Here is a 55,991-nt window from a genome sequence, read left to right as displayed (position 1 = left end):
TGTCGTGGGCCCGCCCCGGCCGATGGGATCGGTCCGAGCTGGTGAAGTCATGGGATACGACGGTACGGGCACCGGGCGGCGCGGGGAGCCCGACCAGAGCAGACGGCCGGTTCTCTTCCGTACCGGGGCTCCCGGCTATCCTTCGCCGCTGACCAGCGGCAGCAGCTCCGGCAGGTGTCCGTCCGAGGCGGTCGCCGCCCGGACGCGCTCCTCCGGGACCTCCCCGTACAGCGTCGTACGCGGCTTCGCCGGCCGGCCCGCCGCCTCCGCGATGGCGACGAGGTCCTTGATCGAGCGGTACGACCCGTAACTGGAGCCCGCCATACGGGAGATCGTCTCCTCCATCAGCGTCCCGCCCAGGTCGTTGGCGCCCGAGCGGAGCATCTCGGCGGCGCCCTCGGTGCCGAGCTTGACCCAACTGGTCTGGATGTTGGGGATGTGCGGGTGCAGAAGGAGCCGGGCCATCGCGATCACCGCGCGGTTGTCGCGGTCGGTCGGGCCGGGACGGGCGATGCCCGCGAGGTAGACGGGGGCGTTGGTGTGGATGAAGGGCAGGGTGACGAACTCGGTGAAGCCGCCGGTCTCCTGCTGGATGCGGGAGAGCGTACGGAAGTGGCCGAGCCAGTGGCGGGGCTGGTCGACGTGTCCGTACATCATGGTGGAGCTGGAGCGGATGCCCAGTTCGTGGGCGGTCCTGATGACCTCGATCCAGGTCGCCGTGGGCAGCTTGCCCTTGGTGAGGATCCAGCGCACCTCGTCGTCGAGGATCTCCGCCGCCGTGCCGGGGATGGAGTCGAGACCGGCCTCCTTGGCGGCGGTCAGCCACTCGCGGATCGAAAGGCCGGTGCGGGAGGCGCCGTTGACGACCTCCATCGGGGAGAAGGCGTGCACGTGCATGCCCGGGACGCGTTCCTTCACGGCGCGCGCGATGTCGAAGTAGGCGGTGCCGGGGAGGTCCGGGTGGATACCGCCCTGCATACAGACCTCGGTGGCGCCCACCTCCCACGCCTGCTCTGCGCGGTCCGCGACCTGGCCGAGCGAGAGGGTGTACGCGTCGGCGTCCGTGCGCCGCTGGGCGAAGGCGCAGAAACGGCAGCCGGTGTAGCAGACATTGGTGAAGTTGATGTTGCGGGTGACGATATAGGTGACGTCGTCGCCGACCGTGTCACGGCGCAGCTCGTCGGCGATACGGGTCAGCGCGTCCAGCGCCGGGCCGTCCGCGTGGAGCAGCGCGAGCGCCTCGGCGTCGGTGAGCTTCGTCGGGTCGTCGGCGGCCCGCGCGAGGGCCTGGCGTACGTCCGTGTCGATACGGGACGGGACCATGCCGGGCCGCGCCGCCTCGCGCAGGGCCTCCCAGTCGCCGTACACCTCGTCGAAGTCGTCGCGCCGGTCGCTCGTACGGCCCTCGGTGTCGATGGTGCGGTGCAGATCGGTGCGGCCGGTGGAGGTGAAGCCCTCGTCGGGCTCCTGCCAGGGCAGCCCGGCCGGCCGGGCGCCCTCACGGGCGAGGCCGGTCTCCGGGTCGGCGAGCGCCCGGACGTGCGGCATCAGCCGGGGGTCGAGCCAGGGCTCGCCGCGCTGGATGAACTCGGGGTAGATCGTGAGCCGTTCGCGCAGCTCGAAGCCGGACTCGGCGGTCCTGGCGGCCAGTTCGTCGATGTGCGGCCAGGGGCTCTCGGGGTTGACGTGGTCGGGGGTGAGCGGCGAGACCCCGCCCCAGTCGTCGATGCCCGCTCCGATGAGCAGGGCGTACTCGGCGTCCACCAGATTGGGCGGCGCCTGGATCCGGGCGGCGGGCCCGAGCAGGTGCCGGGCCACGGCGATGGCCGCCGCCAGCTCCTCCAGCTCGGCGTCCGGCATCCCGCGCATGGCGGTGTCCGGCTTGGCCCGGAAGTTCTGCACGATGACTTCCTGGATCCCGTGGTACGCCCGCTGGACGCGCCGCAGCTCGAAGAGCGAGTCGGCGCGCTCCTCGTACGACTCGCCGATGCCGATCAGGATGCCCGTCGTGAACGGGACGTTGGAGCGGCCCGCGTCCTCCAGCACCCGCAGCCGTACGGCCGGTTCCTTGTCCGGCGATCCGTGGTGCGGGCCGCCGGGCTCGGACCAGAGCCGGGTGGCGGTGGTCTCCAGCATCATGCCCATGCTGGGCGCGACCGGCTTGAGCCGCTGGAGGTCGGTCCAGGACATCGCGCCGGGGTTGAGGTGGGGCAGCAGCCCGGTCTCCTCCAGGACGCGGATGGCCATGGCCCGTACGTAGGCCAGGGTGTCGTCGTACCCCTCCGCCTCCAGCCACTCCCTGGCCTCCGGCCACCGGTCCTCGGGCCGGTCCCCGAGCGTGAACAGCGCCTCCTTGCAGCCCAGGGCGGCGCCCTGGCGGGCGATCTCCAGCACCTCGTCCGGCGAGAGGAACATCCCGTGCCCGGCCCGGCGCAGCTTGCCCGGCACCGTCACGAACGTGCAGTAATGACACCTGTCCCGGCAGAGTCTCGTCAGCGGGATGAAGACCTTGCGGGAGTACGTGATGACCCCGGGCCGCCCCGCGGCCTCCAGCCCCGCGTCCCGCACCCGCGCGGCCGACGCGGCCAGGTCGGTCAGATCATCGCCCCGCGCCCGGAGCAGTACGGCGGCCTCGGCGACGTCGAGTGCGACGCCGTCCCGGGCGCGCTTGAGCGCGCGGCGCATGGAGTTGGCGGTGGGCTTCCCGCTGGCGGGGCCCTGCGATGCGCTCGTTGTCATGGCACCGAGCATACGAGCGGTCCCCCTACTGAGCAGAGTTCCTTACACAGAGTCACGTTACGTCACCTCACCGACAACCCGCCTCCCGTCGTCCACACTCCACCCACAGCAGCTTCCCGCCGTATCCGGACAGCCCCTCCCCGAGCCGGTACACCCCCCAGTCGTCCGCGCACATCCGTACGAGCTGTAGCCCCCGCCCGCCCTCCGCCGGGCCGTCCGGCGCGGGTGCGGCCGGCGGGGCGCCGTTGAACGGGGGCGGGATCTCGGGGTTGCTGTCCCAGACCCCGACGCGGACCCTGTCCGGTTCGAGGGCGCGGATACGGAGGGTGTACGGGTCCCGGGAGTACCGGTACGCGTTGGTGACCAGCTCGCTCGCCAACAGCTCGGCGGTGTCGGTCAGTTCACTCATCCGGTGCGCCTTGAGGACGGCGCGGAGAGTGGTGCGGGCGATGCCCGCAGTACGGGGATCGTGCGGGAGTTGGAGCGTACGCCCAGAGCGGGGATACGGTTTCCACGGAAGTCTCCAGCGGTGGAGGGGGTGGGTTCTTCGGTGCGGTACGGATGCGATGCGGTGCCCGGTGACCAGGCCGCTCCGTCGAGCGGGGTACTTCCGGGCGGCCGGCCCGAATCCGAATCTAGACCACGTGCCAGACTTACTTGCTAGATTTCCCAGCAATACTGACGAATCTCACTCCTGTGAGTGACGACCCGAACTCCCTTTGTCCTGGAAGGTGATGTGAGCGATGGCATCCAGGCCGGCGCCCACCGCGCGGCGCGTCCGTCTCGGCATCGAGCTGCGGAAGTTGCGCGAGAGCGCGCGGATGACGTCCACCGCCGCCGCCCAGCTCCTCGGGACGAGGCCCGGCCAGATCAGCAATATCGAGACAGCCCGGTTCGGGGTGGGCAGTGACCGCGTTCGCGCGATGGCGCACGTCTACGGATGCGAGGACCAGAGCTTCGTCTCCGCCCTGGTGGACATCGCCCAGGAGCGGCAGCGCGGATGGTGGGAGGAGTACCGGGGCATCCTGCCCACCGGACTCCTCGACCTCGCGGAGTTCGAGCACCACGCGACCGGGTTCCGGACCGCGCACACCGCGCATATCCCGGGGCTGTTGCAGACGACGGAGCACGCCCGGGAGATCTACCGACAGGCCGTACCCGAGTTCAATCCTCCGGATGTGGAGCACCGCGTCTCGCACCGGGTCAAGCGGCAGGCGGTCCTGTACCGGGACGCCCCTGCCCCGTACCGGGCGATCATCCATGAGGCCGCCCTGCGCATGCGGTTCGGCGGCGCGGCGGTGGCGCGTGCCCAGTTGGGGCATCTGCTCGCGCTCGGCGAGATGGAGCACGTCTCGATCCGGGTGATCCCCTTCGATGTCGGCTCCTACCCCGGATCCGGCCAGACCGCGTGTTACGGCCAGGGCCCCGTCCCCCAGCTGGACACCGTGCAGCTCGACCAGGCACACGGCGTGGCCTTCCTCGACGCCGAGGCCCAACTGACCCAGTACCGACTGCTCTTCGAGCGGCTGGACACCGTGGCGCTGGGGCATGCCGAGTCGCGAGACTTCATCCACCGGATCGCCAAGAGCCTGTGAAAGGGATACCCGTGCCACAGACCGAGCCCGGTTGGCAGAAATCCTCGTACTGCGCCCAGGGCGAAGCCTGCCTCGGCGTCGCCGCCACCGCGCACCGCACCATCAGCCTCACCGAGTCCGCGGATCCCGCGCGGGCCGTGCTGGTCACCACCCCCGCCGCGTGGGCGGGGTTTCTGCGTTCCCTCAAGGAGAAGGAGACTCCTCACCATGGCTGACACACCCAACCCCACCCCCGCCGCCGCCGATCTCACCTGGGTGCGGGCCACCGCCGAGGGGGAGGAGGACGGGCCGGGGCCCTGGATCGAGGTCGCGGCGGGGGCCGGGGATCTGATCCATCTGCGGGAGACGAGCGACCCGGAGAACATCGTCACCACCAATCAGGTGAAGTGGGACGCGTTCGTGAAGGGCGTCATGGCGGGCGAGTTCGACCACTTCGCCGAGCTGGGCGACGATGACGACGAGAACACGAACAACACCGGCCGGGTCTGATCTGATCTGATCCAGGTATGGACACCACCGCGGAATTCGAGTCGCACCGTCCTCGGCTGCCGGCCGTCGCCTACCGCATGCCCGGGATGGCGGGCGGGGCCGAGGACGTCGTCCAGGACGCGTATCCGCGGTGGAGCGCCGCGGAGCGGGAGACGATCCGGGTGCCCGCCGCCTGACCGACGGTACGGAGATCCCGGCCGCCGCCGTGGTCCGGGCGGCCGGATTCCGCGTACCCGTCCCGGCCCGCGAGGCGGGCATCGCGGTCGACGCGCGCGGGGTGATCACGGTGGACGCGGCGCCGCGGTCGGTCCCGCACCCCGAGGTGTTCGCGGCGGGCGACGCGGCCGGGGCGTACGGAATCGGCGGGCCCCGGCCCGGTTGTCCTGCCGGGCGGGGGCTGCCGATGGGGGGCGCGGGTCGCGGACAACGTCACCACGGCGCCGACCGGGCGGGCGCCCGCGCCGGTGCGCTGTGTCTCCTGGTGCGTCAGCCCCGGGCGCCGGGACGGCCTCGTCCGGTTCACCCGCCCCGACGACAGCCCGGTCGGCGCCGCCCTCACCGGGCCGGCGGCGGCGCGGGTGAAGGAGGCGGTGGCGCCGGGCACGGTGTGGAGCACGCGGCACCCGGGACCGTACCGGCCGGGCCGGGCCGCACAGGAGCCGACCGTACGAACTCCGTTTTGGCAGGGGCCGGTTCGGCGGGCGCCGATCGCGCAGGAGCCAGTCAGGTGGACCCTGGTCCGGTAGGCCCCGTCCCGGCGGGCGGCGATCCGGCCGGAAACAAACCGTCCGGGATTCGCGCGGGACCCGTGGGGGTATCGACCTCGGGCGGAGTGATCTGCGCTACCTACGCGCGTTGCGTGCCGACGGACCGAGAATGGCCGAAAAACATCAGTCCAGGGGCGTTCAGCACATGCCTGCAGCATGTGCTGGGCTCACGAAATCCTTACTCCCTCGGGGGGATTCGGGCACCGAACAAGGGAATTCCCGCACCCCGAACAAGGTCCAGACCTGTCCTAATTCCATGACAATATCGTGGAACGCCTTCCCTTCCTGGACAGTTGAGCCGCATGTGACTCACCAGTAGGGATATTTGCCCCTGTCGCTATCTCCCCAACATTAGGCAAAATAACGGCCACGGAAGCCGCAACGGGATCGACGAACCCCGGATTCAGGGATCGCCGATCCCGAGCGGCTTACCCCCCACACCGAGCCTTGGGAGAAGCCAGTGTCCAGGAAGAAGCGGACGTCCACGAAGTTCCGCGTCACTGCGGTGCTTTCCGCTCTTGCGATCGGTGGTGGGGGTGCGCTGCTGATGATGCCGAACGCCAACGCGGCCGACAGAAGTCCCGAAGAAATCATGGGGCTGTGCAACGACACCGAGAAGCTCAATGGGGTCACCCAGAGCTTCCCCGACATCAGCAAGTCGGCCAGGTCCAGCACCTGCGACTTCGAAGAGACGAACTTCGAGACATTCGACGGGCCGACCGAGAAGGTCACTCCGGAGTTCCCGAACTGCGAGCCCGACGTCAATGAAAACTCGACGGTATCGGTCAACTGGACCCACACCACTGCCCAGAAGAGGGGTACCTACACCTCGATCGACCAGGGCGGTCTCGCCAATGTCTTCGGTGCGCTCGGTGGTTCCTGGTCCAAGCACAAGGGCACCCTCGATCTGAAGACCGAGTCGTCCAGCGCCGGCGACACCTCGGAATTCTCCGTTCCCGCCGGGAAGGTCCTCCACATCGAGTTCACCCCGAAGCTCCAGCGCATGACGGGCAAGTGGAAGGTCCTCATCCAGCATCCCCCGGCCGTCCTCGGCGCCTCGCGCCCCGACGAGAACTACGAGGCGCCCGATGTGGTCGAGGGACCGGTCATCCTGCCGGGTGCCGCAGGCGCCCCGGGGGTCACCGACGGCAAGGTCACACCGGTGTTCGTCGACTGCTGACCTGCGGTTTTCCTGCACACACCGCTCCCCCGACCGCTCCTTCCCCCCACCCCGACCGAGAAGAGATCCCCCCATGGCACGCACCGACGCCCCGCGCTCCCACCGCAGCAAGAAGAAGCGCATCACACTCGTCCTCGCCCCGGTGGCCGCTCTCGCCATCGCCGTTCCGCTGATGAGTTACGCGGGAGCCGCCACCCCGAACGAGGTCTCGGCCGACTGCAAGTCGAACTCGGACAAGCTGAGCAGCTGCGACTTCATCGATGTCGCGTTCAAGGAGAACAGCTTCGGCCCCAATGAGCGGGTCTCCACCGAACTCAACAACTGCGAGAACACCGCTCCGGCCAGAAAGAGCGCCACCATTACCGCAGCCTCCACCCGGACTATTCAGTTCGAGGACGGAACGACCGCGGACGGCAGCTTCGGTCTCGGCGACTCGGTTCTCCAGATCGGACTCAAGTACGCCAGCACGGTCACCAACATCACCGGTACCGACGAGGGCCACTCCGTCACCATCACCAAGAGCGACGAGGTGAAGGCCAACCACATCGGCGTGTACATGTGGTCGGCGAAGCGCCTCGATGTGAGCGGCTATCTCAAGGCCACCTACAAGGATGAGCAGGACGGCCAGCGGGTCTTCTTCTCCCCCAGCGAGGGCGGCAATACCCACCACGTCTTCTATCCGCAGATCCTGACCAACGGAAGCCCTGACGGAAGGCTCTGGCTGCGCAATATCCCGTGCAGCTCGAACGGGGTTCTGAACAGCGTGGCCGAAGCCGGATTCGGCGAGGCCGGCGGCAATATCGTCGACGTGGAAGTGACTCTGGAGAACAGCTGATCGAAAAGCGACAGAGTGAAGAAAGCTCAACACTGAGAGCGGCCTCCCGGGCAGTACACGGGAGGCCGTTCCCATTTCCTTTTCCTCTTACCTCACGCTTCGGTCGGCGATACGAGGGCGCTTCCATGGGCCGTTCGACGGACCACTCAATGGACCGCCGGTCTGCGCGACTTACGAGGGGTGGTTCCCAGCCAGAGCAGAACGGCGTCGGTCCGTCCCCGGGCATCCAACTTGGCGTAGATGGTGCTGAGGTTGTTCCGTACGGTCTTCTCCGTCAGGCTCAGCAGCTCGCCGATCTCCAGTGTGCCGAAACCGCTCGCCAGCAGCTCCATGATCTGACGCTCGCGCGGTGACAGGGCCTCCCGCGACAGCGCCAGGACATCGGGAACGCCGGGGACCATGGCGCCCGGGACCGAGGCATCCCCCAGCGGCGAACCCGTGCGGTTGAGCGCCGCCCAGGCCCGGGGCGAGAGCTGGGTGTGCCGGCCCGCGGTGCCCCAGATCGCCTTGCCGAGAAGGGAGTTCGTGTAGTCGCCGTCGACCAGGTAGCTGGTGGCGCCGAGTCTGAGCACCGACGCGATCTGCTGGGGGTCGTCGCACGGGCTGACGATCAACACCGGCCTGATCCGGTTGCCCATCGCCCTCATCAGCCGGGGGAAGGACCAGCCGGGCTCACGGCAGCGCAGAACCACGACGTGGTACGGGGTCGCCCGCAGGTCCTCGCCGAACGGAGGACGCAGGTGGTACAGCCTGATCCTCTCGTCGTCCGACCAGCCGTGGTCGGGCCAGTCGCGGTGCGACCAGTCCTCGTCCTCACAGGCCAGGGCCGCGTTCACCCAGGTGAGCTGCTTCGTTTCCATGTTGACGCGCCGGGAAGATCTCACTCCACGTGTCCCTCCGACAGAGCAATGCCGCCCCTTGATACGGGGCAAAGCCCTGAAGAGTTCAAATACCCTCGGCCTGTCTGACAGGTTTGCGGAAGAAACGATTCCGAGCGCTCCCGGAGACCCGTCGCCCCGCCCTCACCCCGCCACCACCACCCGACTCCCGTGTCGTGCGGCCCGGTTCACCTCTCGGCGGCAGGATGTCCACATGTGCAACGACCCCCCGGAGCGGGAGCACGAGCCCACCGGGCACGAGCACGGCCCCACCGGGCACGAGCACGGCCCCACCGGGCACGAGCACGGCCCCGAAACCCAGCGCGGGTACGAAACCCAGCGCGGGTACGAACCCCCGCGCCCCCGACCGGGTCGGCACCCCGCAGACCGTGGTGCCGGCCGAGGACCTCACACGGGAGGCGATCCTCAACGGGATCCAGTCTGGGCGCAGTTACATCGCGGAGTCGGCGGCGCTCACCCTGTCCTTCGGCGCCACGGGCGGCCGGGGCGCCCACGCGGGCATCGGGGAGCGGCTGCGGGTCGGCGCGGACGAGCCGGTGACGGTACGCCTCGACGTCACCGGGGCGCCCGGCCGTACGGCCCGCTTCGTCACGGACCGGGGGACGCTGTTCACGGCGGTGCTCCCGGAGTCCGGGACGGGCACGGTCCAGTGGCGTACGACCGCTTCGTACACCACCTACGTACGGGCGGAGGTACGTCATCCCCCGGTGGTCCCGGGGCTGCCGGGGGCGCTGGCCGCGTTCACCAACCCGGTCTTCCTCGGTGAACGCCCCGGCGGATGAGCGGACGGTCACCGGGGAGTGCCGAAGAGGACGCCCCCCGCGCGGGACGGGTCCCGGCGGCCCGTTCCGGCCGCGCCTCCCGCGGGCGCGCCGCCCGCCGGAGACCTACTCGCTGCTGACGCACGGCCTTCGACAAGGCAGACTGTCGAAGGCGATACCGGCAGTAGCGGGGGCAGGGGGAGCTATGGACCGTGACGGCGGGCCGCGCGTACCGGAGCAGCGGATTCCGGCGGTGCAGGGTGACACCGGCTCGCAGAGCCCGTACATCCTGCGCTTCAGCGTGCTCGGACCCGTGCGCGTCCGGCGCGGCGCCGAGCCCCTGCCGTCCGGATCACCGCAGCAACGCGCCCTGCTGGCGGCCCTGTTGCTGCGCGAGGGCCGGACGGCGACCGCCGCCGAGCTGATCGACGCGCTGTGGGGCGAGGAGCCGCCGACACGGGCGCTGGCCGCCGTACGGACGTACGCCTCACGGCTGCGCAAGGTGCTCGGGCCCGGCGTGCTCGTCAGCGAGTCCGGCGGCTACGCCCTGCGCGCCGGGCCGGACGCCCTCGACCTCTCCGTGGCGCAGGAGCTGGCCGCCGGGGCGGAGAAGGCCCGCGCCGCCGGGGACCGCCACGGCGCCCGGAGCCTGATCAACAAGTCGCTGGGACTGTGGGACGGCGAGGCACTGGCCTCCGTACCCGGTCCGTACGCCGAGAACCAGCGCACCCGGCTGGAGGAGTGGCGGCTCCAGCTCACCGAGGTCCGGCTCGACATGGACCTGGAAGTCGGAAGCCATGCGGAGGCCGTCTCCGAGCTGACCGCGCTGACCGCCGCGCACCCGCTGCGCGAACGGCTGCGCGAGCTGCTGATGGTCGCCCTCTACCGCAGCGGACGGCAGGCGGAGGCGCTCGCCGTGTACGCGGACACGCGCCGCCTCCTCGCCGACGAGCTGGGCGTCGACCCGCGCCCCGAGCTGTCCCGGCTCCAGCAGCGCATCCTGCGGGCCGACGCCGAGCTGGCCGGGCCCGCCGAGGCGAACCCCCCGGCGGGCGCCTTCACCCGCCCGGCGCAACTCCCGGCGACGGTCCCCGACTTCACGGGACGCGGGTCCTTCGTACGGGAGCTGGGCGAACGGCTGGCCGCCGGCGACGGAGCCGTGATGGCGGTCTCGGCGCTCGCGGGCATCGGCGGTGTCGGCAAGACGACCCTCGCCGTGCACGTCGCGCACACCGCACGCGCGCACTTCCCGGACGGCCAGCTGTACGCGGACCTCCAGGGCGCGGGCAGCGTCGCGGTGGAGCCGGAGACGGTGCTCGGCTCGTTCCTGCGCTCGCTCGGCCTGCCCGACACCGCGATCCCCGACTCGCTGGAGGACCGCTCCGCGCTCTACCGCTCCACGCTGGACGGCAGGCGCGTCCTCGTCCTGCTCGACAACGCGCGCGACGCCGCGCAGATCCGCCCGCTGCTGCCCGGCACGGCCGGCTGCGTGGCACTGGTCACCAGCCGCGTCCGGATGGTCGACCTGGCGGGCGCGCACCTCGTCGACCTCGACGTGATGTCGCCCGAGGAGGCCCTCCAGCTCTTCACCCACATCGTCGGCCGGGAGCGCGTCACCCCCGAACGCGAGGCGGCGCTCGACGTCGTCGCCGCGTGCGGCTTCCTCCCGCTGGCGATCCGGATCGCCGCGTCCCGCCTCGCCGCGCGCCGCACCTGGACGGTCTCGGTCCTCGCGGCGAAACTCGCCGACGAACGCCGCCGCCTCGACGAACTCCAGGCGGGCGACCTCGCCGTCAAGGCCACCTTCGAACTCGGCTACGGCGCCCTGGAACCGCCCCAGGCCCGCGCCTTCCGCCTGCTCGGCCTCGCGGACGGCCCCGACCTCTCCCTCGCGGCCGCCGCCACCCTCCTCGACCTGCCGCTCCAGGAGGTCGAGGAGCTGCTGGAGTCACTGGTCGACACCTCCCTCCTGGAATCCGCCGCGCCGGGCCGCTACCGCTACCACGACCTCGTACGCCTCTACGCGCGTTCCTGCGCCGAACGCGACGAACGCCCCCTGTCCGAACGGGAGGCCGCGCTCTCCCGGCTGCTGGACTTCTATCTGGCCTCGGCGGCGCGCGTGTACGCGATCGAGCGCCCCGGCGACAGCCTGGTCGACCACCTGGAGCCCACCTCGTACGGCGGACTGGCCTTCGCCGACCGCCAGACCGCCCTGGACTGGCTCTACACCGAGGCCAACTGCCTGCTGGCCTGCGCCCAGCAGGCGTCGGGCGGCGGCCAGCTGCGCCGGGCCGTCGACCTGCTCTGGGCCGCGAAGGACCTCGCCGAGTCGGGCGCCAACGCCAAGCAGTACGAATCCGCCGCGCGGTCCGCGCGCGAGGCCGCCCGGACCATGGGCGACCACCACGCCGAGGGCCGTGCCCGTACGACACTCGCCAACGTCCACCTGGTGGCGGGCCGTTACCACGAGGCCGACGACGAGGCCCGGCAGGCCGCGCTGCTGGCACGGGCCGCCGGGGACCCCGCGCCGATCCCCTGGGCCGACAACGACCGGGGCATCGCCGCCATCTACCAGGGCCGCTACAAGGAGGCGGAGACCTACCTGCTCCGGGCCATCGAGGCATCCCGCGCCGACGGGAACCGGCCGCGCGAGGCCAGCGCCCTGTGCAACCTCTCCCGCCTCCAGATCTTCCTCGGCCGCCCCACCGAGGCCATCGCCTTCGCCCAGCAGGGCCTGCACATCTACGACCGCATAGGGCTGCCCCTGCGCCTCGCGAACGCCCGCTACGCGCTGGGCGTGGCCCTCACCCACGCGGGCAGGTACGAAGAGGCGCTGGAGCAGCTCGAAGAGGCGTTCACCAACTTCGGCAAGAACCGGCAGCGCCTCTGGGAGGGCACCGCGCTCTTCCGGATGGCCGAGGCCCACCTCTCCGCCCGCAGACCCGCCCGCGCCGCCCGCCACGCCGAACAGGCCCTCGCCTCCGGCTGCATCGGCGGCGACCGTATCCGGGCCGGCGTGCTGACCGTACTGGGCAGGTCGCTCTCCGCCCTCGGCCAGACCGGCCGCGCGCAGGTCTGCTGGCAGGAGGCGCTGACGCTGTACGAGGAGTGCGGAGCCAGGGAGGCCGAGGACGTCCGGGGCCTCCTCACCCCGCTCAGCGCGGCGTGAGAGCCCGCGCACCGGGGCGTTCATCGATTGTTTATGCCCACCGGCCATGCTCGGGTCATCGATCCGTCGCGTCGGGGGGCAGACAGATCGCAGGGGGAGCACCGCAGTGCGCGTGAGTCTCTCCCGTTCCCTGTCGGCGGCACCCGGGGGAGCCGCCGACAGGGATCCCTCCACCACCAGCGCCACCGCTCAACCAACGGGAGACGAGCCATGACCGTAGAGAACGCCGAAGAGCTGAGGACCATGGACAACCACGCCCCGGCCCCACCGGCCGACGGCCCGGTGCCCCCTCCGGCCGGCGGAACCCTCAAGAGCATGGACAACCACGCGCCCGCCCCGCCCGTCGACGGCCCGGTGACACGCCCGGTGGACGAGCTCCTCAAGACGATGGACAACCACGCCCCGGCGCCCAGGCCCTGAACCTGAGCCCTGAACCACCTTTCACGACGGGGAGCGACCGCGGCGGCGCGGAGGGGGAGCCGCCGCGGTCGCGGTATGCCGGGGGTTGGGGACGGGTGAGCGGCTGCGGCGGTCGTGGGCCGTCGGGCTACTGTCCGTAGGCCCATGCACGGCCGGTCTGCCGGTACTCCTCCACCGGAATGGGTTCGACGCCGGTCCGCATCCGGGCGGAGTAGAGGAGACCGTCAAGGTGGTCGATCTCGTGGTGGACCAGCCGGGCGAGGCCCCGTTCGTAGACGGTGGTGACGATCTCGCCGTCCGGCGACGTGGTCTCCACCGTGATCCGCAGCGGGCGGGGCACCAGCCCACGCACATCGAAGAAGGACAGACACCCCTCGAACTGCTCGTCCGTCTCATCGGAGCACTCAGTGACGCGGGGGTTGAGCAGAACGATCGCTGGGGCACCGGGCTCGGCGGGCCGGACGACGGCGACGGCGCGACCGATGCCGATCTGCGGTGCAGCGATCCCCATGCCCTTGGCGAAGGGATGGACCTGGCCGATGCGCTCCATCGAGGAGAACAGCTTCTCGACAACCTGCTCGGCCGCCTCCCGCTCGACGGGCAGGTCGAACAAGCGGGCGGGCTCGGCAAGGACGGGGGCGCCGTACTGCACGACGCCAAGGTCGCGCATCTGCTCGCTGGGCCGCACCTGGATCACCTGAACTTCCCTTGGGTCGTACCGTGTTCGGGACTCGCCCGGAACCGCCATTCCAGACGGTACCTGGCATGGACCGCCGGTGTGGATGTCGTCCAGGAGAAGACGCGGATCGCGCCCTCCTCACGCCGGATCGGGGCCGTTCGCAACGGCGCGGCCTCTGCGGACATGGACGTTTCGGTGCCCCACACCACCGGGTCCAGCTCAGCGGGAAAGGCGAGTTCTACTTCCAGGTGCCCGGTCGGGAGACGGACCGCGCGCTGGAACCATCGGCCCCACTTCTCGTCACCAACCGAGTACTCGTACTCGATCCACACGGACTCGCCCGGATACAGCGGGAAGCGGCCCTGGTCGTTCTCGAAGAGAAGCCACACTTCCTTGAACGCGTCACGGTCATGCTTGGCCTGCCAGTGCATCGCCTCCCCGCGGCAAGTCGCCGCCAGCGCGAGCTCGTCCCAGGTCAGCGGATACTCGCGGTAGTGGGCGTTGGAGCGCTCCGGCTCGCCGGGGTAGCGGTCGACACTGATACGAATCAGGTAGCGGGTAATCGGCTCGCTGCCGGTGTTCCGCAGTAGTCGACGCATCGTCAGCCGGTAGCACCTGCCGTCGTAGTCGAGGCGGGCTGCATCGTGCTCGACGATGATCGCCGCCCCGGTCGCGTACGGCTGCTCGGCCTTCCTGGGCGCCAGCGGGGTTGTGGTCCGGCTGGTGCGGACCTTGGCAGCCTCGTAGTCCAACCAGCGCTTCCAGATGGCCTTGCCCGGGTTCAGGGTCTCCTCCACGCGGCGGGCGAAGTCCTCGGTCGGCTTGTGCCGCCCGGACTCCACGTGACTCACGTAGGAGGGATCGAAACCCATCCTCGCGGCGAGCTCTCTCTTGGGCAGCCCCCGCACCTCTCGCCAGTAGGCGACCTCCGCCGCGAACGCCGCAGCGGCCTGCTCCACCGTGATGGCGTCATCCTGTGCGCCCATCAAACCCCGCCCCGGCTACCGCTTGAGATGAATGAACCGTGAGTGATCTCAATTCACCATTCTGTCACGGACCCTAGTGCCAGTTTCCTTCCTTTACCGGCCCGGGTCGCCCCCAAGCCATCGTTCGCGGTTTGGAGAGAAGAGGGATGGCAAAGGAGTGACACCGCCCGCACACCCGTCGGCCCAGTGCCGATACGCCGTATCACCCAGAGCAGAGGAGACGCCGTGTTTCTCCCCCTTCCCGTGATCGAGCAGCTGACCCCGGAGCAGGTGACCAGCTGGGAACTCCACTTCGCCGGTGACGGCCACGAGCGGCCCCGAAGCATCGAAGAGGGCATCTGGCGTCGCACCCAGGAGAGGACAAACGCCGAGCAATCCGGCTGGAACCAGGACAGCTCCGGCCGCCGCCGCATTGTGCACTATCGGTACCAGTACGGCCTGGACTACACCTTCCCGGTGCCGCGACTCGTACTGATGGACCTGTACCTGTTCCACTCGCTCACCGCGCCCGCCCCCGAGATCGACGCCTACCTGAACAACCTGGACGCTTGGCTGAGGGAGGGCCGCTGGCGGCAGAAGCCGGACGGCTGCTGGGCCAAGGGCGACCTGCGGGTCACCCTCGCCGAGTACGACGAGCACCCACAGGATGAGCGGGCCGGCCGGGACACGCCCGACGGCTTCCGGTCGGTCGACGTCTGCTTCATCAGCGAGGACTTCAAAGTCCCCCGCACGGTACGGAACCTGCCGTGGGACGTGCTGGCCGGCGGCATCCGCGTCAAGGAGCACCGCGGCGAACCCACGATCGCCGAGAACCTGGCGCCGCTGCTGGACTTCCTGCCGTTCCAGGTCGAGGTCGGCTGCGGCACCTCGATCGAGGCGGGCATCCCGCCGCTGCACTATCTGCACGAGGTCTACCGGGTGACTGCGCGCAGGGACAACAGCCTCACCCAGTCCCACGCCTTCACCATGAGCCCGGTCTCGGACATGCTGGTACGGGAGATGCTGCTCGGCGCGGAGCTCAAGGCTCCGGACCTGGTGGCGATGTTCCGGGCCTGCTTCCTCGCGGAGCCGACATCCGCGCACCGGGCGCTGAAGGCAATGTACGACGCCGGACACATGGTCGGTCCGGTGATCACGCACAACTTCGACGTGCTGTCGGCGCGGGTCGGCCTGCCGGAGTTGTTCGTGCGCCGGTACGACCAGAAGATCCCGCCCGTCCCACTGCTCCCCAAGGCGAAAGCGCTGCTGGTGATCGGGCTGCACGCGGACCGACGGGCGGTCCAGGAACGAGCCCGCCGGAAGGGGATGCGGATCTTCTTCGTGGATCCCGAGGGTCTTCAGGAGAACGGCGTCTTCAAGGAGTACCCGATCGAAGGAGCTCGCGAGGGGGACATCCTGGTCCGCCAGCAGGCGATTCCCGCGCTTGAGCAGCTGTGCGAGTTGCTCGGCACCGTCATCTGAGCAACCCCACAGGAACCGTCCAGAGCCCACCCTCGTAGCGCGATAGCGTCTTGGGGCGCACCCGCAGTGCGCCCCAAGACGCCAATCTATCCAAGGACATTGAACCTCATGCGTGTATCCGTGATCGGCTGCGGCCACCTCGGTGCCCCCCATGCCGCCGCGATGGCCGAGCTGGGCCACGAGGTCATCGGCATCGAGCTGGACCTCGAGAAGTGCCTCGCCCTCAACAGCGGTACCTCGTATTTCTACGAGGCGGGCTTGGACGACCTGCTGGCCAAGCACACCGCTGGCGGTCGGTTGCGGTTCACCACCGACCTGACCGAAGCAGCAGAATTCGCTGACCTGCACTTCCTCGCGGTTGGCACCCCTTTGCGCGAGGACGGCCGAGGGTACGACGTCGAGCAGGTCGTCGGCGCGGTCAAGGCCCTGGTGCCGCTGCTGCGGCGCCCATGCACGATCGTCGGTAAAAGCACCGTGACGGTGGGCACCGTCGCCCGACTGCGGGAGATCACGGACAGCGCGACGATCGAGGGCATCGAGCTGGTGTGGAATCCGGAGTTCCTGCGTGAGGGGCACGCCGTCGAGGACAGCCTGTTCCCCGACCGGATCCTGGCCGGCCTGTCCTCGGGCACAGCCCGTGCCGCGATCGAGGAGGTGTACGCGCCGATCCTGGCGCGCGGCGACGTGAAACTGATCGTCACCGACCCCACCACGGCCGAGGTCGCCAAGTCCGCCGCGAATGCCTTCCTCGCCGCGAAGATTTCCTACATCAACGCGATGGCCGAGGTCTGCGAGATCACCGGCGCGGACGTCAACCAAGTCGCATACGTAATGGGCGTCGACAAGCGAATCGGCCACGGCGCACTGCGGCCCGGCATCGGCTACGGCGGCGGCTGCCTGCCCAAGGACGTCGGGGCGTTCACGTTCCGGATCGGCGAGTTGGGCGCCACGAACGCGGCTGCCCTGCTGGAAGCCGTCGGCGCAGTGAACCGCAGCCGCCTGGACGCCGCCGTCGACCTGGTCGAGTGCGCAGCCGCAGGCCACCTGCACGGCACTACCATCGGCTTCCTCGGGGCCTCGTTCAAGGCCGGCACCAGCGACGTGCGGGACTCCCCGGCATTGCGCCTGGCCGAGCGCCTGCATCAGCGCGGCGCCATCGTGGTCATCTACGACCCGGAGTCCGTCGAGGCCGCACGACGTCTGCACCCGCAGTTCAAGTACGCGCACAGCGCCACAGCGGCCCTTGTCGGTGCCGACATCACGGTGCTCGGCACCGAATGGCCCGAGTTCACCCAGGACCCGAAGCTGCCCATCGACGCGGCGGACACCGTGAAGAACAGGATCCTGGTCGACGTGCGCAACGCCGTCGCGGCGGATCCTTGGCTCAAAGCCGGGTGGCAGGTCTGGCAACTCGGCCGACCCGTCCAACACTCGCAGGTGTAACCCGCTTTTCCAGCAAGTCTGTTGGGCAGGCCATACAGATCGGAGAGTCACAAGGACGAAATATGTACGAAGATCCAGGAGCTCCGGGCAGGACGAGAGGCGCAGTGACGCCCCAGACCCAGCCATGGAATTGCTACTGGCGACCAAGGTCTCCGCAGATGCGAACGAGGCCACAGAACTGTTCCGGCGGATGAACGGCTGGGACACCGACGGTCACCTGACGGCAATGCTGTCCGAGGTCCAGAACGAGCTGTGCGCGGCCATCGTGGCCGGCGTGGTCGCCTTGGACAGGTTTTCGCCCGATGGTGGAGCTCGCGAGCAGTGGCAGCGGTACCTGGACTGCGGATACCGGCGGGCCGAGTTTGGAGAACGCTGCCTCGGCCTGGCCACGACTGCCGCGACGGCGTCTCAGGATTCCGGCGAGAGCCCGGGGCGCATGAACTCCCGACAACGCCCGCCGCGCGCCCGCGAGGTGCGGGAACACGCCCCGGCCGTCAGCTGTCCAGTACCGCGACCGCCTCGCAGTCGCGTACGCGGGTCACCTTGCGGGGGGTGTCCATCGGGATCTGGAGGGTGCGGGTCTCGCCGCCCGCCAGGGCTACGTCCTGCTCGGCGGAGTCGACGACCCGGCCCGCCGCGTCCCGGAAGGTCACGTCGACCTCGTAGACGCCCATCGGGCCCTGGTCGGCCTCCACGCGTACGGTCGCGTAGGTGACCGCCTTGCGCTTGCCCTTCGCCTTGCGGACGCAGGTGATGACGCGGGCCTCCACGCCGTCCGTGGTGGAGGTCGGGGCGGTGGTGTACGTCGAGCCGCCGCCGGTGGAGCCGGAGTCGGAGCCGGAGTCGTCATCGTGGTGCGAGACGGCGCCCGCGCCCGAGTACGCGCCGTTGTTCTTCTTCGAGTTGGAGCAGCCTCCGCCACTGCTGCCGCTGCCGCTACTGCTCGATCCCTTGCCCCGGCTTCCGCCGCTCTTGCCCTTCGACGACTGGAAGCCCGTCAGGGCCAGGACCACCGCGAGCAGTACCACCGTGAACTTCAGACGTCTGCGTATCAAGTCGATTCACTCCCCCGTTGTGTCCATGGACCGCGTGCCCATGGACCTGGCCATCGCGTGCGACAGCCCTGATCGCTGATCACTCCGCTGGCGTTGACGCCGTGTTCAGGGTCGCCGGTTGCGTACACCGGTACGTACGTACGGGCCTACCGGCCGCCGCGGCCCGTCGCCGTGCCCTTCACCGCGTCCAGCGCGTACACGCACCGGTCCTTGCTGCACGCGTACACCACGCCCCGGCGGGCCACCGGGGAGCCCGTGATCTCGCCGCCCGTCGCGAGCTTCCAGCGGAGCTGGCCGCCGCTCGCGTCCAGGGTGTAGAGGACGTGGTCGGCCGAGCCGAAGTGCAGGCGGCCGTCCGCGACGACCGGGGTGCCGATGACCTCGCCGCCCGCGGCGAAGCGCCACTTGGGGGTGCCGGTCACCGCGTCCAGGGTGTAGAGCGCGCTGCCGCTGCCGACATGGACGTTGCCGTCGGCGACCAGCACCGGTTCGATCGACTGGCGGGACTCCGTCGCGATCCGCCAGCGGTCCTTGCCGGTGGCGGCGTCCAGCGCGTACACCGTACCGAGGTAGTCGGCGAGGTAGACCCCGCCGCCGGTGACGGCCGGGCCCGGTGCGAAGGCGGGCGGGGAGAGGAAGACCGCGGGCGCCTCGAAGTGCCAGCGCACATGGCCGCTCCCGAGGTCGACGGAGAGCACGCGCGAACCGGCCGAGACGTACAGCCGGCCGTCCGTGCCCGGACTCACCCGGACGGGCACCCCGCCGCAGGAGGCGGCGTCGCCGATGGGGTACGACCACAGCTCGGTGCCGGTACGGGCGTCCAGCGCCTGGAGCCGGGCGTCCTTCCATACGTACACCGTGCCGTCGAAGACCGCGGGACCGGCCTCCGGCGTCTCGAAGTCCGTCTGCGCCCCGGTGATCTCCCACAGCTTCTCGCCGTTGGACGCCTCCCACGCCTGGACCCCGCCGCCGCGCGTGCCGATGACGACGGTGCCCCGGTCGACGCGGATCGAGTACACCCAGGCGTCTGTCTGGAGGCGCCACAGCTCGCTGCCGTCGAGGCTGTCGAGCGCGTACAGCGTCGGGCCGTCCGAGGCGTGGATACGGCCGCCGGAGACGGCCATCGCCCAGGCCACGTCCCGGGTCTTGAACTGGCGCCGCCCGCTGCCCACATCGAGCGCGTGGACCTCGAAGGAGGTGACGTACAGCAGATCGCCGTCGACGACCGGCGTCCCCCAGACGTCGTTGGACATCCGGAACCGCCACGGCCGCCAGTGGCCGCCGCCCGCCGCCGCGTCCGGCGGCCGGGTGGGCGCGGGCACCGGCGGGACGGCGGGGGCGGGGAGCGCGCTGGTCGGCGCCTCTCCCCCGGCCACCCCGGCGGGCGGGCGGATCCAGCCGGTGGCGGGCCCGGCGTCGGCGTCCGCGTGGCCGCGCGCCGCCACGCCCCGGGGCCCGGGACCGATCGGGACCGGCGAGCCGGGCAGTTGGACCGGGCCGCCCGGGGCCGCCCCCGGCGGGGCGGGCGGCGGCGGCGAGTGCGGGGACCCGGCGGCGGCCCCGGCGGGCGCCTCGGCCCTGCCCCCGCCGTGGCGGCCCGGCTGCTGTACGCCGCGACGGGCGCCGTCGGGGCGCCACGCGGCGTCCCAGTCGGGGGCGCGCGCGGGCCTCGGCGGCTGGTCACGGGGTTGCGGCGGTACGGGCGGGGAGGTGTCCGCCGGGCGGGCGCCGCCCGGGCCCCGGCCGGTGTCCGCCGGGCGGGCGCCGCCCGGGCCCCGGCCCCCGGCGCGGCGGCGCTCGATCATCTCGACGGCGTCGTCCGGCAGCCAGGCCGACGCCGTACCGCTGTCGTCGCCGCCCGAGGCGAAGAGATGCGGGGCCAGCTGGGCCTGGAGGTCGGCGGGCGAGGGGCGCAGCGTGGCGTCCATCTGCATGCAGGACTCGATGAGGGGCCGCAGCTCCTCCGGCAGCCCCTCCAGGTCGGGGCCCTCGCGCAGCAGCATGAAGACCGTCTCGACCGGGTTCGCCCCGTGGAAGGGGGCGTGGCCCGTCGCGGCGAACACCAGCGTCGAGCCGAGCGAGAAGATATCGCTGGCGCCCGTCACACTGCGCGAGTCGCGCGCCTGCTCGGGCGACATGTACGCGGGGGTGCCCACCGCGACATTGGTCATGGTCAGCCGGGTGTTGGAGGAACCGGAGGCGATACCGAAGTCGATGACGCGCGGCCCGTCCTCCACCACCAGGACGTTCGACGGCTTGAGGTCGCGGTGGACGAGACTCGCGCCGTGGATCGACTGGAGCGCCTCGGCGATCCCCGCCGCCAGCCAGCGCACTGCCTGGGCGGGCATCGGCCCGCACTCATTCACTATTTCCTCGAGGGAGGGGGCGGGCACATAGGCGGTCGCCAGCCAGGGCACGGCGGCCCTCGGATCGGCGTCCACCACCGCGGCCGTGTAGAACCCGCTGACCGCTCGGGCGGCCTCCACCTCACGGGTGAAGCGGACCCGGAAGAGCTGATCCTCGGCCAGCTCGGTCCGTACGGTCTTGATCGCCACCCGGCGGCCCGACGCCGAGCGCGCGAGATAGACCAGCCCCATGCCGCCGGCTCCGAGCCGCATCAGCACCTCGAAAGGGCCGATCCGCCTCGGGTCGTGCTGCGTCAGCTGCTCCACTTACGTGCCACCTCCCCGTACGGGCCACAAAGGTACGGCCCCGTGCCCCCTGATTCTTCCTGCCTGGGGCGGCGGTTGCGAACCCGGGGGCGGATCGGAGTGTCTCGTACAGAACGGTCAGTGTCCGCCGAGCTTCCAACCCCGCCGCCTGCGCCGCCCCCTACCGGACCCCCTACCGGACCCCGGACCGGGCTCGGCGGGCGGGTCGGAGGAGGGACCGGACGGGGGTGCTGTGGGCTGCGGCTCGGCCGCGGGTGCCGGTACGGAGACGGGCGCGGCCCTCGGTTCACCGGCGGGCCCGCCCTCCCCCGCCCCGGCCCGCCGCACCTGTGCCGCCCGCTCCCCCGCGGGCTCGCGGGGCTCCGCCAGGACGGCGAAGGAGGCACCCTGGTTGTCCACCAGCACCGCCATGCGCCCGGCCTCGATGTCGAAGGGCGGCGCGGTGACCCGGCCGCCGAGCCGGACCGCCGCCGTCGTGGTCAGATCGGCGTCGACGACGGCGAAATAGCTGAGGAAGTGGCCCGGCAGCTCCGCCGGAAAGGCGTCCGTGATCACACTGCGCCCGCCGACAGCGCCGCCCGCGCCGGGCTCCGCGCCCGCCGGGGACCAGGTGCGGAAGTCGACGGTGGCGCCCGGCAGATCCGTACCCCGGAAGCCGAAGACGCTCTCGTAGAACGGGTCGACGCGGTCCTTGTCCCGCGTATAGACCTCTGTCCAGCAGAAGGATCCCGGCAGGCCCGTCTTCTCGAAGCCGGAGTCCTCGCCCGGCTGCCAGAGTCCGAAGACCGCCCCCGCCGGGTCGGCCGCCTGGGCCATCACGCCGTGCCGCCCGATCGCCACCGGATCGCGCACCAGCCGGCCGCCCGCGCGCACGATCCTGGCGCTGAGCGCCACGGCGTCGGCGGTGGCGAAGTAGACGCCCCAGGCGGTGGGCATCCGGCCGTCCCGCTTGGCGGCCAGCCCGGCGACGCGCTTCCCGTCGCTGAGGGCCTCGGCGCGGTGCCCGTACTCCGGACCGCCGTCCGGGCCGAAGGTCCAGCCGAACAGCTCCCCGTAGAAGCGCTTGCCCGCCTCCAGGTCGGGGAGCGACACATCCACCCAGCACGGTGTGCCTTCCGCGAATGCGGCCATGGGCCCGGATCCTTCCGACGATGTACGGACCGGCGGTGTACGAGTGTGGCGTCCGCGTACGTGTGGGGCGCGTCCGCGTACGCATGTGGTGTCCGTCACAGCCGCGGTGGTGTCACGGCCAAGCTAGCGGGCCGGGGGCGGAAGCGCAGCGGGGGAAATAGAACAGTTGCTCCATTATTGCGGCGTGCGCCGCCCATCACCCCGGACCGTCCGCCGAGTTGTCCACCGGGACTGTCCACAGGCTGTTGATAACACTGTTCACCCGTACGAGGCCCTTGGAGCCCCTGGAGTGGACGCGCGCCGCACCCCTCGAAGGAAGACCGGATCCTGGCCGAATCCCGCCCCTCGACAGCGCACACCCCCTGCGGGAGATGGCCGGATCCCCATTTGCAGTCGGCCGAATCGCGCTCCGATCACCCCTCGGTAAGCTGACTGCATGACAGGACAAGTGCGCACCGTCGACGGCCGCGTGGCTGGTCGGCGCGGACAGGCGACGCGGCAGAAGCTGCTCGACTGCCTCAGCGAGATGCTCAGCTCGTCACCGTACCGGGACGTCAAAGTCATCGACGTGGCCCGGAAGGCGGGCACTTCGCCCGCGACCTTCTACCAGTATTTCCCGGACGTCGAGGGCGCCGTCCTCGAACTCGCCGAGGAAATGGCCAAGGAGGGCACCGGGTTGACCGGGCTGGTCTCCGGCCGCTCATGGGTCGGCAAGGCCGGCTCGCAGACATCGGAAGACCTTGTCGAGGGGTTTCTCGACTTCTGGCGCAAACACGACGCGATCCTCCGGGTCGTCGATCTCGGCGCGGCGGAGGGCGACAAGCGGTTCAACAAGATCCGCATGAAGATCCTCAACTCCGTGACCGGCTCCCTCACGGAGTCGGTGAAGGAGCTCCAGAGCAAGGGCAAGGTCGACAAGGACGTCAACCCGGCGGCGCTGGCGGGCTCGCTGGTCGTGATGCTCTCGGCGGTGGCCTCGCACCAGAAGGGCTTCCAGAGCTGGGGCGTGAAGCAGGCCGAACTGAAGCCGAATCTGGCGCTGTTGGTCCACCTCGGGATCACCGGCAGGAAGCCCACGAAGTAACCTCCGCCCCCGCCCTCTCCTCCCATTCACCGCGTTCACCTGCTTCACCTGCTTCATCTGCTTCATCTGCTTCATCTGCTTTCACCTGCTTCGTCGACGGACGGGCGCGTTACGGGCCGCACCGCATCGGTGCGGGCTCAGCACCGTGACCGCGTGCGGGATTGAATGAACCCATGGACGAAGACACCCCCCAACAGCCCGGCCCGGCAGAGCCCGACCCGCCAAAGCCCGGCCCGCAGGAGACCTTCCGCGCTCTGCTGCGCGCGCAGCGCGTCTGGGACACCGTGCTGCCCGCCTTCGATCCGGCCGGCGCGCCCGGGGAGCCGCTGCCGCTGTTCCACCAATGGTTCGCGGAGGCCGTGGCGGCGGGGCAGCCCGAGCCGCACACAATGACGCTCGCGACCGCCGACGCGCACGGCCGCCCCGACGTACGGACCCTGATGCTGCACGACGCGGACGCGCGCGGCTGGCACTTCGCCACGCACGCGACCAGCCGCAAGGGCCGCCAGCTGGCCGTGCGCCCCGAGGCCGCGCTGGGTTTCTACTGGGCCGCACAGGGCCGGGCCGTACGGATCAGGGGCGCTGTCACGGCGGCAGACCCCGAGGAGAGCCGCGCCGATCTGCGCGCCCGCTCGACGGGGGCACTGGCCTCCGCGCTGGTCGGCAGGCAGAGCGAGGTGCTCGACTCGGCGGAGCGGCTGGCGGCGGCGAGCCGGGACGCGTGGGAGCGGGCGCGGCGCGATCCGGAGGCCGAGGCGGTGTCCTGGACGGCGTACGTACTCGTCCCGGACGAGGTGGAGTTCTTCCAGGGCGACGAGCGCAGACGCCACATCAGGCTGCGCTATCGGCACCAACGGGACGCATGGGTAAGGGAGTTGCTCTGGCCCTAGGGCCGGCCCCAGCGCCGGCCCCGGGCCGGGCGTGATCCATTCGCAACCGATTTCCGTCTTGACCGAGACCCAACAAGTAATCCGACGATTACGCTCGGGTCCCATGCCCAGCGATCCGACCGCCCCTCTGACCTCCACCAACGACCGTCCCGTGTACGTCATCGGCGGCGGACCCGGTGGGCTCGCCGTCGCCGCCGTACTGCGCGAGCAGGGTGTGCGGGCCGTCGTACTGGAGAAGTCCGATGCTGTGGGCGCGTCCTGGCGCGGTCACTACGACCGGCTGCGGCTGCACACCACCCGGGCGAAGTCCGGGCTGCCGGGGCTCAAGATGCCGCGCTCCTTCGGGCGGTGGGTGGCCCGCGCCCATGTGGTGCGGTATCTGGAGAAGTACGCGGAACACCATGGCCTGGAGATCGTCACCGGGGTCGAGGTCACCCGGGTCGAGCGCGCCCCCGACGGTTCGGGCTGGCTGCTGCGCGCGACGGGCGGCCGGGAGCTGACCGGCCGCGCGGTCGTCGTCGCGACCGGCTTCAACCACACGCCCCGGGTGCCCGACTGGCCGGGCCTCGACACCTACCGGGCGTCCGGCGGGACACTGCTGCACGCGGCCGGGTACCGCGACGCCGGGCCGTACGCGGGCAAGGACGTCCTGGTCGTCGGCGTCGGGAACACCGGCGCGGAGATCGCCGTCGACCTCGTCGAGGGCGGCGCCGCGCGCGTACGCCTCGCCGTACGGACCGTGCCGCACATCGTGCGCCGCTCCACACTGGGCTGGCCCGCGCAGTCGACCGGCATCCTGGTCCGCAGGCTGCCCGCGCGGCTGGTCGACCGGCTGGGCGCCGTCATGGCCCGGCTCGCGGTCCCCGACCTCGCCGCCCAGGGCCTGCCCCGCCCGGACACGGGGCTCTCCACGCGGGTACGGGAAGGCGCGATCCCCGTCCAGGACGTCGGCCTGATCAGGGCGGTGCGCAAGGGCCTGGTCGAACCGGTGGCCGCCGTCGACTCCTTCGGCCCCGGCGAGGTCGTCCTCGCGGACGGCTCCCGCCTCACCCCCGACGCGGTCATCGCCGCGACCGGCTACCACCGCGCCCTGGAGGGCCTGCTCGCGGGCCTCGACGTACTCGACCCCCGGGGCCGCCCCCGCACCCACGGCCCCCGCGCCCCCGCCCCGGGCCTCTACTTCACCGGCTTCACCAACCCGATCAGCGGCATGCTCCGCGAACTCGCCCGCGACGCCCACCGCATAGCCCGAGCCCTCACCCGCGACATCCGCGACACCCCCTGACCCGGGCGGCGCCCGGCACGCCCCGCGCCGCGCCTTCGCCTACCGCCGCACCTTCGCCTACCACCGCGCCTTCGCCTACCACCGCGCCTTCGCCTACCACCGCGCCTTCGCCTACCACCGCGCCTTCGCCTACCACCGCGCCTTCGCCTACCACCACACCTTCGCCTACCACCACACCTTCCGCGCGGGCACCGGCGCCGTCCGCTGGGCCGGCTCGCCGTATCGCACCGGCTCCGCCGTCCGCTGGGCCGGTTCGGCGCGCGGGATCTGCTCCTCGTACGGAGCCGGCGTGCCCCGGTCGACCTCGCACCAGATGCGTTTGCCCGCGCCCTCCGGCTGCCAGCCCCACCGGTCGGCGAGCCCGTCGACCAGCTCCAGGCCGCGGCCGTTGGTGTCGCCGTCCTCCGCGTGGCGCGGGCGCGGGGGCCGGTCGCTGGCATCGGCGACCTCGACCCGTACCGTGCCCGCGCCGCCCGCTCCCGGGCCGAACAGCATCCGCAGCACCGCCGGACACCCCGTGTGCACCACCGCATTGGTGACCAGCTCGGAGATGAGCAGAATGAGCGTCTCCGCGACCGGCTCGTCGTCCTCCATACCTGATCCGACGAGCCGTGATCTGGCCCATCTGCGGGCTCGCCCCACCTCTGCGGGATCGGGCCCGACCTCCAACTGAACTTGAAGCACCTGCACCGCTCACACCATCCGAACCGGCGGACACATCGCCTCGCGCCTCGACAAGGTCCTCAAAAGGATCACGGAACGTGATTTCCCTGCGAGACAGCATGGTTGACGTACAGTCACCGCAACAAGCGCTTCGGGCATATTCCAGCGCGAAGAAGTATGCGTAGTGCATACTGCGCGACACACGTCACGGGGGGTCGAACACGAGGGCGTACGGGGCGCTTTCGCCGCGCGAGTGGCGCGCGTTCGCGCCCCCGGAGCCGCCGCACCGGCGACTCCACGACCCTCGCGCCCCACTGCCTCTCGCACCCGACGGAGCGTACCGGAGCCCGATCGCGACTCCGCCCTGTGACGGCACGCCGTAAGGACACAACCCGGTATCGACCTCGGCCACCCCCGCCCGGCACACACAGTGACACTGCGGCGCGCTCAGGCCAGAGATTCACGGGCGGGGGCAGTAGGGGAAACAGGATTGATCGCGGATCATTCGGGGACGGTCAGGGTCGAACAAGTTCAGGCAGAGCGAGGGTTACGTCCGGTCAGGCTCCGGCGTCACGTAGTACGCGGAGAAACCCGCCAGGATCTCCGCCTCCCCGATCATCCCGTCGCCGTCCTCGTCCAGCGCCCCGGCCACCAGCACCGCCGCCCTCGGCTCCACGCCCAGCACCCGCAGCGCGCGCTCGACCGCCGCCGGGGTGACCCCGGTGCCGTCCTCGGCGGCGACCGCGATGGCCGCGTGCAGGAACGGGCGGGCGATCTCCGCGAACCGCTCCGGGCTGTCGCGCAGCCGCTTCACCGCGCCCGTCACGAACTCCTGACGGCTGACCCGCTGGTCGCCGTCCACGTCCGCGATACCGGCCATGCCCTGCCAGAACGCCTCAGCCCCGCTGTAGAGCGCCTGGCCCTTGTCGGAACGGGCCGTCGTACCGAACTCGGCGAGCAGCGCCGCCGCGGCGCCACTGAAGTCCTCGCGGTCGATGTACCCGCTGCCGTCCCGGTCGAAGGCCGCGAACCGGGAAGCGATCTTGCCCTCGTACTCCGCACTGTTCATGCCCGGAGCGTACGACGGAGAGAACCCGCGCGTATTCCGTTAGCGGGAGATCCACCGCGCCGGGAGCGCCTACGCGGAGAGCGGCTGGACGGATTCGTCGACGGCCGCGCGCACGTCCGGGTAGACCTCGAAGAGCCGGCGCACACCCAGTGCGGCCAGCACCCGGTTGACATGCGACCCGCTCTCGGCCCCGCTCGCGGGCAGCACGACATGCAGCCGTCCCCGGCAGGAATGGAGCAGCCTGCGGGAGGCGATCAGCACACCGACCCCGCTGGAGTCGCAGAAGAACACCCGCGAGAGGTCCAGTACGACATGGTGGCGCCCCTCGGCGACCGCGTCGTGGACCCGCTGGCGCACCTCGGGCGAGGTCAGCAGATCCAGCTCGCCCCTGATGTGGAGCACGGTCCATGCCCCCTGCTCGGACTCGTCCACCTTCAGCGTCACGCCTGGACCTTCCCTCGGGCCGAACAGGCTGATCGAGCTGGTCGGGCTTGATCAGGACTGATCGGGACTGATCCGGAATTCTTACCTCCGCTAACCCGCGACTGCCCTGCCGCACCCCCCTGAAACATCGTGAGCAAGATCACTCAACGGGACCCGGGTCGTGGGTATCCAGGGGGATACCCAGGTTTGGGCACCCCTTACCCTGTCGGGCCGCCGTGGGGGCGCACTTGCCTCAAAGGGGCGTGCGTTGTCGGTACCGCCCACTACATTCGAAGGAACGGTGGGCTTCGACGTGATGCCGGCAGGGGCGGGACAGGCCGAGGAACAGAGCTTGGGGGCCGTATGGCGAAGGACACTCCACCCCGCTGGGACCGCAGGATGCAACAGCGGCTGGCGCGGGGTGAGGCGGCAGCGCTCGGCGAGCTGTACGACAAGTACGCGTCGCTGGTGCACAGCCTTGCCCACCGGGTCCTCGACGACGACACGGCGGCGGACCGCGTCACCCGCGAGGTTTTCGGCCATCTCTGGGAGCACCCGGAGACGTACGACCCGAAGCAGGGCTCCGTCCGGTCCTGGGTGGGGCAGATCACCCAGCGGCTGGCCGTGCAGCGGCTGCGCCGGACCGAGGCGGCGGCGCACGCGGCGAGCGGCGGCGGCTCGGCCGAGGAGCTGGAGCAGAAGATACGCAGGGCGGCGGCGGTCGCCCGCGCCGACTACATCGTCAGGTCGATGCCCCCGCCGCTGTGGAAGGCGCTGGAGCTGGCGTACTTCCAGCGCAGGGACTACCGCCAGACCGCGGCCGACCTCGGGGTCACGGAGGACGAGGCGCGGCGCAGGCTGCGGCTGGGCCTCCAGCTGCTGTCGACGGCCAACCCCCCGGCCGACCCCCGCACCACCGGCAGCACCGGCAGCACCGGCACCCACACCACCGGCACCCCGCCCCCGGGGAACGGACATCCGTCGTGACCGCCCCGTTCGACGGCGGTCTCCACACCGGCGACCCGGACGAGTCGTCGGCGTACGCCTCCATACCGGACCCGCGCACAGGCCCGGACGGCCCGGAGCTGTCCCCGCCCGGCCCCGGTACGGATCACCGGGCGGCCGTGCCACGGCCGCCGGCACCGGCCGCGCCCGCGCGGCCGCCCGTCGGCCCGCTGACGCACAAGGTGCTCAAGTCCCTGCTCGGGGCCTGGGCGCTCGCCGTCTGCTCGGTCGAGGAGACCTCCCTCGTCGAGGAGCACCTCACCGAGTGCGCTCCCTGCGCCGACGAGGCGCTCCGGCTGCGCGACGCCGTGGGGCTGCTCCAGCCCGACCGCAGCCTGGACCTGGATCCGCTGCTGCGCTCCCGGGTCCTGGAGAGCTGTCTCGGCCGCCGCCCGGCCCGGATTCCCGTACCGGAATGGGCTTCTCCGTACGACGCGGAGACCGCGCGGCTCGACGCGCTGCTCCGGGACATCGGGACCCCGGACTGGCACGCGCCGGTACGGCTCCAGTGGTTCGAGGACGAGCGGAACACCTTCCGCAAGGCGACCGTCGCCGGGGTCATCGGCCATCTGACGGCGGTCGACGGGGTGGTCGCCGCCGCCCTCGGGCTCGACGACCCGCTCGGCGCCGACGCGCCCCTCTGCCCCACCGCCCGTACGGAGGCGTTCTGGCGCGGCTGCGCCCCGCCGCTCACCCGGGATGTCCACGACCCGTGGCGCGAGCAGAGCCACACCCTGATCCGCACGGTCTCCTTCGCGGGGCGCGGGGTCGCGGATCTCTCCGTGTCGTACGGCGAGTTCGCCCTGCCCCTGCGCGACGCGCTGCTGGAGCGCGCCTTCGAGTGCTGGCTGCACGGCGCGGACATCGCCGAGGCCGTGGACTATCCGTACGATCCGCCCAGCGGCGCCCATCTGCACGAGATGATCGACCTGGCCGCCCGGCTGCTCCCGGCCGCCCTCGCCATCCGCCGCCGCAGCGGGCTCGCGGGCCCGGTCCGGGAGCTGGTGGCGGCGGGCTCCCCGGGGCGTTCCCTGCACCTGGAGGTCGAGGGCGCGGGCGGCGGCGACTGGTACATCGCGCTGGACTCCCCGGCCGCGAAGGGCTCGCCCGAGCGGTCGGTGGGTTCGGTGGCGCTGGACGCCGTCGAGTTCTGCCAGCTGGTGGCGGGCCATGTCCCGCCCGAGGACGCGGCGGCGGGACAGGACGGCGACCGGGAGGCGATCAGGGACGTGCTGTTCGCGGCGGCGGCGATGAGCCGCCTCTGACGTACGTACCGAACCCTCAGCCGAAGACGACGGTGCGGCGTCCGTTGAGCAGGATCCGGTGCTCGGCGTGCCACTTCACCGCGCGCGCCAGCGCCTGGCACTCCACGTCCCGGCCGATCGCGACCAGCTGCTCCGGCGTGACCTGGTGGCCCACGCGCTCGACCTCCTGCTCGATGATCGGGCCCTCGTCGAGCGCGGCCGTCACGTAGTGCGCCGTCGCGCCGATCAGCTTGACCCCGCGCGCGTGCGCCTGGTGGTACGGCTTGGCGCCCTTGAAGCTCGGCAGGAACGAGTGGTGGATATTGATGATCCGGCCGTTCAGCTGCTTGCACAGATCGTCCGAGATGACCTGCATGTAGCGCGCCAGCACCACCAGCTCCACCCGCTCCGCCCGCACCAGAGCGAGCAGTTGGGCCTCGGCGTCGGCCTTGGTGTCCCTGGTGACCGGAATGTGGTGGAACGGGATGTTGTACGAAGCGGCCAGCTCGGCGAAGTCCGTGTGGTTCGAGACGACCGCCACGATGTCCACCGGCAGCGCGCCGCTCCTGGACCGGAACAGCAGATCGTTCAGGCAGTGGCCGAACTTGCTGACCATGAGCACGATCCGCATGCGCTCCTCCGCGCGGTGGATCTGCCAGTCCATCCGGAAGGAGTCGCCGATGGCGGCGAAGCTCGCCCGCAGCTTCTCCACGGTCACCGGGGGCTCCGCCGAGAAGTGCACCCGCATGAAGAAGAGACCGGTGTCGTGGTCCCCGAACTGCTGGCTGTCCTCGATGTTGCAGCCGGTCATGAAGAGATAGCTCGACACGGCGTGCACGATGCCCTGCTTGTCCGGACAGGACAGCGTCAGGACGTACTGGTCGGACGGCGCCCGGCCGGACGGCTGGGCGGCGGCGGTGGCAGGGGCGGCGGGAACGGGCGCGGCGGTGCTCATGACCTCAGAGGATCCCATACGCGCCGTACGACCCCGCACTCCGGACCGCGTGGACCGCGCATCGGGACGATCCCGGACCACGCGCCCGAACGCCCCCGCGAGCGTCATCCCACCCGGGTCGCCATCCGCAGCGCGTCCAGCGACTGCGGCACGGTGTCAGGGTCGTCCCCGTCGCTCACCGCCAGCCGTACGTGCGCCTCGCGCGCGGCCCGTACCGCCTCCGGCCAGCCGTGGTGCTCCAGATAGGCGGAGACGGGGGCGTCCGCCCCGACCTGGTGCATGATCCGCAGCACCCGCAGGACGGCGAGGTCGACGAGCGCGGCCTCGCCCGAGTCGCGGAAGATCGTGCCGACGTACTTCTCGGCCGACCAGTTGTCCAGCCAGGTGTCCTCGACCAGCCGGTAGACGGCGTCGGTGACATCGCCGTACCCATCGAGGCCGGCCAGCCAGCATTCATGGTGGAAGACGGGATCGGAAAGCATGTGCAGCGCCGAGCGCACGTTGCTGCGCCAGCGCCACCACGGCATGTCATTCAGCGGCATGCCGCCCATGGTGCGGGAGCGACGGGCCGGACGGGAAGTGTTCTCGGAACCTTGCTGCACGGTCCTTGACTTTACGGTCCGCCCCGAAGACGCCACGGCGGCCCCCCGGCGATCCCCCCACAGACCCCGGGACCCCCGGCACCATCCCCCGCGTTCCCCCGGGGATCGCGCGCTCCCCCTCGCAATTCACCACACCGTCACCGGACGTCGGTCCCCGCTCGCCGCCCCGTTTTCCCGGGGCCCGGCAGCCTGCGTACGCATGACCGGTCGGCGATGCCCTTCATCCTCCCGCGCCTTCCGTCCGGTGACGCTGCCGGGAAGCGGGACACGGTAGGGCCCGGGGGGGTTACAGCTGGGTCGGGGCGCGTTCCGTCAGGCCGTACTGCACCGCGATGGCGTTCCAGAGGCCGGACGCCTTCCGCTTCGCCGCCGTGGCCTCGCCGCTGGCCTTGTTGCCCTTGGCCGTCCGGCCGGTGACCCGGGCGTGGCCGCCCTTGCAGCCGCGCTTGCCCGCCGCCTGTCTGGCCCAGGCCGCGTAGTGCTCGTCGGCGGAGGCCGACGCCTGCCAGGCCGTGGTGAGCGAGGAGGCCAGCTCGGCCTGGTCCGGGAGCTTGTCGACGGACAGCTCCTTGAGGCGCGTGACCAGTTCCTCGCGCTGTACGGCGGCGGCGTGGAGGTCCTCGGCGGCCTGGCCGAGGTCGGTACAGGACTTGATGTTGTCGACGGATCTGATCACCGATTCACGGCTGCTGCTGCTGTCCGCGAGCAGCTTGTCCAACGCTTCGGCCTGCGTCTTCACCGGGTCCGGTGCCTCGGACGGCGGGCCGGCCGTCGTGGCCTCGGCGGACGGGGCGGCCGTCGCGGAGACGGTCCTGCTGTCGTTCTTCGGGTCGTCACCGCCCCCGCTCATCAACGCACCCGCGCCGAGCCCGAGGACGGCGATGCCCACGGCGGCCGCCGCGATGGCCGGGACGCGCGCGGACTTACGGCGCCCGGCCGACCTCCCCTGGGGCTCGTACGGAGGCGGCGGACTCTGCCGCGCGGGAGGCTGCTGGGCGTACGGCTGCTGAGCCGGCGGCTGCTGGGCGTACGGCTGCGCCCCGGCGCCCGGGGTGCCCGCGTCGAACTTCGGCATCCGCTGCGTCGAACCGCTGTCGCCCGTACCGACCGTACCGGCCGTACCGTCGCGGAACAGGTTGTCGAAATCCGCGGCGGGCGGGCGCTCGCCGGGGCCGCCGGGCCGGATGTCGTACTGGACGGGCGGGATGTACTGCGTCGCGTCCGCGTCGGATCCCATCGGCGGCAGCACCTGGGTGGCCTCGGCCGGTTTCTCCGGTGGGAGTACGCCGGGACCGGGCCGGTGCACGGGCCCGGGGCCCTGCGGCACCGGGGCGATGAACTGCGTGGCCTCCGAGTCCGTCGCGGGCACGGGCGGGATGTACTGCGTCGCGTCCTCGGCGGCGGGCGGGGACGCGGGCGGGAACGGTCGGCCGTAGCCCATCGGCTGCTGGTACGGCTGCTGTTGCTGGTACGGCTGCTGCTGGTACGGCTGAGGCTCGGGCCGCTGCTGATAGGGCTGCTGCCCGTACTGGTCCTGCCCGTACTGGTCCTGCCCGTACGGCTGCTGGTACGGCTCCTGCGGGTACGGCTGCGGCTGCTGCCCGTACGGCTGCTGATACTGCGGGTGCCCCGACTGCTGCGGGTACGGCGACGCCTGCGGCGGAAGCGGCTGCGACTGCGCCGGGGGCACGTGCTGGGGCAGCGGCGGCGGGACCGGCTGCGGCTGCGGTACGCCGTACGGCACCGCTTCCGGCAGCCCCCACGGCTGCACGCTTGTCCCGGTCTCCCGCGCGGGCGGGTCCTGGTCCGTCGCGCCGGGGATGAAGGGTCCGCTGCCGTCGCTGGGCAGTATGACGCCCTCGTGCGCGGGGCGAGCGGCCGACTGGCGCGGCTCGTCCCCTTGTCCGCTGTGCGTCGTCACCGGGACTCCTACATGTGGCGCGGGTGGAACAGGTGGACCTGTCGAATCGTCGGGTCACGCTACCGGGTGAACCACGGCCCCGGGCACGCACATCCGTCCGACCGCCGCCCGTCCGCCCACGTCACCACGGCAGGAACGGAATTCACCCCGCACGGTCACACCGCCCCCACGATGCCCTCACTCCACCCGCACGGAGCCCCCGTACTCCGCGCCCCTCATGTCCCCGCGTATGCCCCGCGTATGCCCTCACGCCGCCTGGATCTCCAGCCGCGCCCCGAACTCCCGTACCGCGGGCTCCTGCGCGTACGGCTCCAGCCGCTGCTGGAGGTCGTCGAGATACTCCGCGCCCCGGGAGGAGCGCAGCGTCCCCAGCAGCTCCACCGCGCGCGTGCCGGTCTGGCAGGCCTGCTCCACCTCGCGCTGCTGGACCTGTGCCGTGGCCAGCAGGACCAGGCCGATCGCCCGCCGCCGCGCCCGCGACTCCGGGTGGCCCTCCAGCGCCTCGGTGGCGCGGCGGGCGGCCTCCTTCGGGCGGCCCAGGTCCCGGTAGCAGTGGGCCAGTTCGTCCGCGAGGTACGCGTGGTCGAAGTGGCGGATCCAGTCGGGGTCGCGGCCGGGGTCGTCGCCCGCCTGCTCCAGCGCGGTCAGGGCGCGGGCCGCGACCGCCTCGCAGGTGTGCGTGTCGCCCATCAGGGCGTGGCCGCGCGCCTCCGCCGCGTAGAACATGGCGAGCGCGCGCGGCGGCACCTGGCCGCGCGTCCCCTCCTGGGCGGCGCGCGCCAGCTGCGCGATCTCGCGCGGATTGCCCAGCTGGGCGGCGAGATGGCTCATGGACGCCGCCAGGACGTACCCCCCGTAGCCCCGGTCACCGGCGGCCTGGGCGAGCCGCAGCGCCTGGATGTAGTACCGCTGGGCGAGTCCCGGCTGGCCGGTGTCGACGGCCATGTATCCGGCCAGCTCGGTGAGGCGGGCGACGGCCCCGAGAAGTCTGCGGCCGACCGCTTCCCGGTACGACCCGGCGAGCAGCCCCGCCACCACGCTGTTCAGGTAGTGGACGACGACCGGCCTGACATGGCCGCTGCCGAAGCGGTGGTCCAGGTCGATCAGGGCGCGGGTCATCGCCCGTACCGCCTCGACGTCCGAATCGCCGACCCGCGCGCCGGTGTTGCGCGCGACGGCCGGGTCGGTCGCGGTGATCAGCCAGTCCCTGCTGGGCTCGACCAGCGCCGAGGCCGCCACCACCGAACCGGAGAGGAAGTCGCGGCGGCCCACATCGCTCCGCCACAGCTCGCAGACCTGCTCGATCGCGCCGAGGACGGTCGGGGAGAACTGGAGGCCGACGCCCGAGGCCAGGTTCTTCCCGTTGGCCATCCCGATCTCGTCGATCGTGACCGTACGGGCCAGCTTGCGGCCCAGCGCCTCGGCGACGATCCCCGGGGCCCGGCCGCGCGGCTGCTGCCCGCGCAGCCAGCGCGCGACCGACGTCTTGTCGTAACGCAGGTCCAGTCCGCGCTCCGCTCCCACCATGTTGACGCGCCGTGCGAGCCCGGCGTTGGAGCACCCGGCTTCCTGGATGAGCGCCTGGAGCCGTTCGTTCGGCTGGCGCGCGACGAGAGGCCTGGCTGCCAATGAAACCCCCTGTGGCCGCAGTGATCGACTCTGTGAACACTGCCCGGCAATGATGCGAAGGATGCGCATGTTCGGTGATAAAGGAAAATTTCGACGACTTTCCGGAAAACCCAGCGAACAGGGCCAGTTCGGCCATGCGCTGTCCATATGTTGTCGGAAGCCCGGGGGCGCTGACCCGTGTACTGCCCGACGCCTTCCCGCGCGCCCCCATACATGCCTCCATGCGCCCCATATGCGGGATCGATACGGCGTGGCGCGCCGCCGTGCGCCCGTAACCCGGGGTGGCGGCGGGAGTTGTGCTGGACGTGGAAGAGACCATCGGAGTCACGGACGTCGTACGGATCCCCGGGCAGCGGGGCGAATCGTTGCTGGACAGCGCGGTGCGGTACACGGAGGAGCGCCACTGGGACGTGTTTCCCGGCACCTGGCTGGAGCCGGTGGAAGGCGCCGAGCAGTGCTCGTGCGGCCGCCCCGACTGCCCCTCGCCGGGGGCGCACGCCACCGGGCCCGACTGGGCCGCGCGAGCCACCGGCAGCGCGGTCTCGGCGCGCGCGATGTGGACAGAACACCCCAGGGCCTCGGTCCTGTTGCCCACGGGCCGCAGCTTCGACGCCCTCGACGTACCGGAGTCGGCGGGCTTTCTCGCGCTGGCCAGGATGGAGCGGATGCGGCTGCCGCTCGGCCCGGTGACCTGCACTCCCGACCGGCGGATGGTCTTCTTCGTGCTGCCGGGGACCGCGTCCAAGGTGGAGTCCCTGGTGCGGCGGCTGGGCTGGACGGCCTCCGTGATCGACCTGGTGCCGCGCGGCGAGGGGCAGTACGTGGCGGGCCCGCCGACCCGGGTCGGCGGGCGGGGCGCCGTCCAGTGGGCCCGTCGGCCGACCGCCGCCAATCGCTGGCTGCCGGACGTGGACGAACTGATCAGTCCGCTGGCCTACGCGTGCGGACAGGAAGCCTCTTCGGAACGGACCCGCCGTACATAGGCTGGTTCCCCAGGTCGGTGCGGCGCGGCGTCACGCGTACGCGTGACATCCGACATCTGTACGGGACACCGAGAGGCAGTGGGCTCATGCCGGACCAGGCAGGGGATCGGGCGACCCCTTCATCTTCGACGGAAGCGGTCCCTTCGGCGGAGGAGGTCCCTTCGGCGGAAGCGGCCCTTTCCGCGGATCCGGAGTACGCCGCCGCCGAGCCCGCTGTCCGCGTGGAGGGGCTGTGGAAGCGCTTCGGCGACCAGATCGCCGTCGCGGGCATCGATCTCGTCCTGCCCGCGGGCCGGTTCATCGGGCTCGTCGGGCCGAACGGCGCGGGCAAGACCACCACCCTGTCGATGGTGACCGGGCTGCTCAGGCCGGACCGGGGCCGGATCCGGGTGGCGGGACACGATGTCTGGCGCGACCCGTCCGAGGTCGTCGAGGTCAAGGCGCGGATCGGGGTCCTGCCGGAAGGACTGCGGCTCTTCGAGCGGCTCTCCGGCCGCGAGCTGCTCGGCTACACCGGGCGGCTGCGGGGGCTGCCCGGCGCCGAGGTCGACAAACGGGCCACGCAGCTCCTCGACGTACTGGACCTGGCGGGCGCGCAGCACAAGCTCGTCATCGACTACTCGACCGGGATGCGCAAGAAGATCGGGCTGGCCGCGGCCCTGCTCCACAACCCCGAAGTCCTCTTCCTGGACGAGCCGTTCGAGGGCGTGGACCCGATCTCCGCGCAGACGATCCGGGGCGTCCTGGAGCGCTACACGGCCTCCGGGGCGACCGTCGTCTTCTCCAGCCATGTGATGGAGCTGGTCGAGTCGCTGTGCGACTGGGTCGCGGTGATGGCGGCGGGCCGGATCCGCGCGCAGGGCACCCTCGCGGAGGTACGGGGCGACGCGCCGTCTCTCCAGAGCGCGTTCCTGGAGCTGGTGGGCGCGCGGGAGAGCGGCACCGGGGACCAGCTGGACTGGCTGGGCGGTGGCGCCCGGTGAACACCCCCGGCAGCGGTGCCGCTCCTGGCGCGCTCACCCCGCTCTTCGTACGGCTGAAGCTCTCCCTGCTGCGCAACGGGCTGCGCCAGTCGTCCGGCCGTACCGCCGTGTACATCGCCTCGGTCGTGGTCACGCTGCTCCTCGCGGCGAGCCAGTTCCTCGGCCTGGTACTGCTGCGCGGCACGGAGCACGCGGCCACGATCACCGTGCTGCTGACGGCCCTGTTCGCGGTCGGCTGGGCGACGATGCCGCTGTTCTTCCCCGGCGGCGACGAGACGCTGGACCCGACGCGGCTGGCGATGCTGCCGCTGCGGCCGCGCCCGCTGACCGGTGCGCTGCTGGCCGCGTCGCTGGTGGGGATCGGGCCGCTGTTCACGCTCTGTCTGCTGATCGGCTCGGCGGTGGCGACGGCGCACGGCGCGGCGGCGGTCGCCGTCTCGGTCGTCGGTGTGCCGCTGGCGCTGCTGCTGTGCGTGACGCTGGCGCGGGCCGTCGCGACGGCCAACACCCGGCTGCTGACCTCGCGCAAGGGCCGCGACCTCGCCGTGCTGAGCGGTCTGGTGATCGCGGTCGGCTTCCAGGTCGTCAACTTCGGCGCCCAGCGCCTCGCCGACGCGGGCGGGCTCGCCGCGCTCGATCCGACGGTGGCGGTCGTACGGTGGCTGCCGCCCGCCTCCGCGATCGGCGCCGTGGACTCGGCGAGCGAGGGGGCGTACGGACGGGCCGCGCTGCAACTGCTGCTGACCGCGGCCGCGCTGGCCGGGCTGCTGTACGTGTGGCAGCGGTCCCTGGCGAAGCTGATGACGGCCCCCGACAGCTCGACGCTCGCGGCGGCCGATCCCGCCCGGGGCCGGTCCCCGGCCGGCTCCGGCCTGGCGCGGCTGCTGCCTCCGGGGCGTACGGGTACGGCGATGCAGCGCAGCCTGCGCTATGTGTGGCGCGACCCGAAGACCAAGGCGGCCTGGGTGACCTCGCTGGCCATCGGGCTGATCGTGCCGCTGTTCAACGCGCTCCAGGGCAACGGGACGATCTATCTGGCGTGCTTCGCGGCGGGCATGCTCGGCATCCAGATGTACAACCAGTTCGGCCAGGACACCTCCGCCTTCTGGATGGTGGCCCTGACGATCTCCTCGACCCGGGACGCCTACCTCGAACTGCGGGCCCGCGCGCTGGCGCTGCTGGTGATCACCCTGCCGTACGCGACGCTGGTGACCGTGGCCACGGCGGCGCTGCTGGGCGACCGGCAGAACCTGCCCGAGGCGCTCGGGCTGTCCTACGCCCTGCTGGGCGCGATGCTGGCGACGGGCGCGCTGGCCTCGGCGCGCTTCCCGTACTCGATACCGCAGGACAGCGCCAGGAACGTCGCCCCCGGGCAGGTCGGGCTGGCCTGGTTCTCCATCTTCGGCGGGATGCTCGGCGCGGCCCTGCTCTGCGCTCCGGTGATCGCGTTCGCCGTCTGGGTCCATGTCTCGGGCGCGGATGAGCTTGCCTGGCTGCTGCTCCCGCTGGGCTCGGTGTACGGCACGCTGGTCGCCCTGGGCGGCCTGCGGCTGGCGGCCCCGCAGACCGCGTCGCGGCTGCCGGAGATCCTGACGGCGGTGAGCAGGGGCTGACTCCCGGTCGAAGCCCTGACCACCGGGGTGGGGCACCGGACCTGGGCCGGCTCCTCTCCCGGTGCGGACGTTCCACTCTCCCACCTGTCGAACTTCCATTCGAACAGAGTGTCCCGCGCACCCAACATCGCTCGTTCGAGTGACCTCGCCCCAGGATTGCCGGACGCCACCCGGGGGAGATCTTCTTCCGGGAAGCGGGCCGATCGGGGATGACCGCCCGAGGGGGGAAACAGGGGGCGCCGACCCCGAGGGCTCGGGGCTCCGGGTCGGCGCAGGGGGACAGGGCCGGCCCCGGCGCCGAGAGGCACCGGGCCGGCCCTGTGCGGTCCGCGTGCGCCAGCCCTAACGCTTGGCGACGAAGACGTGCGACGCCACCTCGGAGGCCAGCTCCGCGGCCTCGCCGCTGCTCCCTACCAGCACCCCACCGGGAGACTCCGTCACGCTCACCACGGAGCCCGGCTGCACCCCCGCGCGCCTCAGCGCGTACATCAGCTGGGCGTCCGTCTGGATCGGCTCTCCGATCCGGCGCACCACCACGGTCTTGCCCTCGGCGCCCGGGTCCAGCTCGGCCAGGCTCACCATCCCCGCGTCGAGGAAGGGGTCGGCCTCCGTCTTCTCGCCCAGCTCCTCAAGGCCCGGGATCGGGTTCCCGTACGGCGACTCCGTCGGGTGGCGCAGCAGCTCCAGCACCCGGCGCTCCACCGCCTCGCTCATCACGTGCTCCCAGCGGCACGCCTCCGCGTGCACGTGCTCCCACTCCAGGCCGATCACATCGACCAGGAGGCATTCCGCGAGCCGGTGCTTGCGCATGACGCGCGTCGCCAGCCTGCGGCCCTCCTCCGTCAGCTCCAGATGCCGGTCCCCCGCCACCTGCACCAGACCGTCCCGCTCCATACGGGCCACGGTCTGGCTGACCGTCGGTCCGCTCTGGTCGAGCCGCTCGGCGATCCGGGCCCGCATCGGGACCACACCTTCCTCTTCCAGCTCAAGGATGGTGCGGAGGTACATCTCCGTCGTGTCGATCAGTCCGGACATACGTGCCCCTCGATAAATCGTGCGCTGGCCCTTGACCAATTCTGACGCATGGCACTGACAACCGCGCCGGGCCGGAGAAGCCGACAGGGCGGGAGCCCCGGAGCCCGCCCGGTGGCCGGGGAGCGAAGGCACGGTGGATGCGTCACGTAGCCGTATTGACAGAGTAATGGTCCAGATCTCAACGTAATCCGCGTCGCGGACATTCCCGGCCCCCGGCCCGACCCTGGGCCGGCCGCGAGCCGACCGCCGGCCGGGGTGATCCATCCCCGCCCCACCCCCTGGAAGGGCTCCCCCGATGAGCGAGAGCAAGCTGGCCGGTCAGTTCCTCGACGCGGCGATCGGACTTCTCCGGCGGGTACGCGACGAGGGCGCCGGCCCGGTCGCGGCGGCCGGAAAGGCGGTCGCCGACGCCGTCGCCGCCGGGAACCGGCTCTTCGCCTTCGGCGCCGGGCACTCCTCGCTCGCCGCGCAGGACGTCGTCTACCGGGCGGGCGGTCTCGCCGTGATGAATCTGCTCGCCGTGCCGGGGACCGTGGGCGTCGATGTCGTGCCCGCCCCGCTCGGTTCGGCACTGGAGCGGGTCGAAGGGCTGGCCGGCGCCGTGCTCGGCGCCAGTCCGGCCGCCGCCGGGGACGTACTGGTGATCGTCTCCCTCTCCGGACGCAACGCGCTGCCCGTCGAAATGGCGCTGTCCGCGCGGGCGTTGGGGCTGACGGTGATTGGGGTGACCTCCCTGGCGTATGCGGAGGGGACCACGTCCCGGCATACCACGGGGACGTTCCTCGGGGACCACTGCGACATCGTCCTCGACAGCGGAATCGCGGTCGGCGACGCGGAGTTGACCGCCGAGGGCGTCGAGGCGCCGTTCGCCCCCGCGTCCACGATCGTCACCAGCGCCCTGATGCAGGCAATGATGGCGGCGGCCGTCGAGCGGCTCGTCGCGCGTGGGATCGAGCCGCCGTTGCTGCGGTCGGGCAATGTGGACGGTGGGTCCGAATGGAACGACCGGGTGATGGCCGAGCACCACGAACGTATTTTCTACCGCCCCTGAGGCTCCGTCGGCCGTCGGCGTGGATCCCGTCGGACCGCCACCAATTCATCACCAGTTCCTCACCGTTCACCGCCGATCACCGCCCGCCGTGGCCGGAAGTCGGCCCCGGGAACCGTCCTTCGTACCCGAAAACCTGCCAGCACCAACCGGCCCCGTCACCAAAGCAACCGCCCTCCCCGCAGGGGTCGGAGGGATGGAAGGGATGGCCGCGACACCCGGGGCCTGCGGGAACGCTCCCCCTCACGCTTCGAACACACACACGCATCGAACCCACAACTTTGCGTCACCAAAGAGGTACTTGGCGAAAACTTGATCTTTCATCTTCAGGTAATCTTCAGGCAAAGTGTTGGAAGCTGCGGTCATGCATTATCGAGAGACCGCACAACCGGAAGACGGAAAGGGAGAGCAGTGAGACCCCGAGCGGACCGCGAGTTCACTGTCGGACACGGCATCACCGCCGTCTGAACGGTCCTCCCGGACAACCGCACAGGGCCGGCCACCGCTGGTGTCACTCACTGCCGTGATCCGGCAGGACACGACACCTCGTTCGGATCGGCCACTCTCACCCGCTTCGTTTCCGGCTTCCACACATGTACGTCCCGCACCACCCCCCACTGACCCGACCACACCGCGTTCCGGCGAGCCCGGGACCGCAGGAGGCAGGCCATCATGAAGTCATCGCTCATCGACAACGCCCGTTCCTTCTCCACCCAAGTCGCGGAACGCCCAGAGGAGTTCCGCGAACTCGCAGCAGGACAACAGCCTGAGGCCCTGTTCATCACCTGCTCAGACTCCCGTGTCATCCCGTCCCTGATCACGGGCGCCCGCCCGGGTGAGCTGTTCGAGCTGCGTACGGCGGGCAACATCGTCCCCCGGTACGACGCGAACCGGCCCAGCGGCGAAGCGGCCACCATCGAGTACGCGCTGCGCGTGCTCGAAGTCCGTGACCTGGTCGTCTGCGGCCACTCCCACTGCGGTGCGGTGGGTGCCCTGGTGCGCGACGAGGACCTGTCCGGCGTTCCCGCCGTACGGGACTGGCTCGGCCAGGGCGTCTCCGCGCTCCCCTCGGACCAGGGCCTCGCGCATGCCGTACGCCACCACGCGGCGTCCCAACTGCGCACGCTCCACGGCTATCCCGCCGTAAGGGAACGCATGGCGGAAGGCAAACTCGCCCTGCACGCCTGGTACTACGAAGTCGACACCGGCGCGATCAGCGTCCATCGGCCAGGGTCGACAGGGAGGTTGGGCGGAGAGTTCAGACCGTTGTGACGGACGTCCCGGCGCGCTCGCTTCTCCCGTCCCCGTCCCTCCCGTCCGCTCCCGGACCGTACAACTAGGACTCACACATCATGTTCTCCCGGCCCGACAAGCCGAATCAACCTGCCCGAACCCGGCCCGCCGACCAGTCGGCCTCCGGCAAACCGCCCTCGAACTGGGACCAGTTGAAGGACCGCGCCGTTCTGCGGCGGGACATCCTCGCCTCCCTCGTCGTCTTCCTCGTCGCCCTCCCCCTCTGCGTCGGGGTGGCCGTCGCCTCCGGTGTCCCCGCCGAACTCGGCCTCGTCACCGGCATAGTCGGCGGACTCGTCGTCGGCTTCCTGCCCGGCAGCTCGCTCCAGGTGAGCGGTCCCGCAGCCGGGCTGACCGTGCTCGTATACGAAGCCGTCAAGGAGTTCGGCCTCTCGACCCTCGGCGCCATCGTCCTGGTCTCCGGACTGCTCCAACTCGCCCTGGGAGCCTTCGGCTTCGGCCGCTGGTTCCGGGCGATATCCGTCGCCGTCGTCCAGGGGATGCTGGCCGGCATCGGTCTCGTACTCGTCCTCGGACAGGTGTACGCGATGGCCGACACCGACCAGCCGTCCGGCGGGATACCCAAGCTCACCGGGCTGCTCGACCTGGGCGTCACCATCATCAGCGGTGGTACGGCACTCACCGCGTTCCTGATCGGCGCCGGGACCATCGCCGTCCTCGTCCTGTGGCCCAAACTGCCCGCCCGCGCACGGCTGGTGCCCGGACCGCTCGCGGCGGTGGCGCTGGCGACCGGTATCACCCTGCTGTTCGACCTGCCCATCGCGAAGGTCGAGGTCCAGGGGCTGCTGGAGTCCATCAGCCCGCCCGGCCTCGGCGACTTCGGACAGCTCGCGAGCGTGGCCGCGATCGGTACGGTACTCGCCTTCACCCTGATCGCCTCCGCCGAGAGCCTGTTCAGCGCCGCCGCCGTCGACCGCATGCACGACGGCCCACGCACCGAATACAACAAGGAGCTGATGGCGCAGGGCATCGGCAACACCATCTGCGGCGCGCTCGGCGCGCTCCCGATGACAGCCGTTATCGTGCGCAGCGCCGCCAACGTCCAGGCAGGTGCCCGGACTTCGCTCTCCCGCGTCCTGCACGGCCTGTGGCTGCTGCTCTTCGCCGCACTGCTCCCGGCGGCGATCGGCGTCATCCCGCTGGCCGCGCTCGCGGGTGTCCTGGTCCACGCGGGCTGCAAGCTCATTCCCGTAAAGGACTTGGCGCCGCTCTGGCGTGAACACCGGGGTGAAGCAGTGATATTGGCCATCACGGCCGTCGCGATCCTGGTCACGAACCTCTTCGAGGGCGTGATCCTGGGGCTGCTGCTCGCGGTGGTCAAGACGGCGTGGGAGATCTCCCACCTCCACGTCGACGTACGCGAACTCACCGGCGGACGGATGGTCGTGACCATCACCGGCAACGCGACCTTCCTGCGGCTGCCCAGGACCATGGAGCAGCTGGAGGAACTGCCGAAGGACCGGCCCATCGAGCTGGACCTGTCCGGTCTCCACCACGTCGACCACGCGTGCCGGATCGCCCTGGAGAACTGGGCGCTGCGCCACAACGACCAGGAGACGGAACCGGTCAGGATGGTCCCCGTGCCGGGCGCGGAGTCGAAGTCCGGCGCTTCCTGAGCCTGAGCCCTGCCCGTAGGGCGCAGGGCAGCACGATGCACGATATGGCATGGCATAAGGCGCTGGACGGATCACTCCGTCCAGCGCCTTTACGCCCGGTGTGGAAGACGCCCGGCGTCCCGGCTCCTCAGGGCAGCAGCGCCGACAGATCCACGAACGACGCCATCCTGGCCGTCACATCCTCCGCGTACACCGCGTCGGGCCGTTCGAAAGCGGCCCGGCTCGCGCCCCTGAGGAAGGTCACCACCCCCAGCGACCGCCCCCGGCACCGCAGCACCGTACAGAGCGCGTGCACCGAGTCCGGTGGCCACTTGCGCGCGACCGCCCAGGTCTCGGACGGTACGGCGCCCTTGCCCCGGGGGGCGGACGCCCGCACCGCGCCCCGGCGCTCCATCGCGTGGAGCGCCGGATGGTGCGGCCCGTACCGCACCGGGATCCCGCCCGCCCCGGCCGGTGTGCTCGGCCCCGCCTCGCCGCCGGACGGCGTCGCCACCGTACGTATCAGCCGTACGGGCAGGTCCGGCTCCAGCGGCCCCGCGGCGCCCGGCCCCGGAGGTCCCGCGGCGTACGGGAACGACGCGGCGCCCACGTACCCCGGCCGCACGCCCGCCACCAGGTCGATCAGCGCGTGGTCGGCGAAGCCGGGGAGCGCGAAGTCCAGGTAGACCGTCACCGCCTCCAGCGGGTCCTCGCACTCGGCGGCGGCCCGGCCCGCACGGTGCAGCTGCGCGGCCCGGAACCGCAGCTGGTCCGCGCCCCGCGCCGCCAGCTTCTCGGCGGTCACGTCCTGGAACATCCAGCCCACGCCCAGCGGCACCGGCTCCTCCGCCAGCGGCGACGCGAGCCGCAGGAACCCGCAGCGCCAGCAGCGCCGCCGCTCCCCGTCCGGTGTGCGGACGGTCACCCACAGCTCGGCGAAGGTACTGGGCGCGCCCTCCGAGAGCACGTGGTGGAGCGCGGCCTCCAGCTCCTCGACCCCCTGGCTGATCAGCTCCCCCAACGGCCGCCCCAGCACGGACCCGGTCCCGGGCTCTCCGGACGGCTCCGCCCCGAGCGCCCGCGCCGCGTGCTCGTTCACCACGGTCGGGCGCAGGTCGACGTCCACGAGGACGACGCCCCAGGACGCGTCCTCGAAGAGCGCCTCGCTGAGCGCGATGGCCCGCTCCAGATCGATCTGTTCGTGGACCTCGCTGAAGGCGCTGTACACCCCGGCGGGCTTGCCGTCGGCCCCGCGCACCCGGGACGACTGCGTCCGTATCAGCACCCGGGTGCCGTCCTTGCGCAGCAGCGCGAACTCGTCCACCTGGCGCCCCGGCGCGTCCATCACCGCCATCAGCCGCGCCCGTACGTCATCGGCGTCGGCGGTCCGGACGGCCCAGCCCGCGAAGCCGTGCCGCCCGACGGCCTCCTCGGCCGTCCAGCCGAGGGTCCGCTCGGCCTCGCGGTTCCAGTGCGTGATCACCCCGGCCGCGTCGAACGCGCAGAGCGCCGCGTCCATGCCGTCGAGCAGCGCCGCGAGCAGATCGGCCCCCGGGCCGTCCCGTACGGGATCCGGCTCCGGGGCTGTCTCGCTCCGAGAAGCACTCAATGCCTGCACCCCCTGCGGTCCGTCCGCGCGGTCCGTTTCCGCCTGCGCTGCCGCCCGTTCACCCATTGAACTCGAACGTGACCCAGCACACACAAGATTCCCCGAAAACTCCCGGTCCGACCATCCCGGAAATTCACTTGAGCTCCCCTGGAGGGCGGCCTAACGTGTGACGCACACCGAAAGGAGGTGATCCGGAAGATGTTCTCAGTCCGGACAAGTGAGGTGGCTGCGGGCTAACGGCTCGCCGTCGTATCTCTCCGCAGTACTCGGCCGGTCGTAGGCCGCAATCCAAGCAGTCACCGCCCCGCAGGCTCGCCGGTCCGTCCGGCCGGCTCCTCCTCGGAGGAACCCGAGCCTGCGGGGTTCCGCTGTCCCGGGGCGGCTTTCGTACGCTCACGGTTTCGTAAGCTCACGGTTTCGTACACTCACGGTTTCGTACGCTCACGGGCAGAGCCGCTCCAGCCGCCAGCCCGGCCCCCGGGGTCCCTCGCCGCGTATGTACCGCAGCCGGTCATGGAGCCGGTTCTCGTGCCCCTGCCAGAACTCGACCTCGTTCGGCGTGACCCGGAAACCGCCCCAGTGCGGCGGCACCGGCACCTGCTCGCCCTCCGGGTAGCGGGCCGCGAGATCCTCGTACCGGCTGAGCAGCACCTCCCGCGAGTGGACCTGGGTGGACTGGTCGCTCGCCCAGGCGCCGAGCTGCGAGCCGTGCGGGCGGGTGCGGAAGTACGCGGCCGTCTCGGCGCGCCCGATCCGGGCGGCGGTACCCCCGACGATGACCTGGCGGGCCAGCGGATGCCAGGGGAAGAGCAGCGAGACGAACCGGTTGGAGCCGATCTCGCGGCCCTTGCGGGACCGGTAGTTGGTGAAGAAGACGAAGCCGCGCTCGTCGTACCCCTTGAGCAGGACCGTACGGGAGGACGGGCGGCCCTCGGCGGTGGCCGTCGAGAGGACCATGGCGTTCGGCTCGGGGAAGCCACAGGCGACGGCGTCCTCGAACCAGCGGGCGAACTGGTCCATCGGAGTGATGGCCAGCTCCGCTTCGAGGAGCGGTGTGGAGCGGTACTGCTCACGCATCGCGGCGGGATCGGAGGAACCGGCGGCGGAGGAAGCGGCGGCCGGGCCGGCGGAACCGGCGGCGGAAGAGGAACCCGCGGGGGAATCGGAGGCGGAATCCGGAGTCTCGTCAGGCACGGAAGTCACAGGGCCATCCTGCCGTAGGCCCGAGTTTGCCCAGCACCGCATGGTCCTCATCCTGCCGCGCGAAACTCCAGTGGTGTGCCGGTGATCACCCCGCCCGGCATCCTGCGTGGCCGGGCGGCCAGCGGCTATCGTTCGACCCCCTTCTCCCCCGTATCTCCCCCTCTCCCATTGCCCCCGCGCTTCCCGAGGAGTACCCCGATGCCCGATTCCGGCACGTCCTTCGTCCCCGGTCTCGAAGGAGTCGTCGCGTTCGAGACGGAGATCGCCGAACCGGACAAGGAGGGAGGTGCGCTGCGTTACCGGGGCGTCGACATCGAGGACCTCGTCGGGCAGGTGTCCTTCGGCAATGTGTGGGGGCTGCTGGTCGACGGGGCGTTCAACCCCGGGCTGCCGCCCGCCGAACCCTTCCCCATCCCGGTCCACTCCGGTGACATCCGGGTCGACGTACAGTCCGCGCTGGCCATGCTCGCGCCCGTATGGGGCCTAAAACCACTCCTCGACATCGACGAACGCACCGCGCGCGACAATCTGGCGCGGGCGGCGGTGATGGCCCTGTCGTACGTAGCCCAGTCGGCCCGTGGCCAGGGGATGCCGATGGTCCCGCAGCGGGAGATCGACAAGGCGCAGTCGGTCGTGGAGCGCTTCATGATCCGCTGGCGCGGCGAGCCCGACCCCCGCCATGTGAAGGCGGTCGACGCCTACTGGACGTCGGCGGCGGAGCACGGCATGAACGCGTCCACCTTCACCGCCCGCGTCATCGCCTCCACCGGCGCCGATGTGGCGGCGGCGCTCTCCGGCGCGGTCGGCGCGATGTCCGGGCCGCTGCACGGCGGCGCGCCCTCGCGCGGCCTCGGCATGATCGAGGAGATCGAACGTACGGGCGACGCGACCGCGTACGTCAAGCGGGCGCTGGACAGCGGCGAGCGCCTGATGGGCTTCGGCCACCGCGTCTACCGCGCCGAGGACCCCCGGGCACGGGTGCTGCGCCGGACGGCCAAGGAACTGGCCGCGCCCAGGTTCGAGGTCGCCGAGGCCCTGGAGAAGGCCGCCCTGGAGGAGCTGCACGCGCGCAGGCCCGACCGGGTGCTGGCGACGAACGTGGAGTTCTGGGCGGCGATCGTGCTGGACTTCGCGGAGGTCCCGGCGCCCATGTTCACCTCGATGTTCACCTGTGCCCGCACCGCCGGCTGGTCGGCGCACATCCTGGAGCAGAAGCGGACGGGCCGCCTCGTCCGCCCGTCCGCGCGCTACACCGGCCCGGGGACGCGGGACCCGCGCGAGGTGGCGGGGTACGACGCGATCGTCCGCTGATCCGACCGGCGGGGGCGGGGGCAGAGACAAGGGGTCGGGGCGCGCAGGCGCGGGCCGGGGGTCATCGGTTCTCCCGCTCCCGGTCCGCGTACCACTGCGCGATGGCCCCCTCCCGTACCGCCCGGTCCCTGATCTCCCGGTCCCGCAGCTCGCGCCGGAGGATCTTGCCCGAGGCGGCGCGCGGCACACTGCCGATGAACTCCACGCGCCGGACCCGCTGGTACGGAGCGACCCGCCCGGCGACGTACGCGATGACGTCGTCCTCCGTCAGCACCTCCGCCCCCGGCTGCCGCACCACGTACGCCTTCGGCACCTCGTCGCCGTCCGCGCCCTCGTCGCCTCGCACCCCGATCACGGCCGCGTCCGCGATGTCCTGGTGCGCGAGGAGCAGCGCCTCCAGCATGGCGGGGGCGATCCGGAAGCCCTTGTACGCGATCATCTCCCGCACCCGGTCCACCAGGACCAGCCAGCCGGCCTCGTCCACCCGCCCGACATCGCCGGTGTGCACCCAGCCGTCGGTGTCGATCATCCGGGCGGTGGCTTCGGGATCGCCCAGGTACCCCTTCATCACCTGCGGCCCGCGCAGCAGGATCTCGCCCTCGGCGCCGGGCGCCAGGTCCCGGCCGGAACCGTCCAGCGCGACGACGCGCATCCCGGTGCCGGGCAGCAGCTTCCCGACCGCGCCCGGTGGCGGGGCGGCGGCGGTGAGCGGGACGGCGTGGGTGGCGGGCGACAGTTCGGTCAGACCGTACGCCTGCCGTACGGGCGGCAGGCCGAGCCGGTCCGCGCAGTCGGCGGCGAGCCGGGCGTCGAGCGGGGCGGCGGCGCTGAGGACGCAGTCGAGGGAGGAGAGGTCGAAGCGGCTGACGGCCGGGTGCTTGGCGAGCGCGAGGATGATGGGCGGGGTGACGTACAGGCTGGTCACGCGGTACTTCTCGATGGTCCGCAGAAACTGTTCGAGGTCGAAGCGCGGCAGGACGACGATGGCCGCGCCGTGCCGCAGGGGCCCGTTCATCAGGGCGGTCAGCCCGTAGATGTGGAAGAACGGCATTACGGCGAGGACGCGGTCGCCGGGCCCGAGCCGCACGACCGGTTCGAGCTGCGCCAGATTGGTGGCGATCGAGCGGTGGGTGAGCATCACCCCCTTGGGCGCCCCGGTGGTGCCCGCGGAGTACGGGAGCACCGCGACGTCCTCGCCCGGGTCGATGGCGACGACCGGGTCGGGCGCTGTCGACCGCACCAGACCGAGTACCGAGCGGTGTCCCATCTCCCGGTCGCCCACCCGGTCGCAGACGAATATCTCCTGGATGCCTCCGACCAACTCCGCTGACCTGCGGGCCACTTCGAGCAGCGGCCCGACCGTGACGATCCAGCGAGCGGCGGAGTCCATTAACTGCCGGGCGAGTTCTTCCGCCGTGACGAGCGGATCGACGGTGGTGACGGACGCCCCGGCGCGAGTGGCCGCGTGGAAAATGGCTGGATACACAGTGGTGTTGGGGCTGTGCAGGGCGAGGACATCCCCCTTGCGCACGCCCGCGTCGGCGAGTGCGGCGGCGATCCGGCGGTGCTGGTGGTCGAGTTGGGCGTAGGTGGTGACCGTACCGTCCATGCCGTCGATGAGCGCCACGGCGTCGCCGTACTGGGCGGCATGGCCCAACACGGCCTCGTGGACGGGCAGATCGATGACGGGGACATCCGCGTACTCACTGCGGAACACGTACTCGCTGTGGAACACCATGGCGGTCGGCCCTTCAACACGGTGGATGTGTGAAGGCAGTGTGTCGGTCGCCACCACCGCGTGTCAGTACCACCGCTCGTGCGGCAGGGTCGCCTACGCGGGCGTTGTGGCCCTACCGATCTGTGTACGGACCGCGCCCATGCTCGCCACGATGACCAGCGCGACCGCCACCGCGTCGGTGACGGACAGCGCCTGGTGCAGCACGAAGAACCCGGCGGTCGCCGCGATAGCCGGCTCCAGGCTCATCAGCACGGCGAAGGTCGGCGCGGGCATCCGCCGCAGGGCGAGGAGTTCGAGGGTGTACGGGAGGACGGAGGACATCAGCGCCACCGCCAGCCCGAGCCCCAGCGTGGACGGCACCAGCAGCTTCGCCCCCGCCTCGGCCAGTCCCAGCGGCAGCGCGAACAGCGCGCCGACCCCCATCGCCAACGCCAGCCCGTCGGCCTGCGGGAAACGCCGGCCGGTGCGCGCGCTGAACACGATGTACAGCGCCCACATGGCCCCCGCCGCGAGCGCGAACGCCGCGCCGACCGGGTCCAGCCGGTCGAACCCGCCACCGCTCAGCAGCACCACCCCGCCGAGCGCGAGCGCGGCCCACACCACATTGACCAGCCGCCGGGAGACGATCACGGAGAGCACGAGCGGCCCGAGAACCTCCAGGGTGACGGCCGCGCCGAGCGGGATGCGGTCGGCCGCCTGGTAGAAGAGCCCGTTCATCGCGGCCATGGCGGCGCCGAACACGACGACGGTCCCCCAGTCGGCGCGCGCATGCCCGCGCAGGGTGGGCCTGCACACCGCGAGCATCACGATCGCGGAGAGCGTGAGCCGCAGAGCGACCACCCCCACAGGCCCGGTGCGCGGCATGAGCAGGACGGCGATGGCGGCCCCGAACTGTACGGAGAGCCCGGCGGTGACCACGAGCGCGACGGGCCCGAGGGCGCGGCCCTTCCCGGCGGCCGGTTCGGCGGCTCCGGTGGCTTTCCCGGCCGCCGGTCCGGTGGCGTCTGCCGGTATGACGGCAGGGGCGGGCGTGGCGACGCGCGGCTCTTCCACCGGAACCTCCCAGGGTTTATTTGAATAAACTGGCAGTGCAAAATAATGAACCGTGATGCCAGGTACGCCGCCCCCAGCACCCCCCAGGACGGTAGACCCAACCCGCCATTCCGTGAAATACCGACCGTGCCGCGATGACGCTCCGCACACATGCGCGTCGAGCCGCGTCATCTCCGTCGTTTCCTCGCCATCGCCATCGCCATCGCCGAAGAATCCAGCGCTCCCGGCGCCGCCACCCGCCCAGCCATCCCCCATCTGGCGTACCTGGCAGACGAGTTGGCGTCGGGAGAAGCCGCTACCGTCGTCCCATGACGACAGATCCCACGTCCCTGCCCACGGCGGAGTTCGCCTTCCCGGGCCCCCTGCGCGACCGGCTCGTCCGCGCGATCCTCGACGGAACCAAGACCACCACGACCGGGCTCCTCATCGGATACCAGCGCACCAGGGAGCCCTTACCGAAGACCGGGGAGCGCGCGGTCGTGGTCGACTCCGACGACCGCCCGGTCGCCGTCATCGAGACAACCGGCGCCCGGGTCGTCCCCCTCGCCGAGGTCGACCTCGACCATGCGGCGAACGAGGGCGAGGGGTACACATCCGTGGCCGAGTGGCGAACGGCCCACGAGGAGTTCTGGCACAGCGCGGAAATGCGCCGCACCCTGGGCGACCCGCTCTTCGCGGTACGGGACACGACCCCGGTGGTCCTGGAGGCGTTCCGGCTCGTGGAGGACCTCCGTCCCGACGGCACCGACGGCACGTGAGGCCCGGGGGAGGGAGGGGTGCTTCGTGGGACCTCCCCACGAAGGATGCGCGTGGGAGCACGGGAGCGATCCAGGCACCCAGGAGGTGACACCCTCCCCCGAAAGGTGATCGCACTCACCGCCGCCCGCCTACCCTCGGGGGATGGATCGCTACAGAGGAACGGCGTGTCTGGAGTGGTGGGTCAACCGGTCGACCTGCCTGGCCCGCATATCGGTCGGCATCGACAACACCCCCAGCGACAACGCATGGAACGCGGCTCCCCACCCACCGCTCGAACCAGGAGCCAGGGACGACATGCGGTTGCTCATCGAGGCCAGCCCCTACTTCACCCTCCGCCTCGCGGACGGCTCGGCGGTCGAGGTCGAAGTGGACCACTCGGAGGGCATCGACCGCCTACGGCTCGTCGAGGTCCCCGATCCCCCAGCGCGTGTGCGATGACGCCTGCCCACCGGTTCGATCCGCCGGAGTGCGGGCTTCTCGACTCGACCCGGAGAGCACCGGGGTGACGTCCAGGCCGCGCCCCGACAACCCACCCCCGCATCCACCAACTCCACCCCCCTCACATGTACTCGTCGGGGGAACCACCATGCTGGTCCTGCGGCCACGCGACCCGGCAGTCCAGACAGGTCAACCGCCACTGCCACTCCCCCGACTCCGGGTGCTTCGCCTGGGACAGGATCACCGCGGTATCCCTGCACTTGATGCACTGGACCGGCGGCCTCTTCCGCTCGGTCGGCCAATACGAGTCCATCCCGGGGTAGTTGCTCACATCCTCCAGTCTTCCAGCCCGTACGGACGCCGGTAACGGAGCACAGAGCGCACCCACCGACACCACAACCAGACCAGCGGCGGCCACCACAAAACCCCACGGATCGCAGTCGGTCACCGACCCCATCACCCGGAGCCCGCAAGCGTGAACCACACGTTCTTGTGCCCCGGCGAACACCCACCACACACCGTCGCCCCCACGCCCGCGCCAACGTCGCCACCAGGAACAACCCCTGCCCCGACTCCAGTTCCTCACCAACACCGCCACCTCCGCCCGGCACCCCGGGCACCGGCAAGACCCAGGGATTGTCATCCGCCACGGAGACGGTCACCTGTTCCCGGTCGACGGTCACGGCCATACGGATCAACGGGGTACGCGTATGGCGGTGCGCGTTCGTCACCACTTCGGTGGTGCAGAGACGCGCCTCGTCGAGCAGCACGGCATGCCGCTCCTTGAGACCCAACAGCGAAGTGACGAAGTCACGCGCGACTTTGGGCGCGGCCGGAGTGTTGGGCAGGGAGAGCCCATAGGTGTCACCACCTCGCGGGGGCGGAGGAACGGAGGGGGCGAGGGCAGTGGCGGTGGTAACGGTGGTCATGTCGTTCTCCCAACGCGAAACGGTGATCCGGACAGGGCGCGCTACCGCTCGCCACGCGTGGCAATGGCCGCGGGGACGGCTGCACTTCGGGCTTACTGACGTGCGGGGCTGCGCTGCACTCACCGTAGGGTAAATATATGTACCGGTCCATCTATGTAACCCGTTCCGGTGACAGTCGGTGGACCAACGACACGCATCCGCGCAACACTGTGCGCAGAAAGGGAAGGTGACATGCCAACAAGAGACAACCCGACCGCACGCCAGGTACGCCTCGGTGCGGAACTGAAGAAACTCCGGCTCCGATCCGGAAGGATCGCCCGCGAAGCCGCCGGCCTCTTCTCTACCGATCAAGCCAGGATCAGCAATATCGAGGCAGGCAAGATCGGGATCAGCGAAGAACGGGTTCGCATGCTGGCGGTCTTCTACGAGTGCGATGACAACGCACTGATCGAAGCGTTGTGCGTCATCACGAACGAACATCGCGGCCAGTACTGGTGGGACAAGTATCGCGGGATACTCCCTCCCGGCTTCATGGACGTTGCCGAACTGGAGCACCACGCGAGCTATCTCCGATATCTGCAACCAGTGACCTTCCCTGGGATCTTGCAGACGGAGGACTACGCGCGATCACTGTTCGAGAGCGTGCTTCCGAAGCTACCCACCAATGAAGTGCAAGCCCGACTCGACAACCGCATGAAGCGGAAAGGGATCCTCGATCGCGAAGCCCCGACGGATGTTGAGGTCATCATCCACGAGGCCGCACTCCGCATGCGCATCGGCGGGAGGAAGATCGCACGCGAGCAGCTTGAGTACCTCATGGAGGTTTCGGAGCGGCCGGACATCATGCTTCGGATCATCCCGTTCACCAACGAGGATTTCATCCACCTCACCCAAACAGTGCTGTACGCAGGCGGCATCGTCCCCCAGCTCGATGCCGTCCACCTTGACAACAGCCATGACGGCCGCATGCTTGACGCTGCCGCAGAATTGGAGAAGTACCGAACGTTGCTCGACTTTGCCGAGCAGGCTTCCCTGGAGCCTGCTGAGTCGCGCAGCTTCATCCATCACATCGCACGAGAACTGTGAGACCGAGGCATGAACACCAACCCCAACTGGCAGAAGTCCTCTTTTTCCGAAGGGGGTGCGCAGTGCATTGAGATCGCCGGACACGGCGGCGAGATCCTCATGCGCGAGAGTGACAACCCGAACGTATTTACGACAACCGACCACATCAAGTTCACCGAATTCATCTCAAGTATCAAAGCGGGCGAGTTCGACCACTTCGCCAGCTGACCCCTGCCGTCGCACACCCCGCACGAAACTGGAGGCACAGGCATGCAGGCGGAGATTAAGTGGCAGAAGTCATCGTTCTCCGATCTAGGAGGACAGTGCGTTGAGGTTGCCGAACACGGCGGCGGCCTCTTGGTTCGCGAGAGTGACGACCCGAACGTAATTACGACTACCAGTCGGGCCAGGTTCGCCGCACTGACCGCAGGCATCAAGTCAGGCCTGTTCAACCGCTTCACCAGCTGAGCCCCAGCACCAAAAACAGGGTCCCTCGCTCGATGGCGAGGGGCCCTGTCGTACGTTAATGCGCAACCATGTACCGGTACATGGTTGCGCGGAGGCAACCCGTGACGCTACCGTCACTACGCGTCGCCACTCCAGGTCGCTCCCTCGGCAGGGATCGCCCTGGAGCAGCGCAACTCTCCCAGCTCCGTGTCCCGTTGGGAGGGCCCGAAGGGTTGCCCCCAGGTTGCTGGCTCCTCATGCCGGCCGCAGCCAGGGGGCAACCCGTTCCCCCGTACGGCCGCCCCGTAACGGCTTCCCGTACGCGGCTTCCCGCACCACCACCCCCGTACCCACGCATCACGCGTCGAGGAGAGGGCTCCGCCATGGTGAACCAGACGGACCATGCGAACCGCACAACGACCAGCGCCCCGCAGATCAGCGAACTCGGCCTCCTGGAAGCCGAGTTAGCCGCGCTCGTACGGGCAGCGGCAGCCCACCCTCGGAGTCCGGCGCCGCCCCACTGGGTGCCCAGGGAGTTCGCGGAGCCGACGCCGGAGTTGCTCAGGCGGATCAGGGACGGGCTTCGGCGGAGGGCTGCATGAGCGACGTAAACGGTGGCAGCAGGGCCCGGCGGACGCTGTCCCTGCTCATCGCGGTCCTCGGGGGCGAACGGCGCCCTGATGATCCCCAGGAGCCCGACCCCCGCGCGAACGGAAGTGAAGAACTGCCGGGGGCTGCTGAGCGCGTGCGCCCCGCGATCCGCTGTCCTCCCCCTGGAGTCCGGGCGGGGCGGGGGTGAGGGACTCCGCGAGTCCCTCAGGTCACCGGGTGTAGCGGCGGATGCGGTAGCGCAGCCCGGATGTGGAGTGCTGCCAGCCGCTGTCCTCGGCGGCTTTCCACGTCGGGTCCAGTGCCGGGGCGTAGGTGTCGCCGTCCACCGGTACGTCGACTTCGGTCACCGAGAGCGTCGTGGCGTACTCCAGGGCGGCCCGGTAGATCTCACCGCCGCCGATCACCCATGTGGTCGTGGGGGCGGGCGGCTCGGCCGCGCGTTCCAGCGCCTGGGCGACGGAGCCGGCGCGTTCCGCGCCTTCGGCCGTCCACTGCGGGTCGCGGGTCACCACGATGTTGCGCCTGCCGGTCAGCGGGCGGAATCTCGGGGGCAGCGAATCCCATGTCCGGCGCCCCATCACCACGGGATGGCCGAGGGTGGCCGCCTTGAAATGCGCCAGGTCCTCGGGCACCCGCCACGGGATCGTGTTGCCCGCGCCGATCACACCGTCGAGGGTCTGCGCCCAAATCAGCCCGACGTGCGTACCGCCGTCCAGCCCGCCGTTCGTACCGACGTTCGTACCGCCGTTCGTACCGCCGTTCATACCGCGACCGGGGCCTTGATGGCCGGGTGGTGCCGGTAGCCGAGCACTTCCACATCGGAATAGGCGTAGTCGAAGAGCGAGTCGGCTTTGCGCAGCCGCAGCTCGGGGAAGTCGAACGGGGTCCGCGTGAGCTGCTCGGTCACCTGCTCGACATGGTTGTCGTAGATGTGACAGTCGCCACCGGTCCAGATGAAGCTTCCCGGCTCCAGGCCGGCCTGCTGTGCCACCAGGTGCGTGAGCAGGGCGTAACTGGCGATATTGAACGGGACGCCGAGGAACAGGTCCGCGCTGCGCTGGTACAGCTGGCAGGAGAGCTTGCCGTCGGCTACGTAGAACTGGAAGAAGGCGTGGCACGGCGCGAGCGCCATCCTGTCCAGCTCGGCGACGTTCCAGGCGGAGACGATCATCCGGCGGGAGTCGGGGTCGCTGCGCAGTGTGGCG

At 70.9% G+C, this 55,991-nt stretch carries 52 protein-coding genes and 3 pseudogenes (2 of these 55 cut by a window edge); 30 read left to right on the top strand and 25 right to left on the bottom strand.

Annotated elements, in window-relative coordinates:
* The 3 genes from ACIP8W_RS19500 to ACIP8W_RS19490 all read right to left on the bottom strand — a co-directional run.
* Positions 1 to 51: the beginning of a DUF418 domain-containing protein gene (locus ACIP8W_RS19500; RefSeq protein ID WP_401950886.1), read on the bottom strand. 1,155 nt of this gene lie to the left of the window's left edge; 51 of the gene's 1,206 nt are visible here — the first part of the coding sequence; its start codon is at positions 49 to 51; its stop codon lies off the left edge, out of view.
* Positions 52 to 135: 84 nt separating this feature from the next.
* Positions 136 to 2,739, bottom strand: a complete 2,604-nt coding sequence (locus tag ACIP8W_RS19495) for a bifunctional FO biosynthesis protein CofGH (protein WP_401950884.1) — start codon at positions 2,737 to 2,739, stop codon at positions 136 to 138.
* A gap of 67 nt (positions 2,740 to 2,806) precedes the next feature.
* The gene (locus tag ACIP8W_RS19490; RefSeq protein ID WP_401950881.1) at positions 2,807 to 3,415 is read right to left on the bottom strand and encodes an ATP-binding protein; all 609 of its coding nucleotides are present in this window, start codon (positions 3,413 to 3,415) and stop codon (positions 2,807 to 2,809) included.
* A gap of 67 nt (positions 3,416 to 3,482) precedes the next feature.
* Between ACIP8W_RS19490 and ACIP8W_RS19485 the strand changes: the two genes are divergently transcribed.
* The 7 genes from ACIP8W_RS19485 (at position 3,483) to ACIP8W_RS19455 (ending at position 7,605) form a co-directional block, all read left to right on the top strand.
* Positions 3,483 to 4,334, top strand: coding sequence for a Scr1 family TA system antitoxin-like transcriptional regulator (locus ACIP8W_RS19485; protein WP_401950878.1), 852 nt, complete (start codon positions 3,483 to 3,485; stop codon positions 4,332 to 4,334).
* A gap of 11 nt (positions 4,335 to 4,345) precedes the next feature.
* Positions 4,346 to 4,549, top strand: coding sequence for a DUF397 domain-containing protein (locus tag ACIP8W_RS19480; RefSeq protein ID WP_401950876.1), 204 nt, complete (start codon positions 4,346 to 4,348; stop codon positions 4,547 to 4,549).
* Positions 4,542 to 4,823, top strand: a complete 282-nt coding sequence (locus ACIP8W_RS19475; protein ID WP_402149094.1) for a DUF397 domain-containing protein — start codon at positions 4,542 to 4,544, stop codon at positions 4,821 to 4,823. The genes ACIP8W_RS19480 and ACIP8W_RS19475 overlap by 8 nt, the downstream gene beginning before the upstream one ends.
* Positions 4,824 to 4,840: 17 nt before the next feature.
* Positions 4,841 to 4,999, top strand: coding sequence for a hypothetical protein (locus tag ACIP8W_RS19470; protein WP_402149092.1), 159 nt, complete (start codon positions 4,841 to 4,843; stop codon positions 4,997 to 4,999).
* A complete protein-coding gene (locus ACIP8W_RS19465; protein WP_402203819.1) occupies positions 4,954 to 5,850 on the top strand; it encodes an FAD-dependent oxidoreductase in 897 nt (298 codons plus the stop codon). The genes ACIP8W_RS19470 and ACIP8W_RS19465 overlap by 46 nt, the downstream gene beginning before the upstream one ends.
* Before the next feature lie 200 nt (positions 5,851 to 6,050).
* Complete coding sequence (locus ACIP8W_RS19460; RefSeq protein ID WP_402149089.1) at positions 6,051 to 6,770, top strand: hypothetical protein; 720 nt, start codon at positions 6,051 to 6,053, stop codon at positions 6,768 to 6,770.
* Between the two features lie 73 nt (positions 6,771 to 6,843).
* Positions 6,844 to 7,605, top strand: coding sequence for a hypothetical protein (locus ACIP8W_RS19455; protein ID WP_401950863.1), 762 nt, complete (start codon positions 6,844 to 6,846; stop codon positions 7,603 to 7,605).
* A 146-nt stretch (positions 7,606 to 7,751) separates the two neighbouring features.
* Here ACIP8W_RS19455 and ACIP8W_RS19450 read toward each other — a convergent pair whose 3' ends face one another.
* Entirely contained in the window at positions 7,752 to 8,465 is a 714-nt protein-coding gene (locus ACIP8W_RS19450; protein ID WP_402203817.1) for a LuxR C-terminal-related transcriptional regulator, read from the bottom strand.
* Positions 8,466 to 8,839: 374 nt separating this feature from the next.
* Here ACIP8W_RS19450 and ACIP8W_RS19445 point away from each other — a divergent pair.
* The 3 genes and pseudogenes from ACIP8W_RS19445 to ACIP8W_RS19435 form a co-directional block, all read left to right on the top strand.
* A pseudogene (locus tag ACIP8W_RS19445) lies at positions 8,840 to 9,286 on the top strand (phosphoesterase); the annotation flags it as partial.
* Between the two features lie 184 nt (positions 9,287 to 9,470).
* Positions 9,471 to 12,434, top strand: a complete 2,964-nt coding sequence (locus ACIP8W_RS19440) for an AfsR/SARP family transcriptional regulator (RefSeq protein ID WP_402203815.1) — start codon at positions 9,471 to 9,473, stop codon at positions 12,432 to 12,434.
* Positions 12,435 to 12,644: 210 nt separating this feature from the next.
* Positions 12,645 to 12,854, top strand: coding sequence for a hypothetical protein (locus tag ACIP8W_RS19435; RefSeq protein WP_401950855.1), 210 nt, complete (start codon positions 12,645 to 12,647; stop codon positions 12,852 to 12,854).
* A gap of 127 nt (positions 12,855 to 12,981) precedes the next feature.
* Here ACIP8W_RS19435 and ACIP8W_RS19430 read toward each other — a convergent pair whose 3' ends face one another.
* Positions 12,982 to 13,551 (bottom strand): peptide deformylase, encoded by a 570-nt coding sequence (locus ACIP8W_RS19430; protein WP_401950852.1) that lies wholly within the window; start codon positions 13,549 to 13,551, stop codon positions 12,982 to 12,984.
* A complete protein-coding gene (locus tag ACIP8W_RS19425; protein WP_402203813.1) occupies positions 13,548 to 14,519 on the bottom strand; it encodes a multiprotein-bridging factor 1 family protein in 972 nt (323 codons plus the stop codon). Before ACIP8W_RS19425 ends, ACIP8W_RS19430 begins: the two co-directional genes overlap by 4 nt.
* A 225-nt stretch (positions 14,520 to 14,744) precedes the next feature.
* Between ACIP8W_RS19425 and ACIP8W_RS19420 the strand changes: the two genes are divergently transcribed.
* Positions 14,745 to 15,980, top strand: coding sequence for a hypothetical protein (locus ACIP8W_RS19420; RefSeq protein WP_402203811.1), 1,236 nt, complete (start codon positions 14,745 to 14,747; stop codon positions 15,978 to 15,980).
* A 108-nt stretch (positions 15,981 to 16,088) separates the two neighbouring features.
* Positions 16,089 to 17,423 carry a UDP-glucose dehydrogenase family protein gene (locus ACIP8W_RS19415; RefSeq protein WP_402203839.1) on the top strand — a complete coding sequence of 445 codons (1,335 nt, stop codon included), beginning with the start codon at positions 16,089 to 16,091 and terminating at the stop codon, positions 17,421 to 17,423.
* A 494-nt stretch (positions 17,424 to 17,917) separates the two neighbouring features.
* On the opposite strand, the gene ACIP8W_RS19410 is transcribed toward ACIP8W_RS19415, so the two are convergent.
* From ACIP8W_RS19410 to ACIP8W_RS19400, 3 genes and pseudogenes are all read right to left on the bottom strand, one after another.
* The gene (locus tag ACIP8W_RS19410) at positions 17,918 to 18,478 is read right to left on the bottom strand and encodes a hypothetical protein (protein WP_402203809.1); all 561 of its coding nucleotides are present in this window, start codon (positions 18,476 to 18,478) and stop codon (positions 17,918 to 17,920) included.
* Between the two features lie 146 nt (positions 18,479 to 18,624).
* Positions 18,625 to 21,096 (bottom strand): PQQ-binding-like beta-propeller repeat protein, encoded by a 2,472-nt coding sequence (locus tag ACIP8W_RS19405; RefSeq protein WP_401951298.1) that lies wholly within the window; start codon positions 21,094 to 21,096, stop codon positions 18,625 to 18,627.
* 420 nt (positions 21,097 to 21,516) lie between these two features.
* Positions 21,517 to 22,281, bottom strand: a pseudogene (locus tag ACIP8W_RS19400) (VOC family protein); the annotation flags it as partial.
* Between the two features lie 436 nt (positions 22,282 to 22,717).
* Between ACIP8W_RS19400 and ACIP8W_RS19395 the strand changes: the two are divergent.
* From ACIP8W_RS19395 to ACIP8W_RS19385, 3 genes are all read left to right on the top strand, one after another.
* Positions 22,718 to 23,365: a TetR family transcriptional regulator gene (locus ACIP8W_RS19395; RefSeq protein ID WP_401950839.1), complete on the top strand. Its 648-nt coding sequence runs from the start codon at positions 22,718 to 22,720 to the stop codon at positions 23,363 to 23,365.
* Between the two features lie 173 nt (positions 23,366 to 23,538).
* Positions 23,539 to 24,255: a pyridoxal 5'-phosphate synthase gene (locus tag ACIP8W_RS19390; protein WP_401950837.1), complete on the top strand. Its 717-nt coding sequence runs from the start codon at positions 23,539 to 23,541 to the stop codon at positions 24,253 to 24,255.
* Positions 24,256 to 24,358: 103 nt separating this feature from the next.
* On the top strand, positions 24,359 to 25,540 hold the full coding sequence (locus ACIP8W_RS19385) for a flavin-containing monooxygenase (RefSeq protein ID WP_401950834.1): 1,182 nt from the start codon (positions 24,359 to 24,361) through the stop codon (positions 25,538 to 25,540).
* A gap of 165 nt (positions 25,541 to 25,705) precedes the next feature.
* On the opposite strand, the gene ACIP8W_RS19380 is transcribed toward ACIP8W_RS19385, so the two are convergent.
* The 3 genes from ACIP8W_RS19380 to ACIP8W_RS19370 all read right to left on the bottom strand — a co-directional run bounded on the left by ACIP8W_RS19380 (position 25,706) and on the right by ACIP8W_RS19370 (position 27,716).
* Positions 25,706 to 26,230, bottom strand: a complete 525-nt coding sequence (locus tag ACIP8W_RS19380; RefSeq protein ID WP_402203807.1) for an ATP-binding protein — start codon at positions 26,228 to 26,230, stop codon at positions 25,706 to 25,708.
* A gap of 520 nt (positions 26,231 to 26,750) precedes the next feature.
* Positions 26,751 to 27,272 carry an EF-hand domain-containing protein gene (locus tag ACIP8W_RS19375; protein WP_401950829.1) on the bottom strand — a complete coding sequence of 174 codons (522 nt, stop codon included), beginning with the start codon at positions 27,270 to 27,272 and terminating at the stop codon, positions 26,751 to 26,753.
* Between the two features lie 69 nt (positions 27,273 to 27,341).
* Positions 27,342 to 27,716 (bottom strand): STAS domain-containing protein, encoded by a 375-nt coding sequence (locus tag ACIP8W_RS19370; protein ID WP_401950827.1) that lies wholly within the window; start codon positions 27,714 to 27,716, stop codon positions 27,342 to 27,344.
* 342 nt (positions 27,717 to 28,058) lie between these two features.
* Here ACIP8W_RS19370 and ACIP8W_RS19365 point away from each other — a divergent pair, with 342 nt between their 5' ends.
* Together ACIP8W_RS19365 and ACIP8W_RS19360 are read left to right on the top strand one after the other, a co-directional pair.
* Positions 28,059 to 28,682: an RNA polymerase sigma factor gene (locus tag ACIP8W_RS19365; RefSeq protein WP_402203804.1), complete on the top strand. Its 624-nt coding sequence runs from the start codon at positions 28,059 to 28,061 to the stop codon at positions 28,680 to 28,682.
* Positions 28,679 to 29,965 carry an MDMPI N domain containing protein gene (locus ACIP8W_RS19360; protein WP_402203803.1) on the top strand — a complete coding sequence of 429 codons (1,287 nt, stop codon included), beginning with the start codon at positions 28,679 to 28,681 and terminating at the stop codon, positions 29,963 to 29,965. Before ACIP8W_RS19365 ends, ACIP8W_RS19360 begins: the two co-directional genes overlap by 4 nt.
* A 16-nt stretch (positions 29,966 to 29,981) precedes the next feature.
* On the opposite strand, the gene purU is transcribed toward ACIP8W_RS19360, so the two are convergent.
* The 4 genes from purU to ACIP8W_RS19340 all read right to left on the bottom strand — a co-directional run bounded on the left by purU (position 29,982) and on the right by ACIP8W_RS19340 (position 35,051).
* Positions 29,982 to 30,899 (bottom strand): formyltetrahydrofolate deformylase, encoded by a 918-nt coding sequence (purU, locus tag ACIP8W_RS19355; protein ID WP_401950820.1) that lies wholly within the window; start codon positions 30,897 to 30,899, stop codon positions 29,982 to 29,984.
* A gap of 104 nt (positions 30,900 to 31,003) precedes the next feature.
* On the bottom strand, positions 31,004 to 31,450 hold the full coding sequence (locus tag ACIP8W_RS19350; protein WP_401951296.1) for a hypothetical protein: 447 nt from the start codon (positions 31,448 to 31,450) through the stop codon (positions 31,004 to 31,006).
* A gap of 337 nt (positions 31,451 to 31,787) precedes the next feature.
* Entirely contained in the window at positions 31,788 to 33,422 is a 1,635-nt protein-coding gene (locus ACIP8W_RS19345; protein ID WP_401950817.1) for a hypothetical protein, read from the bottom strand.
* A gap of 246 nt (positions 33,423 to 33,668) precedes the next feature.
* The gene (locus tag ACIP8W_RS19340; RefSeq protein WP_401950814.1) at positions 33,669 to 35,051 is read right to left on the bottom strand and encodes a transcriptional regulator; all 1,383 of its coding nucleotides are present in this window, start codon (positions 35,049 to 35,051) and stop codon (positions 33,669 to 33,671) included.
* Positions 35,052 to 35,347: 296 nt separating this feature from the next.
* On the opposite strand from ACIP8W_RS19340, the gene ACIP8W_RS19335 reads away from it, so the two are divergent.
* The 3 genes from ACIP8W_RS19335 (at position 35,348) to ACIP8W_RS19325 (ending at position 38,630) form a co-directional block, all read left to right on the top strand.
* On the top strand, positions 35,348 to 36,034 hold the full coding sequence (locus ACIP8W_RS19335; protein ID WP_401950811.1) for a bifunctional DNA primase/polymerase: 687 nt from the start codon (positions 35,348 to 35,350) through the stop codon (positions 36,032 to 36,034).
* 86 nt (positions 36,035 to 36,120) lie between these two features.
* Entirely contained in the window at positions 36,121 to 37,017 is an 897-nt protein-coding gene (locus tag ACIP8W_RS19330; protein ID WP_402203800.1) for an ABC transporter ATP-binding protein, read from the top strand.
* Complete coding sequence (locus ACIP8W_RS19325) at positions 37,014 to 38,630, top strand: transporter (protein WP_401950807.1); 1,617 nt, start codon at positions 37,014 to 37,016, stop codon at positions 38,628 to 38,630. The genes ACIP8W_RS19330 and ACIP8W_RS19325 overlap by 4 nt, the downstream gene beginning before the upstream one ends.
* Before the next feature lie 342 nt (positions 38,631 to 38,972).
* Here ACIP8W_RS19325 and ACIP8W_RS19320 read toward each other — a convergent pair whose 3' ends face one another.
* Positions 38,973 to 39,665, bottom strand: coding sequence for a metal-dependent transcriptional regulator (locus ACIP8W_RS19320; protein WP_401950804.1), 693 nt, complete (start codon positions 39,663 to 39,665; stop codon positions 38,973 to 38,975).
* A gap of 295 nt (positions 39,666 to 39,960) precedes the next feature.
* Between ACIP8W_RS19320 and ACIP8W_RS19315 the strand changes: the two genes are divergently transcribed.
* The 3 genes from ACIP8W_RS19315 to ACIP8W_RS19305 all read left to right on the top strand — a co-directional run bounded on the left by ACIP8W_RS19315 (position 39,961) and on the right by ACIP8W_RS19305 (position 43,643).
* Positions 39,961 to 40,716 (top strand): SIS domain-containing protein, encoded by a 756-nt coding sequence (locus ACIP8W_RS19315; protein WP_402203799.1) that lies wholly within the window; start codon positions 39,961 to 39,963, stop codon positions 40,714 to 40,716.
* A 669-nt stretch (positions 40,717 to 41,385) separates the two neighbouring features.
* Complete coding sequence (locus ACIP8W_RS19310; RefSeq protein WP_401950799.1) at positions 41,386 to 41,985, top strand: carbonic anhydrase; 600 nt, start codon at positions 41,386 to 41,388, stop codon at positions 41,983 to 41,985.
* Between the two features lie 80 nt (positions 41,986 to 42,065).
* On the top strand, positions 42,066 to 43,643 hold the full coding sequence (locus tag ACIP8W_RS19305; protein WP_401950797.1) for a SulP family inorganic anion transporter: 1,578 nt from the start codon (positions 42,066 to 42,068) through the stop codon (positions 43,641 to 43,643).
* A 127-nt stretch (positions 43,644 to 43,770) separates the two neighbouring features.
* On the opposite strand, the gene ACIP8W_RS19300 is transcribed toward ACIP8W_RS19305, so the two are convergent.
* Together ACIP8W_RS19300 and pdxH are read right to left on the bottom strand one after the other, a co-directional pair.
* Positions 43,771 to 45,297 (bottom strand): PAS domain-containing protein, encoded by a 1,527-nt coding sequence (locus tag ACIP8W_RS19300; RefSeq protein ID WP_401950794.1) that lies wholly within the window; start codon positions 45,295 to 45,297, stop codon positions 43,771 to 43,773.
* 375 nt (positions 45,298 to 45,672) lie between these two features.
* Positions 45,673 to 46,308, bottom strand: coding sequence for a pyridoxamine 5'-phosphate oxidase (pdxH, locus tag ACIP8W_RS19295; RefSeq protein ID WP_401951293.1), 636 nt, complete (start codon positions 46,306 to 46,308; stop codon positions 45,673 to 45,675).
* 324 nt (positions 46,309 to 46,632) lie between these two features.
* Here pdxH and ACIP8W_RS19290 point away from each other — a divergent pair, with 324 nt between their 5' ends.
* A complete protein-coding gene (locus tag ACIP8W_RS19290; RefSeq protein WP_402203796.1) occupies positions 46,633 to 47,745 on the top strand; it encodes a citrate synthase 2 in 1,113 nt (370 codons plus the stop codon).
* Between the two features lie 61 nt (positions 47,746 to 47,806).
* On the opposite strand, the gene ACIP8W_RS19285 is transcribed toward ACIP8W_RS19290, so the two are convergent.
* Both ACIP8W_RS19285 and ACIP8W_RS19280 read right to left on the bottom strand, forming a co-directional pair.
* Positions 47,807 to 49,483, bottom strand: coding sequence for an AMP-binding protein (locus tag ACIP8W_RS19285; RefSeq protein ID WP_402203794.1), 1,677 nt, complete (start codon positions 49,481 to 49,483; stop codon positions 47,807 to 47,809).
* A 93-nt stretch (positions 49,484 to 49,576) separates the two neighbouring features.
* Complete coding sequence (locus tag ACIP8W_RS19280) at positions 49,577 to 50,536, bottom strand: EamA family transporter (protein ID WP_401950788.1); 960 nt, start codon at positions 50,534 to 50,536, stop codon at positions 49,577 to 49,579.
* Between the two features lie 150 nt (positions 50,537 to 50,686).
* Between ACIP8W_RS19280 and ACIP8W_RS19275 the strand changes: the two genes are divergently transcribed.
* From ACIP8W_RS19275 to ACIP8W_RS19265, 3 genes are all read left to right on the top strand, one after another.
* On the top strand, positions 50,687 to 50,848 hold the full coding sequence (locus tag ACIP8W_RS19275) for a hypothetical protein (protein ID WP_402203792.1): 162 nt from the start codon (positions 50,687 to 50,689) through the stop codon (positions 50,846 to 50,848).
* Positions 50,845 to 51,294 carry an ASCH domain-containing protein gene (locus ACIP8W_RS19270; protein WP_401950786.1) on the top strand — a complete coding sequence of 150 codons (450 nt, stop codon included), beginning with the start codon at positions 50,845 to 50,847 and terminating at the stop codon, positions 51,292 to 51,294. The genes ACIP8W_RS19275 and ACIP8W_RS19270 overlap by 4 nt, the downstream gene beginning before the upstream one ends.
* A 142-nt stretch (positions 51,295 to 51,436) precedes the next feature.
* On the top strand, positions 51,437 to 51,733 hold the full coding sequence (locus tag ACIP8W_RS19265) for a hypothetical protein (protein WP_401950784.1): 297 nt from the start codon (positions 51,437 to 51,439) through the stop codon (positions 51,731 to 51,733).
* A gap of 121 nt (positions 51,734 to 51,854) precedes the next feature.
* On the opposite strand, the gene ACIP8W_RS19260 is transcribed toward ACIP8W_RS19265, so the two are convergent.
* Together ACIP8W_RS19260 and ACIP8W_RS19255 are read right to left on the bottom strand one after the other, a co-directional pair.
* Positions 51,855 to 52,064: a hypothetical protein gene (locus ACIP8W_RS19260; protein ID WP_402203790.1), complete on the bottom strand. Its 210-nt coding sequence runs from the start codon at positions 52,062 to 52,064 to the stop codon at positions 51,855 to 51,857.
* Between the two features lie 262 nt (positions 52,065 to 52,326).
* Positions 52,327 to 52,662, bottom strand: a pseudogene (locus ACIP8W_RS19255) (ATP-binding protein); the annotation flags it as partial.
* Positions 52,663 to 52,893: 231 nt separating this feature from the next.
* On the opposite strand from ACIP8W_RS19255, the gene ACIP8W_RS19250 reads away from it, so the two are divergent.
* The 3 genes from ACIP8W_RS19250 to ACIP8W_RS19240 are packed head-to-tail and all read left to right on the top strand — an operon-like array spanning position 52,894 to position 54,195.
* Positions 52,894 to 53,748: a helix-turn-helix domain-containing protein gene (locus ACIP8W_RS19250; protein WP_401950776.1), complete on the top strand. Its 855-nt coding sequence runs from the start codon at positions 52,894 to 52,896 to the stop codon at positions 53,746 to 53,748.
* A gap of 9 nt (positions 53,749 to 53,757) precedes the next feature.
* Entirely contained in the window at positions 53,758 to 53,955 is a 198-nt protein-coding gene (locus ACIP8W_RS19245) for a DUF397 domain-containing protein (protein ID WP_401950773.1), read from the top strand.
* A gap of 42 nt (positions 53,956 to 53,997) precedes the next feature.
* The gene (locus ACIP8W_RS19240; RefSeq protein WP_402203788.1) at positions 53,998 to 54,195 is read left to right on the top strand and encodes a DUF397 domain-containing protein; all 198 of its coding nucleotides are present in this window, start codon (positions 53,998 to 54,000) and stop codon (positions 54,193 to 54,195) included.
* Between the two features lie 800 nt (positions 54,196 to 54,995).
* On the opposite strand, the gene ACIP8W_RS19235 is transcribed toward ACIP8W_RS19240, so the two are convergent.
* Positions 54,996 to 55,550, bottom strand: a complete 555-nt coding sequence (locus ACIP8W_RS19235; RefSeq protein ID WP_402203786.1) for a dihydrofolate reductase — start codon at positions 55,548 to 55,550, stop codon at positions 54,996 to 54,998.
* Positions 55,547 to 55,991 carry the 3' portion of a thymidylate synthase gene (locus ACIP8W_RS19230; RefSeq protein ID WP_401950764.1) on the bottom strand. The gene runs 353 nt beyond the window's last position, so 445 of the gene's 798 nt are visible here — the last part of the coding sequence; the start codon falls outside the window, past its right edge; it ends in the stop codon at positions 55,547 to 55,549. The genes ACIP8W_RS19235 and ACIP8W_RS19230 overlap by 4 nt, the downstream gene beginning before the upstream one ends.

It is taken from the genome of Streptomyces sp. NPDC088554 (assembly GCF_044752945.1).
Taxonomy (GTDB): domain Bacteria; phylum Actinomycetota; class Actinomycetes; order Streptomycetales; family Streptomycetaceae; genus Streptomyces.
The sequence above is the reverse complement of the archived record's forward strand: the minus strand, read 5'-3'. Positions and strand labels throughout refer to the sequence as shown.

Bases quoted from the DNA above. Each gene is read 5' to 3' on its own strand.
- ACIP8W_RS19455 (WP_401950863.1), top strand. From the start codon at position 6,844: ATGGCACGCACCGACGCCCCGCGCTCCCACCGCAGCAAGAAGAAGCGC.
- ACIP8W_RS19300 (WP_401950794.1), bottom strand. From the start codon at position 45,297: ATGGGTGAACGGGCGGCAGCGCAGGCGGAAACGGACCGCGCGGACGGA.
- ACIP8W_RS19415 (WP_402203839.1), top strand. From the start codon at position 16,089: ATGCGTGTATCCGTGATCGGCTGCGGCCACCTCGGTGCCCCCCATGCC.
- ACIP8W_RS19435 (WP_401950855.1), top strand. From the start codon at position 12,645: ATGACCGTAGAGAACGCCGAAGAGCTGAGGACCATGGACAACCACGCC.
- ACIP8W_RS19450 (WP_402203817.1), bottom strand. From the start codon at position 8,465: ATGGAAACGAAGCAGCTCACCTGGGTGAACGCGGCCCTGGCCTGTGAG.
- ACIP8W_RS19250 (WP_401950776.1), top strand. From the start codon at position 52,894: ATGCCAACAAGAGACAACCCGACCGCACGCCAGGTACGCCTCGGTGCG.
- ACIP8W_RS19365 (WP_402203804.1), top strand. From the start codon at position 28,059: ATGGCGAAGGACACTCCACCCCGCTGGGACCGCAGGATGCAACAGCGG.
- ACIP8W_RS19375 (WP_401950829.1), bottom strand. From the start codon at position 27,272: ATGAACAGTGCGGAGTACGAGGGCAAGATCGCTTCCCGGTTCGCGGCC.
- ACIP8W_RS19285 (WP_402203794.1), bottom strand. From the start codon at position 49,483: ATGGTGTTCCACAGCGAGTACGTGTTCCGCAGTGAGTACGCGGATGTC.
- ACIP8W_RS19390 (WP_401950837.1), top strand. From the start codon at position 23,539: ATGGACGAAGACACCCCCCAACAGCCCGGCCCGGCAGAGCCCGACCCG.
- ACIP8W_RS19485 (WP_401950878.1), top strand. From the start codon at position 3,483: ATGGCATCCAGGCCGGCGCCCACCGCGCGGCGCGTCCGTCTCGGCATC.
- ACIP8W_RS19270 (WP_401950786.1), top strand. From the start codon at position 50,845: ATGACGACAGATCCCACGTCCCTGCCCACGGCGGAGTTCGCCTTCCCG.
- purU (WP_401950820.1), bottom strand. From the start codon at position 30,899: ATGAGCACCGCCGCGCCCGTTCCCGCCGCCCCTGCCACCGCCGCCGCC.
- ACIP8W_RS19405 (WP_401951298.1), bottom strand. From the start codon at position 21,096: ATGCGGCTCGGAGCCGGCGGCATGGGGCTGGTCTATCTCGCGCGCTCG.
- ACIP8W_RS19305 (WP_401950797.1), top strand. From the start codon at position 42,066: ATGTTCTCCCGGCCCGACAAGCCGAATCAACCTGCCCGAACCCGGCCC.
- ACIP8W_RS19310 (WP_401950799.1), top strand. From the start codon at position 41,386: ATGAAGTCATCGCTCATCGACAACGCCCGTTCCTTCTCCACCCAAGTC.
- ACIP8W_RS19350 (WP_401951296.1), bottom strand. From the start codon at position 31,450: ATGGGCGGCATGCCGCTGAATGACATGCCGTGGTGGCGCTGGCGCAGC.
- ACIP8W_RS19385 (WP_401950834.1), top strand. From the start codon at position 24,359: ATGCCCAGCGATCCGACCGCCCCTCTGACCTCCACCAACGACCGTCCC.
- ACIP8W_RS19245 (WP_401950773.1), top strand. From the start codon at position 53,758: ATGAACACCAACCCCAACTGGCAGAAGTCCTCTTTTTCCGAAGGGGGT.
- ACIP8W_RS19235 (WP_402203786.1), bottom strand. From the start codon at position 55,550: ATGAACGGCGGTACGAACGGCGGTACGAACGTCGGTACGAACGGCGGG.
- ACIP8W_RS19275 (WP_402203792.1), top strand. From the start codon at position 50,687: ATGCGCGTCGAGCCGCGTCATCTCCGTCGTTTCCTCGCCATCGCCATC.
- ACIP8W_RS19495 (WP_401950884.1), bottom strand. From the start codon at position 2,739: ATGACAACGAGCGCATCGCAGGGCCCCGCCAGCGGGAAGCCCACCGCC.
- ACIP8W_RS19440 (WP_402203815.1), top strand. From the start codon at position 9,471: ATGGACCGTGACGGCGGGCCGCGCGTACCGGAGCAGCGGATTCCGGCG.
- ACIP8W_RS19315 (WP_402203799.1), top strand. From the start codon at position 39,961: ATGAGCGAGAGCAAGCTGGCCGGTCAGTTCCTCGACGCGGCGATCGGA.
- ACIP8W_RS19240 (WP_402203788.1), top strand. From the start codon at position 53,998: ATGCAGGCGGAGATTAAGTGGCAGAAGTCATCGTTCTCCGATCTAGGA.
- pdxH (WP_401951293.1), bottom strand. From the start codon at position 46,308: ATGCGTGAGCAGTACCGCTCCACACCGCTCCTCGAAGCGGAGCTGGCC.
- ACIP8W_RS19320 (WP_401950804.1), bottom strand. From the start codon at position 39,665: ATGTCCGGACTGATCGACACGACGGAGATGTACCTCCGCACCATCCTT.
- ACIP8W_RS19425 (WP_402203813.1), bottom strand. From the start codon at position 14,519: ATGGGCGCACAGGATGACGCCATCACGGTGGAGCAGGCCGCTGCGGCG.
- ACIP8W_RS19290 (WP_402203796.1), top strand. From the start codon at position 46,633: ATGCCCGATTCCGGCACGTCCTTCGTCCCCGGTCTCGAAGGAGTCGTC.
- ACIP8W_RS19470 (WP_402149092.1), top strand. From the start codon at position 4,841: ATGGACACCACCGCGGAATTCGAGTCGCACCGTCCTCGGCTGCCGGCC.
- ACIP8W_RS19330 (WP_402203800.1), top strand. From the start codon at position 36,121: ATGCCGGACCAGGCAGGGGATCGGGCGACCCCTTCATCTTCGACGGAA.
- ACIP8W_RS19395 (WP_401950839.1), top strand. From the start codon at position 22,718: ATGACAGGACAAGTGCGCACCGTCGACGGCCGCGTGGCTGGTCGGCGC.
- ACIP8W_RS19475 (WP_402149094.1), top strand. From the start codon at position 4,542: ATGGCTGACACACCCAACCCCACCCCCGCCGCCGCCGATCTCACCTGG.
- ACIP8W_RS19265 (WP_401950784.1), top strand. From the start codon at position 51,437: ATGGATCGCTACAGAGGAACGGCGTGTCTGGAGTGGTGGGTCAACCGG.